33 protein-coding genes (1 of these 33 running past the window's edge) are annotated in these 57,671 nt (G+C 46.0%); 15 read left to right on the top strand and 18 right to left on the bottom strand.

Annotated elements, in window-relative coordinates:
* The 10 genes from ACTHMC_RS18515 to ACTHMC_RS18470 all read right to left on the bottom strand — a co-directional run.
* A protein-coding gene (locus tag ACTHMC_RS18515) for an RHS repeat-associated core domain-containing protein (protein ID WP_440415321.1) crosses the window boundary here: on the bottom strand, positions 1-700 show its 5' portion. The gene continues 470 nt to the left of window position 1, outside the view; 700 of the gene's 1,170 nt are visible here — the first part of the coding sequence; it begins with the start codon at positions 698-700; the stop codon falls past the left edge of the window.
* Positions 701-808: 108 nt separating this feature from the next.
* Positions 809-1,675, bottom strand: a complete 867-nt coding sequence (locus ACTHMC_RS18510) for a tyrosine-type recombinase/integrase (RefSeq protein ID WP_440415320.1) — start codon at positions 1,673-1,675, stop codon at positions 809-811.
* Positions 1,662-2,639, bottom strand: coding sequence for a tyrosine-type recombinase/integrase (locus tag ACTHMC_RS18505; RefSeq protein WP_440415318.1), 978 nt, complete (start codon positions 2,637-2,639; stop codon positions 1,662-1,664). The genes ACTHMC_RS18510 and ACTHMC_RS18505 overlap by 14 nt, the downstream gene beginning before the upstream one ends.
* Positions 2,640-2,689: 50 nt before the next feature.
* Complete coding sequence (locus ACTHMC_RS18500; RefSeq protein WP_440415317.1) at positions 2,690-4,294, bottom strand: hypothetical protein; 1,605 nt, start codon at positions 4,292-4,294, stop codon at positions 2,690-2,692.
* A gap of 283 nt (positions 4,295-4,577) precedes the next feature.
* Positions 4,578-5,558 carry a DUF3871 family protein gene (locus ACTHMC_RS18495; RefSeq protein ID WP_440415315.1) on the bottom strand — a complete coding sequence of 327 codons (981 nt, stop codon included), beginning with the start codon at positions 5,556-5,558 and terminating at the stop codon, positions 4,578-4,580.
* A gap of 6 nt (positions 5,559-5,564) precedes the next feature.
* On the bottom strand, positions 5,565-6,482 hold the full coding sequence (locus ACTHMC_RS18490; protein WP_440415313.1) for an AAA family ATPase: 918 nt from the start codon (positions 6,480-6,482) through the stop codon (positions 5,565-5,567).
* 28 nt (positions 6,483-6,510) lie between these two features.
* Positions 6,511-6,852, bottom strand: coding sequence for a hypothetical protein (locus tag ACTHMC_RS18485; protein ID WP_440415311.1), 342 nt, complete (start codon positions 6,850-6,852; stop codon positions 6,511-6,513).
* A 262-nt stretch (positions 6,853-7,114) separates the two neighbouring features.
* Positions 7,115-7,354 carry a hypothetical protein gene (locus ACTHMC_RS18480; RefSeq protein ID WP_440415310.1) on the bottom strand — a complete coding sequence of 80 codons (240 nt, stop codon included), beginning with the start codon at positions 7,352-7,354 and terminating at the stop codon, positions 7,115-7,117.
* The gene (locus ACTHMC_RS18475; RefSeq protein ID WP_440415308.1) at positions 7,341-7,529 is read right to left on the bottom strand and encodes a hypothetical protein; all 189 of its coding nucleotides are present in this window, start codon (positions 7,527-7,529) and stop codon (positions 7,341-7,343) included. Before ACTHMC_RS18475 ends, ACTHMC_RS18480 begins: the two co-directional genes overlap by 14 nt.
* 35 nt (positions 7,530-7,564) lie before the next feature.
* Positions 7,565-7,969: a hypothetical protein gene (locus ACTHMC_RS18470; protein WP_440415307.1), complete on the bottom strand. Its 405-nt coding sequence runs from the start codon at positions 7,967-7,969 to the stop codon at positions 7,565-7,567.
* Positions 7,970-8,053: 84 nt separating this feature from the next.
* Here ACTHMC_RS18470 and ACTHMC_RS18465 point away from each other — a divergent pair, with 84 nt between their 5' ends.
* A complete protein-coding gene (locus tag ACTHMC_RS18465; protein WP_440415305.1) occupies positions 8,054-8,299 on the top strand; it encodes a helix-turn-helix domain-containing protein in 246 nt (81 codons plus the stop codon).
* A gap of 58 nt (positions 8,300-8,357) precedes the next feature.
* Here ACTHMC_RS18465 and ACTHMC_RS18460 read toward each other — a convergent pair whose 3' ends face one another.
* From ACTHMC_RS18460 to ACTHMC_RS18430, 7 genes are all read right to left on the bottom strand, one after another.
* The gene (locus tag ACTHMC_RS18460; protein ID WP_440415304.1) at positions 8,358-9,605 is read right to left on the bottom strand and encodes a DUF3987 domain-containing protein; all 1,248 of its coding nucleotides are present in this window, start codon (positions 9,603-9,605) and stop codon (positions 8,358-8,360) included.
* 395 nt (positions 9,606-10,000) lie between these two features.
* Positions 10,001-10,330, bottom strand: coding sequence for a hypothetical protein (locus ACTHMC_RS18455; RefSeq protein ID WP_440415302.1), 330 nt, complete (start codon positions 10,328-10,330; stop codon positions 10,001-10,003).
* Positions 10,331-20,344, bottom strand: a complete 10,014-nt coding sequence (locus ACTHMC_RS18450) for an RHS repeat-associated core domain-containing protein (RefSeq protein WP_440415300.1) — start codon at positions 20,342-20,344, stop codon at positions 10,331-10,333.
* 41 nt (positions 20,345-20,385) lie between these two features.
* Positions 20,386-27,918, bottom strand: coding sequence for a PA14 domain-containing protein (locus tag ACTHMC_RS18445; protein ID WP_440415298.1), 7,533 nt, complete (start codon positions 27,916-27,918; stop codon positions 20,386-20,388).
* Positions 27,919-27,945: 27 nt separating this feature from the next.
* On the bottom strand, positions 27,946-29,061 hold the full coding sequence (locus tag ACTHMC_RS18440; RefSeq protein ID WP_440415297.1) for a hypothetical protein: 1,116 nt from the start codon (positions 29,059-29,061) through the stop codon (positions 27,946-27,948).
* 417 nt (positions 29,062-29,478) lie between these two features.
* Positions 29,479-30,825 carry a sensor histidine kinase gene (locus ACTHMC_RS18435; protein ID WP_440415295.1) on the bottom strand — a complete coding sequence of 449 codons (1,347 nt, stop codon included), beginning with the start codon at positions 30,823-30,825 and terminating at the stop codon, positions 29,479-29,481.
* 2 nt (positions 30,826-30,827) lie between these two features.
* Entirely contained in the window at positions 30,828-32,186 is a 1,359-nt protein-coding gene (locus ACTHMC_RS18430) for a sigma-54-dependent transcriptional regulator (RefSeq protein ID WP_440415293.1), read from the bottom strand.
* Between the two features lie 333 nt (positions 32,187-32,519).
* Between ACTHMC_RS18430 and ACTHMC_RS18425 the strand changes: the two genes are divergently transcribed.
* The 13 genes from ACTHMC_RS18425 to ACTHMC_RS18365 all read left to right on the top strand — a co-directional run bounded on the left by ACTHMC_RS18425 (position 32,520) and on the right by ACTHMC_RS18365 (position 53,590).
* Positions 32,520-33,776: an efflux RND transporter periplasmic adaptor subunit gene (locus ACTHMC_RS18425; protein ID WP_440415291.1), complete on the top strand. Its 1,257-nt coding sequence runs from the start codon at positions 32,520-32,522 to the stop codon at positions 33,774-33,776.
* Positions 33,777-33,786: 10 nt separating this feature from the next.
* Positions 33,787-34,005 carry a hypothetical protein gene (locus ACTHMC_RS18420; protein WP_440415289.1) on the top strand — a complete coding sequence of 73 codons (219 nt, stop codon included), beginning with the start codon at positions 33,787-33,789 and terminating at the stop codon, positions 34,003-34,005.
* A 23-nt stretch (positions 34,006-34,028) separates the two neighbouring features.
* Positions 34,029-34,706, top strand: a complete 678-nt coding sequence (locus tag ACTHMC_RS18415; RefSeq protein WP_440415287.1) for an ABC transporter ATP-binding protein — start codon at positions 34,029-34,031, stop codon at positions 34,704-34,706.
* Between the two features lie 69 nt (positions 34,707-34,775).
* Positions 34,776-37,142, top strand: a complete 2,367-nt coding sequence (locus ACTHMC_RS18410) for an ABC transporter permease (RefSeq protein WP_440415285.1) — start codon at positions 34,776-34,778, stop codon at positions 37,140-37,142.
* Positions 37,143-37,160: 18 nt separating this feature from the next.
* Complete coding sequence (locus tag ACTHMC_RS18405) at positions 37,161-39,611, top strand: FtsX-like permease family protein (RefSeq protein ID WP_440415283.1); 2,451 nt, start codon at positions 37,161-37,163, stop codon at positions 39,609-39,611.
* A gap of 18 nt (positions 39,612-39,629) precedes the next feature.
* Complete coding sequence (locus tag ACTHMC_RS18400) at positions 39,630-42,053, top strand: ABC transporter permease (protein ID WP_440415281.1); 2,424 nt, start codon at positions 39,630-39,632, stop codon at positions 42,051-42,053.
* Between the two features lie 44 nt (positions 42,054-42,097).
* A complete protein-coding gene (locus tag ACTHMC_RS18395) occupies positions 42,098-44,482 on the top strand; it encodes an ABC transporter permease (protein ID WP_440415279.1) in 2,385 nt (794 codons plus the stop codon).
* A gap of 13 nt (positions 44,483-44,495) precedes the next feature.
* Entirely contained in the window at positions 44,496-46,913 is a 2,418-nt protein-coding gene (locus ACTHMC_RS18390; RefSeq protein WP_440415277.1) for an ABC transporter permease, read from the top strand.
* Positions 46,914-46,943: 30 nt separating this feature from the next.
* Positions 46,944-49,310 (top strand): ABC transporter permease, encoded by a 2,367-nt coding sequence (locus tag ACTHMC_RS18385; protein WP_440415276.1) that lies wholly within the window; start codon positions 46,944-46,946, stop codon positions 49,308-49,310.
* 125 nt (positions 49,311-49,435) lie between these two features.
* Complete coding sequence (locus tag ACTHMC_RS18380; RefSeq protein WP_440415274.1) at positions 49,436-50,104, top strand: ABC transporter ATP-binding protein; 669 nt, start codon at positions 49,436-49,438, stop codon at positions 50,102-50,104.
* 39 nt (positions 50,105-50,143) lie between these two features.
* On the top strand, positions 50,144-51,487 hold the full coding sequence (locus tag ACTHMC_RS18375; RefSeq protein ID WP_440415272.1) for a TolC family protein: 1,344 nt from the start codon (positions 50,144-50,146) through the stop codon (positions 51,485-51,487).
* Between the two features lie 99 nt (positions 51,488-51,586).
* Positions 51,587-52,768: an acyltransferase family protein gene (locus ACTHMC_RS18370; protein ID WP_440415271.1), complete on the top strand. Its 1,182-nt coding sequence runs from the start codon at positions 51,587-51,589 to the stop codon at positions 52,766-52,768.
* 540 nt (positions 52,769-53,308) lie between these two features.
* Positions 53,309-53,590: a hypothetical protein gene (locus tag ACTHMC_RS18365; protein WP_440415269.1), complete on the top strand. Its 282-nt coding sequence runs from the start codon at positions 53,309-53,311 to the stop codon at positions 53,588-53,590.
* Positions 53,591-53,755: 165 nt separating this feature from the next.
* Here the strand turns inward: ACTHMC_RS18365 and ACTHMC_RS18360 are convergent, their stop codons facing one another.
* Positions 53,756-56,170 carry a TonB-dependent receptor gene (locus ACTHMC_RS18360; protein ID WP_440415267.1) on the bottom strand — a complete coding sequence of 805 codons (2,415 nt, stop codon included), beginning with the start codon at positions 56,168-56,170 and terminating at the stop codon, positions 53,756-53,758.
* A 142-nt stretch (positions 56,171-56,312) separates the two neighbouring features.
* Here ACTHMC_RS18360 and miaB point away from each other — a divergent pair.
* Positions 56,313-57,671 (top strand): tRNA (N6-isopentenyl adenosine(37)-C2)-methylthiotransferase MiaB (gene miaB, locus ACTHMC_RS18355; protein WP_440415265.1); only part of this gene is annotated, 1,359 nt, incomplete at its 3' end.

Here is a 57,671-nt window from a genome sequence, read left to right as displayed (position 1 = left end):
CAATTGGACTAATTTTAATTGCCATATACGGCCCGCCACCTTTAGATGGAAGCGAACCTGCTACGGTGATCGTAGAAAAAGTTATTGTAAACAATTTTTCAGTAAAGCTTCTCTCAGAGATCACCTTAAATTGTCCTTCTTCCGAAATTACATCAAATGCTTGGCTTAACTGAATTGCATCTAAGTCTCCTGCATCATGCCCCTGATTACTCAATAACTTCTTTATTAGCCAACCTTGGGAGTGGGGATAAGCCGTCGTAAATAAAAGATTCCAAGCTGCATCTTTTGTGTCAACAAATATTTTAAGCAAGGTGGTGCCCTTTTGAGCTTGATCAAGCGGGTCGTCGCTTTCAGCTCCATCCAAATCAACAAAGCGTACTGGATTGTTACTTGCAAATTGATAAGGAGTTAGCCATGGATATGCCTGAGTAACTGGATCAACACTCAAAAACCTCCCCAACCTATTATCATACACCCTCATCCCATAATCCTGCTGCAACCCATCTCCCCCTTTCACCTCATTATCATTCTCTTTCCCATTAAACCCATACCTGTAACTACTATCCCCTCCTATCCTCATTGGCATACCAAACGGATAATAATCCGTTCCACTCAACATCACTGGTTCAAAGAACTTAATCAAAGCTGCATTCAAAGGATCTGCTATGCCTTTCTTTCTATCAGAGATTGTCACCAGCACATTCCCTAAGTGGTTACCTAACTGCACACTTTCTGATCCTGAACTATAAAGATAAACATAGGAAAGAAGGTATACAAAAATAACCACTAGGGATATGCTAAGTTATCGTTATCCAAAGGGATGATGCTTTGCCAGTACATCTTTCAGAGAATCTACATCCTGTTGAACATACTTTTCAGTACTGCTGATGTATTTATGTCCAGACATGTATTGCACCTGTCTTTTGGAATGCTTTTTCAGCCAGTTGATGATCACTGAACCTCTGATCTGTTGGGCATTCCTGATCATGGGATTGATGCCTTCTATCTCTTGTAGCACTCTCTGTACATGGTTCCTGACACTTCCTGCAATCAGTTCATTTCCTTTTGGCTTCAATAAAAGCCTTATGGCTGATACATATTCATGAAGGCTCAATAACTGTTTACTATTAATACTGATCTGTCTGCTATTACTCTGGCTGGTGGATGGAATATATACTGAAGCATTGTTCAGATCAATATGGCTGATCTCCATTTTCTGTAGTTCTCCTGAATGTATACCCTGCCAGATCATAAGTCCTAGTATCACTACACTTCTTTTGTGTATGATCACCAGATGATCAGGAACAGCTAACTGAGCATACTGCTGATACAGGCTTTCAAGTTCCGGGGTACTCAGAGGATTTTCAATGATGGTGTTAATGGTTCCTTTCACCCTAATTGTTTTGGCAGGATTCTTCACCACTTCTCCAATGCTTTTAAGGTATTCAAAATAATACTTTATGCTGGACAGCCTCAGGTTGATAGTAGCAGGTGTAATACCTTTCTCTTTCTCAAACTGGATGTAACCTAACAGATCAGGATACTGAATGGTGGTACCAGAATCATAGTCTTCCTGTTTCAGCCATTGGGTGAAATAACCTACATTCTTGCTGTGTTCCTCTACAGTACTGTTTTTTAGTTTCTGAGACTGTAGATACTTTCTAAATTCTTCCATTGTCTGCCTGTTTTAATTCATGAGCAAGGTGTACATATAATTGTGTTGAATCCAGTGAGCTATGCCCTAAGAATCTGGATATTTCCTCGATCTCCATTCCACTCATGGCTAAATGGGTGGCTATGCTGTGTCTCAGGGTATGAGGGCCAAACTGTTTCTCTATGCCTGCTCTTTCCTTCAGGATGGCCAACCTCTGATAGAACTTGCTCATCCTGTCTCCATGCTTACCAATGAAAAGAGCCTCACTGTTGGAGGTTCCTTTCTTACTGGCATATTTATCTGTATATCTCTTGGCATAGTGTTCATACAGAAACCAATCCCTACCCTCCTGAATGTAGGCTCTGAGGTCTTCTGCTGGCTTGGATGCCAGAGGAACATACCTTTGTTTGTTGCCCTTTCCTTTTCTGACAAAGATTCTGTTCTTTTGAAGGTCAATATCTGACAGGTTGAGCATGGTGCCTTCCATCTTTCTGAGGCCACAGCCATAGAAGACAGCAATCATAGCCCTGTCCCTTTGCCCCATAGCAACAGGGTTTTCTCTGGATGGTCTGAAAGTAGCCTCATATAGTTCTCTGATCTCTTTTAATGAAAGCACTACAGGCACTTCCTGATCCGCTTCAGCTCTTTCCAAAGTCAAATCAAGCACATACTTGCCAGTACTGTTGAGGTATTTGGCAAAGCTGTTGATGGCATTGATGATGGTGTTAATGCTACTGCTACTTAATGCTCCTGCTCTGGAATGATTCTTTCTGTACTTGATATGAAAGATAAAGTCCTGTATCTGCAAATGACTGACTGTTGTAATATGCTGAACACCCCTGCTTTCAAGATAATGCAGCAGCTCATGTACATGAGCAGGCCAATTGTTTACTGTAGGATCAGCATAACCAATAGTCTGCAACCATTCCTGATAACTCTTTTCCAAATACAGGAAATGGGCAGACTGTAATGAAAGTGACTTCATAGTGTCTGAATTGATAATAAATAATGAGGGGGTATCCCTTTTCTGGTGAGCTATTGAGCTGATGCCTTCTTTTTCTTACTGGTACTGGGTTTCAGTGGCTCATTAGGTAACTGAGCTGGTGGTGAGCCAGTGAGCTGATAAGAAGACAGATTTTCTAACATGGAATCCAATACTGTACTAATAGAGTGGCTTAATTGCTGGTAGGTGATCCCCTCAATCAGGCTGTAGGTGTGGATTCTGGTATCCTCTGTGAGCTGTTTCTGTAAATAGCCTGCATTCAATAAAGCTAAATTATGCCTTTTCACTGTAGGAATAGGAATGTGCAGACTGTTACTGACTTCCCTGTTAGTAAAAACAGCTAAGGAATTCTTTTCAAGCCATGCCCTGAGCCTTTCCAGATAGTTTCTACAGGCTCCTGAAAGATCATCTGATTTCCTCAGCAGGATTTCTTTCATGAGCAAATTAGCCTGCCTAATGTCCTCTACAGAAGTTTCAATGAATACTTCTCCTGTTGCATTATCTGTTTGCTGTTTCCTCTGAAACTGGTGATAGAAGGTTACTGCTTCAATGAAAGCCAGATAATGAGCATTGGTCCTTCTGGGCTTGAATACATGCTCAGGTAACACCAGATATTCAGCATAGGGATTTCTGACAGCTACAGGCTGTAATACTCTCTGAACATTTTGCAGGAACTGTTTCACTCTCTTTTCTTCTCTTGAATTGATCTTCCCTGCACTCCTTTTCCGCTGATAGTCCATGATCCTTGCATCCTGCTCTCTGCTTTCATCCAAATACAGCAGAAAGCTCCTGTTGGCATTGTCTTCATAGACTGATTCCTGAGTGGTACAGCCTCCAATACAAACTGGTCCTTCTACTCTCAGGGTGGTGGTCTGTGGCTCTCCTGCTGCACTCTTGTACACCACAGTCTTATTGATCACCTTCTTACTCTGTAGTTCCCTGAGTGGATATAGTACATCCTGAGCCCCATCCAGATCCTCAATTAATAGCAGTTTGTGTTTCAGTTCCTGCTTGCCAAAATAATAGAAGGCATTTTCACTGAGACTGGTGATCTCAATCACTTCATCAGAAGGAATCAGTTCTCCTACCTTCTCCTGTAAATGACTTTTTCCTGTACCACTGCTGCCTAAACTGATTACATGCAAAGGATGTTCTCTTTTCCTGCTGGTGAAGATTAAATACATCAGCAACCTGTTGGCTTCTTCTCCAATCACTCCTGATTGTCCTATCAGCTCATTGGTTTGCTGAAGAAGGTCAGGTTGCTCTAGGAATCCTTGTGCAGCTTTTCTTTCATCAGTAGATAAGATAACAGGAACAGGCTTTTCAGCCTGCTGTTTGGCTAACAGTTCCAGCCTGTAAGCTTCCAAAACATTCACCAGTGCAGCAAAAAGCTCTGTCATGAATACAGTTCCCAGGCTAAACCTCTCAGCACATTTTCTGATTAGATTTTCTAGCTGGGTATCATTGTATAAATCCAAACTATGCCTGATAGTGTTGTCTTTCCATTCCAGCTTCAAAGTAACCCTCATTCTATCCAGTCCCTCTTTCTTCAGCCCTCCCAGTACAGCCACAGTTAATTGCTCATACCTCCATGTCAGGCATTCTGTATTCTGGGTGTTTAGTGTTGCTCCTTTCATCAGAATACAGTTTTAATATCAAAATGAGCATGGAGATAAAGGCTATCCAGAATACTGAATAGTAGCTGATCCTGAGCATTTACAGTTACTTCCTCCACCCACACCCACATGCCTTGCTTAAATGGCCCAGTGTTTAATTTGCATTGCACCCTGAAGGGACAATACAGCCTTTTCAATATTCCCTGTGGATTGATCAGCAGAATACTGCTGGCATCACAGTATTTAATGGTATAATGATCTTTCATAGTAAAGAATAAGAGCTGGTGATGTGCCAGCTCTTTGTTTAGTTTAAAAACCAATTACTACTCCTGTTATCCAATCCATGTTTCAACTGATCTACAAACTGGAAGGCATTTACACTCCTGTCTACAAAAGTGTCTATATAGGAGGTCTTATTGGCTCCTGTGAACAGGTTGTATAATCTCCACAGATTGATATTGCCTGCTTCATTCCTGCAAAAGCAATCATCCCTGTAATAATCTTTTACTACAGCTCCCAGTTGGGTATCACTGAGCAATAAGGGGTCAATTTCATTTCTCAGATTAGCAGGCAGGAAATTATACATCCTGCACCTGCCTATGAGTTGAGCAAACTGCTGTTCTGATAAATCATACCCTGTGAAGGATTTCAGCTCCTGAAGATGCTGACTGGCATTGTAGCCCTCTATCATAGTCTGGATGCTTGCTTTCAACTGAGCAATATTCTTAACTTTCAGATCACTCAGGTAACCATCAGTCCAGACACACATATTGGTGCAGACCTTATTCTGAAATCCAATAAACACTTTAAAATGTTCATCAGCTCCTTTTCTGCTGTACAGGTTGTCCAGATTGTAGGCTTTGATTCCTCCAATAGTCAGCGATAAGGTATTGCCTGCAATGGTGTCCTGAATGGAAGGAATTTCTATGACAAAGGCCATCCTTTCATAATACAGGGTCTTTTCATGCTCCTGTAAGGCACTGGCAGGCTTGTCCTTGGCCTCTGGGATTCTGCCCTTAATAGGGTGAGATAATCTTACAGAAGGCTTTAAAATGGTTTCCCTTTGAAATAAACCAGACACTATCCCCATAGTACTTTCGATGAAATCTGACTGGGAGATTACTGGCTCATTGTCTTTAATAAAAACAGGAATTACATGCTTGTGCCTGATCTCTTCTACTGAAGATTCTATGGTATTAGCCTGGATAAATGGCTTATCAGATGAAATAAGCACTGTTCCCTCTTCCAGTAAGGCTAATTCTTGTTCATTGAATACTGTTTCCATATGGAATTAGTTTTGAGTTAATGAAAACCCTGTTCCAGCAATAGGTTCAGGCTGTAATTCCTTCTTTCTTTTGGTAAAATGAGCATGGTAGGCTTGCTGGTGCTCAGGATGCAGAATATACAACCTGCTCAATGACTTCAAATCAGTACAGGCTTCAATCCTTTCCATGAAATCATCACTTTCAGCAATAGCAGGTATACCCTGATTACACCAGTCACTGATTTGTTTACCAGATTCAGGAGTAATGACAAATTCAGGTTTTCCCATGAACAAGCCTGTTCTGTCTTTGGAGGCTCTTGCCATATGCTGATCATTGGTGACTTCAAGGGCAATGGTCATTTCATACTCATACCCATCCCTGATTTCATCATCCAGACCAGCTTTCTCTACTTTAGTTTTGTTGCCTTCAGTAATGATATTATAGGCTTGTTTCTTTCTGCAGGTGGTGATTACATGACAGGGAGATTGTAGAATTGTATTAAGCCACTGCTGATACAAAGGAGTGGCTTTTGCCCAGTCCTGATACCTGCCTCCTAATGATCTCTGGTATTCCAGCAATCCCCCTTGTCCCTTCCAGACGTGGGTGATGGAATCTATGATGAGAACTTCCATTCCTGTTTCTTCAGCCATTCTAATGGCTTTAATGTATCTGCTGGGAGTAAAGGGAGGCAATAGGGAAATCACATTGAATGCTCCCAGATGGCTATACAGGGAACTGGAATTGTTTTCTGTATCAATGACACAGATTTTATTCCAGTCTCCTGTAATACCAAAGGCCAGTAACAAAGCTCCATAGGTCTTTCCAAAACCTGAAGGAGAAGAAAGATTAAGCCTGAGTTTTACCTGTTTTCTTACTGCCTTTTGTAAAATCATTTGATCAACTTTTTTAGTTAGAAAAAAAAGGCATGATGCTGTTAACACCATGCCTGTACTTGGTCAATAAGTTTTATTTCTAGGAAAATGTTTGATTGACTGCTGATTGCTGCTGAGTAACACTTTCCTGTGGGCAATATTCATAAGAATGCCCCAACACTAATATTTCTCCAGTTTCCTTTACTGTGTATTCATAGTGTTCGCTGGCTACTCTTTTTATTTGTCCAGGCATTTTCTGGCCAACCATAGATTGCGCAGTGAGCAGATCAAAAGTGGAAGGCATTGTACATTTCTTAGCAGTGAGATAAAACTTGCCAGTTTTCTGAGACTGGATCAATTCTGCATCACCTAATAATTCCAGCACTACAAATACTTTCCCCTCTTTAGTTGTCCTTTCAATAACTTTTGAAATAGTTACCATAATAATATTCCTTTAAAAATGATAAATAGGATTACAAATACCTGTGGAGTTACCCAGAGGCCCATTGTGAGGAGGGGTGAGTTGATATAACTAGCTTCAAAGAAATACAGCTATGCAGTACCTGCCTAAATTTTGGGAAGGAACTTTTTATCAGAATAAAAGAATGCTATTTATTTGATAATTGAAATATTCATTTCTTTTTTTATCAGAGAAAGGTTATCTATAATAACGAAGTGCAGGCTCACATATCTTTTCACATAAATTACTTTCTTCGACCCTTGATAAAATAGTACAATCCTACTATTGGCAAAATAATCATACATGCTTTCATAATTGGCAAGGTGACTGAATTATCCCTTTCATACAATTCTCCAAATTTATCCATCCCTATTTCATAATCAGAAGTAGAGAATATTTTTATATACAGGACAACAATTCCTGTTGTAAAAATCAATACTCCCAATAGCACTTGAATATTGGAGGGAGGCTTATTGTTTTCCATCTGTATTATTGGGTTTACTGCTCTTCTTAAAGTAAGAGTTATAAAGAATGATCAAAAAGATTAGACCTAGAAAAACATAAAGCAATCTCATTCCACCTTGTGAGGTTTCCTGCATGAGTTGAATTACTGCAATAATTACTACAATAGAAAAAATTATTCCTAATGCTTGTTTCATAGTTTTTGTCTTAAAAGAGGTGCTTTGAATAATATTTAAGGATTAAGCTGATAGATCAAGAAGTCATTAGGGTTGGAAGTCTGATTAGCTACCTGACCATTTACATAGATTTTCATGGAAAACTTATCTGGTGCCTGAAAGTTGTTTATTCCAAGCAACTGCACTCTTAGTTGCTTATTGGCAACGACACCCATATCCTTTGTATACTGAGCTTCAAATTTCCAAGGAGTTTTTATGTACTTGCTTTTATCTATGGGCTCACCATGAACCTGAGCATTTCCTGTTTCATCTATGAATTGTACAGCTATGCTTGTTTGGGGATTGGTACTGGTTACCTCATACTTTACTGCCCAGTAATTGACTTGATTATTTTCTAATTTTTTCTTGCAGGAAAACAAGAAAATGGAGAATAACAGTAGTCCTAATGCTCTTTTTTTCATGTATTTGATGTTTTATGTAGGTATTTGCTAAAATAAGGAGAATTATCCCTATGCCAAAATAAGGAGAATTAATCCTTTTGCTACGTGAGAAAACGTACCAAAAAGGGATATTACAGGAATGATGATTTTCTGGTCAAACTGGGCCAGAAAGTAAGAGATTTACGCACCCAAAAAGGACTTACACAGGTAGAATTAGCTTTTAAATGTAATGATGTAGACTATTCTCAGATAAATAGAATTGAGCTTGGGAAGGTCAATTTTTCTGTCTCCTTTCTTGCCCTCCTGGCTGATGCACTGGAAGTAAATGTAACTGATCTTCTTAAATTATAACAATGGCAAAGCCCTATTAAAGACTTTGCCATTTTGCCAGTTTGACACTGGTTATTAATTAGGCTATTTTTTGGTACACCCCAAAGGATGGCTTATGATAAGCCCCCTCCTTTACAAGCCTTTCAAGTTGCCTATCTACACTTCTTTCAGATAATCCAAGTGATTTTCCAATAGTAATGGCTTCTTCTCTTTTGAAAGATTCTGGAATTTGCTGAGTGAATTTATCATTACTTTTCCTGAATTGATTTACACCTGATCCAGGAATGCCTTCCAACATTACTAAAGAGTGTTGGAGGTAAGTCTTAGCTAATGTCATAGAAGTATCAAAATCCTGTTCAGAACATACCAGCTCACCTTCTGAAGTTTTTTCATTTTCAAAGTTTCTAATTCCAGTCAAGATCATTGCTAATCTAAATTGAATTATTGCCATTCTTGTAATGAGTGATTTAGCATCCTCTCCATAGTCTGCCACTAAGGTTTCCAATGCCTGTTTGTAGAATTTGTTTAATGAATCCCACTGATCCTCACTTAAGGAAAACTCTAGTTGGGTGTTTTCATAAAACTTATTTATCTGTTCTACATCCTTTGCCTTTTTTTGGAAATACCCTATTGAATTATTACAGTCTTTGCAAGGAGTATTGTCTTTCCAAGTTATTTCAGGAGAATAAGCATAGAAGATATTTCTGCTAAAAAGTCCATTTTCTACTGAAGGAATTAATCTTCTTACTTGCTCTGGTGTTCCAGAAAGTAACATAGAAACACATGGGTTTGCTATCCTTATATATTCATTATTTAATTTCCTTGCTAATTCAATGGTTTCATGATGGAATCCCTGTCTTAGTTTGTCACTAAAATTCCCCCAATCCTGATTCATTGAATTACTAAGAGTATCAGCTTCTGAAGCATAAATGATGCCTCTGCCTCCATTATCACTTAATTGCTTTACAATCATTGCTGAACTAATATCAGCAGGAATAAACAACATTTTTCTATTTCCTTTTTCATCTTTCTTGAGAAGATTTTCTTGTATATCTTCTCCCATTGTTCTAGCATAATTCATTACTCCTTTGCCACTTGCTGGTGGAGCAACAATTATTGAGAATAAATTTGGATGCAGGTAATTCATGCCATACATCCCCCTTAAGTTGGGTAAACAGCCACTAAATACTGTAATAGCTGAGGTCAAAAACACATCCCTTTCTCTTTTATCAGAGAACTTTGAACATGTTTCCTTTAATAACTCAGGCAACATATCATAAACTTGCTCAGGAATAAATGGAGTATCTCCTATTTTATTAAAATCCATTATGAAATATTTTTTAATTGTTATTAAATATTTCTACTTACATGGATTACTACATTTTATGAATGACAGTTGGCAAAATGGCAAACCGACAATTCTCATTTCAAATTCACTGTTTCTTTATGGAGATATTTCTAGCTATGAAGATTACTAAAAACTAAAAGGAGATTTCTTTTTTGTGGGGGTTACATCTGCTAGCAGGATGCAAAGGTAAATATTATTTTGAATCTAACAATTATTCTGTTTTACTAGAGAAAAGTCAGCTAGAATATTTACTCAGACTATCAGAAAATCAACTGATTAATGACATTGATAAAAGAAAAAGGATTGACCGTTAAGCCAATCCTTTTGAGTATTATTTAGTAGATGACAAGTTGTTTACTACCACCAGTTAGACACTACCCTTGATAGGGAACAGTGTATTCGTTTGTAAATTGAGTAAAAAGAGACTCAAACAACTCTAGTGAAGGTTTATCTCCTCCAGAATTAAATCGAATCACTCTTGCCCAATCAAAGTCCTGATGAGTTTCAAACTTAGCATTCACAAATACTCGAAAGCCCAATAAAAGTTGATGAATACTTTTCTGAGCAATAGGAGAGGATATTAATGCTGCTTCATAGCCTAAAATTACTAGATTAATATCTTCTACATTATTAACATTAAACATTCCATTTCGCTTTAAGATCGCAAAAAGGAAACTTATAAATTCCTTCTGTTGCTCTATCATTTACTCGATTTTTTTTGCATTTTTAAGGAGATCTGCTCCTTCGATAACTCGTCCATTAATATATCCTCCAATCTCCTTTAAGTAATCTTGTTTGGATATGCCTTGTGGATGGTAGTTATCAAAGATCATTATTTCATTACCGATTTTTGCCTCAACAAACCTATGCATCCCATTATTTGCAAGCTGAACTTTTGATGTTCCTATTAAACCATTAGGGCCAATATTAATTTCATATTCTTGAATTTGCCCTCCTGCTAATTTTATGCCCTTTGCCATTCTTTTCTTGAACTCTTCAGCAAATTCCACACATTTTCCAAATTGAAATTGATATTTATATGGCATTCCACCTCCTAAGGAAGGAGACAAAGGTACTTGGGAACTAGTTTTTCCGAACCTGAAATTTGTAGATTTAGTAAGAAGATATCCACCTACAATATCCTCATAGGTATTTACATCTGTAGCTACTTCATATAAAAAATCTAACTTTTCATCATCTGAGGTTTCATAACTCCATTCTATGAAATTAATAAACCCACGAAGAGCATTCCCTACTATTTGGCTTCTTCCTTTCTTTGTAAAAAGCTTTGATCCTGACTCTAAACCTCCTAATAGTTGGTTGTAGCCACTTTTAATGGAATTTCCTGCAAACACTGTTGCTTTTCCTGTAGGCCAAAACCAACTTGTTCCTTCATAAGAATCCTTTTTTAACTTTAAGGGTCCCAGATTAAGCCCAGCAGCTTGTTGATTTACAGGAGCAACTTGCTCTTTTTTAGGCTGTATCAACAGTGCATCACCTTTTCTTTTCAGCATTTCATTGGTACCCCCTAAATTATATTCACCTTCTAGGCCATCGATGTCAATGTTTGCAATAGGGCTATTTGAGGCAAACTGATAAGGAGTTAATTCTGGATAATCTGCAGTAATAGGGTCAACACTCAAAAACCTTCCCAACCTATTATCATACACTCTAAATCCATAATCCTGCTGCAACCCATCTCCACCCTTCACCTCATTATCATTCTCCTTCCCATTAAACCCATACCTATAAGCTTTATCCCCTGCACTCCTCATCAACGATCCAAAAGCATAATAATCCGTTCCACTCAACATCACCGGTTCATAATAATCTATCAAAGAGCCATTTGAAGATACGCCAAATTTCCTGTCTGTAATAGTCGTCAGCACATTCCCCAGGTGGTTACTCAACTCATACATCCTTTCTCCCCTCACCCCAACCGATCCTGTATCACCCGTCACACTCGCAGGGCCCGCATTTCCATTATCCACTGGCTGATCTAAACTAGTCACTCCCAGCCTGCTGCTTCCGTAAATATACCGCTCTGATTCAACTATTGCAAATCCCGGCAAAGGCTTCGCCACCTCGTCCTCTCCAGTATAAGTAGCCATCACATTCCCCTGTGCATCCCGCACATACCAGGTAATATTCTTTCTTCCACTCTTCTCTACCGATTTGCTGATCCTGTTACCAGACGCATCGTAGGTATACCGTATTTCACTGGCAGGCTGAGGTGAATTTTCTGCCTTACTGATACTGGTGATCTTACCATAAACGTTCCAACCGATATTCGTTATTTTCTCGGCCTTGTCTTTAATCAGATTGCCGATGCTGTCGTATATGTAGTTCTCAGGATCCGACTGATTATCGATATCAATAATCTTATCTGTCACGCCAGCACCATACCAGTTGGCAGGAACACTATCCCTCACATGCTTCAGTCTGTTCGTCCCCGGATAGTAGCTATACCGCAAACTGTCCATCCGCACAGTAGCTCCATTACCGTTTCCGTTGCGGAGATATTTCAGGATATTTCCATTACCATCGTAAGATACCCTCTCACGGAACTTGTCTATTTTTACGAGACTATTGTAATTATTGGCAGTCCGGTTGAATTTATTGAACACATCCATGCCTGTTATCCTGTTCAGCTGATCATACGTATAATTGAAGAGCAAAGTGGCGCTATCAGGATACGCAGCAGGGTTTTCAAACACCCGGTTGGTACTGACCATACTACTGATATTTCCATTGTACAATGGACGGAAATCGGTGTTCAGGTAGGCACTGTAACCAGGGAAAGATTTTAACGTATCTACGATCGCTTTATAATCATTTGCGAAATAGTTCAACGCAAATCCGTAAGCATCCCTTGCCACATACCTGTTGGCAGCCCCGGTCCTCGTATCTCCATCACCTCCCATATCATAGGCAGATAGGGCACCGGCGCTATTCACTCCCTTTAACCACCCTTGCAACGTATACGCATAATCAATTCCCTGCACATGCTGGGCGCCCAGTACCGTTCGCGCCAGCGGACCATGGAGATAATATTCATAACGGGCATCCCGCTCCCATACCTTTCCGTCAATACTGGTCTCAGTCAGGGTCAAACGATTCTCTCCATCATAAGAATAACGGTGGAAGAACTGGTCAGACCAACCTCTCTGATAGGCCACTCCATTAACCTTTCCGCTGATCAGATCATAATTGTAGAATATTTTCTTGAACCGGTTTCCATTCTGATTCATCAGATTATTCACCTCGGAATTTCCACAGGTACCGCATCCAAAATCCTGCAGCAATGTATCCACATTTCCATGGATATCGTATGTATAGAATGTCCCCTGATTATAATTGGCCGTATTCCAGCTATCCGTATAAGTGGTATAACTCACACGGTTTCGCAGATTTCGCTGCTTCACAATCTGCCTGTTATCCACCACTTCTGTAAATCCTGGGTAAGGAAGATCATACACAGTAGAGGTTATCTGCTCACGTCTCTGATTAAGCGCAGTCATCCAAATAGACAGCAGTTCCGGGTTACGACTTGTAGTATCATGCATAACACCGTTACTCAGCAAATTCCTTAGCTGCCCAACTTCCTTTATACGGCCAAGTGAATCATACTTGGTGTAACTGTAAAGCCGGTTTTCCTCATTGGAAGAAGCGTAACGCTGTTTTGCATTCTGAGAGACCACCAGCCTGCCCAATCTGTCGTACCAAAACCTGCTGGCGCCGCCATCAGGGCTCTTTTGTGATACCACCTGATTGAGCGCATTGTATCGGTAATCGGTCGGCAATTCATGGCCGGGAACCAGCTCCTGCTTGTTTGCACGTGCAATTTTTACATTATCAAGCCAGATGGAATCCCGTACCGGACGTACACCTGCGGGAGGGACCGTTTTTACGAGGTTACCCGCCTGATCATAATAATAGAGCGTGTAATGATATTCCTGCACCGAGCGACGAACAGTGAATTTTTCGAATTTATAGGCATTCAGGCACTTTGCCCTGTACGCGCTGTCGAAATTGCCTCTGAGACTATCTGCATAGTATCGATAGCGTGTTTGTGCATAACTATCAATAAAGAAAGTGCTGTCTGTACAATTATTGATCGGATCCACTGCCACTGCGGGATAACCGGGGGTAGCGCGGCCGCACAAGGTATAGAAGTAAGGCTCCGACATGGGCCGGTCGCCACATATGTTCAGGGAAGTTCCAGTCATGGCAAAATGAAGGGAATCGATCTGATCAAATGTGTAACTGGTTCCACGCTGCTGGTTGAAATAAGTTAAAAACGGAGTCTTACAATCTGCCGTTGCCTTTGGACAAAGGAAAGCTGGATCTACCAGGGCACGCCTTTGCTGGTCTTCAAAATCCTCACTGAAATATATCTGCCCTTTGCTGTTGTATACTTTTACATAATCCAGCGCCCCCTGCAAACTATTGAAATACAGATCCAGGCTTGATGCCGGCTGGAATCCGGTATTGGTCCTGGTCTGATCCAATTTCAATACATCATTCCAATACAACCTGATTCTTGTTGGAGTAATATTGAATTTGACCGTTACCCACTCCTGTACAAGCTGCGAGGGATTACTGTTCATATTAACAGTGCTTGCCAGGATATTCACCCGGGTTGCCGGATTTGAAGGATTGCGCGCTAATACTGAAGTCAGGTTGATGCCATTGAGAGTAGCACTTCCGGTACGTTTATCAAATTTGAACTGAACATTTCCGTCATCAAAATAGAATATTTCTTCATTGCCCCAGATATCCCTGAACACTTTCATCTTTACCTCGAGCGTATACTCCCGGTTTGCGCAGAATGCCGTAGAAGCGGATAAGCGGAAACCTTTCCATCCTGTGCCATAACTGATATTCTGCAACGTATCAGGATGCCTGAAAAGTCCGTTACCTACAATTAACTCTGCATTCCGGTTATTCGCATACTGGCTGTTTTCCCAAATAGTAGCAGGGTCATTGAAATGTTGCGTCAGGATCAGCCGGTTCGGGTTTTCATTGGCATTATACCTGCCCATTACATTCATCAATGAATCCCTGATCCCACATACATCCAGACTCCTCCCTGTTCTATGATAGTACAGAGAATCAATCTGCCGGAATGCATAACTGGTATTCCTTTGCTGGTTGAAATAATTCACGAAACTGGTCTGACAATCGGCCAATGCCGAACAAATAAAAGTGGGATCGAACCCTGCTGGCTTATTGGGATCGTTGAAGTCTTCATAATAAACAGGTTTCCCTTTGGAGTTGTGCACTTTCACCCAATCGAGGCTGCCTTTGTAAGAATTCACCATCCATTGGAAATGGTTTGTTAACGCCATCCCGTTGCGAGGGTTCCTTACTGCTCCTTTCTTTATATCATTGAAATAGAATCTTACACTGTCCGGTGCAAACGTAACCTTATAATTATTCCAATCGGTTATAGCAGCACCAACACCCGTCAGCAGGATCATTGGAGTGAAATTCACATCAGATGTACCATCAGTCAGTGTTACCAGCCTGATATAAAGGCCACCGGACTGCCTGCACACCACATACCTCCCAATACCAGGATGATCATAATAAAAGAGATCAGCAGTAGTGCCCCACACATCAGATACCGCTCTGAACCTGCCTTCAACTGAAAAATTCTGGTCGGTGCAAAGTAAAGTTCCTGCAGGCGCAGCAATCCTGTGATACGTATACTCGCTATTGGTGTTCTTTGCCTGAAACCTGGACTCCCACATGAATGCGCCATCCCTGAACGTGCGTTCCGGATCATTGGCCAGGGAGTCAGGAGCCGCCATACCAGGGGCAACAATTGACGGTACTGCTTTTGATGGATTCTCTGACTTATTGAATCGCTTCAGCGTATTCATCAATGAGTCCACTTCATAACAGGGATCCGGAAGCCTTCCGCATGTCTGTTTGTAAATTTCCTCTATTTGCTGGTAGTTGAAATTGCTATTCCCGTTCCTTTGATTGAAGAAGCTGACAAAATGCGTTTTACAATCCGTAACAGGAGCACAAAAAGGTGAAGGCGCAGGAATACTATAACCAGCCAGGGAGTTGAAATATTCAAAGTATTTCAATGAATCATTGTGATCATATAATTTGTACCAATCAATGGCCGCTTGACGGGAATAAAAAGAAGCCCCTATAATTTGAAAGTTCGGGATTGGCGTTACCGGGTTGCGTGATCCGGTATAGATCAGTTTACCATTGAAGTAAATATAAACATTGGAAATAGTGGTCTTGCATTTTACCGTACACCAGCCGTTAACTATTGTAGTATCAGGATCTGCAACAACATTTACAGGGAACGTAACACCCAGTTCCGGATTTGCAACCATGATTAACTTAAGCCCCTGAACCGTCAAGGAGAAAGTAGCACCAAAACTTCCTGCAATGCTGTAGAAAAGATCACCTTTCGGTTCAGGCTTAAGCAGTTTGAAACGAAACTCATAAGCGTAGCCTTGCGGAAAACAGAAAGGCTGAAAGTTGACTGCTGAAATGGCATCTCCATTGTAACTGCGGAGCGTACCTGCACGAACGGAATCAGGGAACATCATCATACCATCCTTCACCAGGTCAGCAGGATCAGTAAGTGTTACCCTTGAGCCATCAACGGAAGTATAACTCCGCTGGTACCTTACACCAAACGAAGTTTTCCGCACCTGGCGGTAAGCCAACAAAATCCTGTTCAATGAATCACACCCAAAAGACCTTGAACTTCCCTGACATTGCCTGGCAAATGCCAGGTAATCGGCCGCTGATTTGGCAAACCCGGTCTTATGGTTCATATAATTCTCATAGAGCCGGTTCCAGCTTTGTTGTACCGAATCTGAACGCACCGCGGGATCAGACGAAGGAAGCACATCCGGGAAACCGGCCCTGAAACACGAGTCGATCCTGTTGAATAATGAACAATCGATACAAACATCTCCGGTATTACATTGAAATACCGGTGGCAATAAGATATTTCCGGACAGATATGTACAGGAAGGAGAATTATTGCAGATACCGGTCAGGTAATCGGCAATGGAATCGGTAATGTCGGTTTTGTACACTTCACGCATGAAACGGCCGAAGGTTCCGTATTCGCTGCCCCTGTTAACGAACTGCTGCTGAAATTTCAATATCAGGTCGCATTCACAGTCCGCCGGCTTCTGAGCAAGTGGCTTGTCACTTGGAGCCACCTGCTGGTCATACGGAGCCGGGGCAGTGATCACATAGGCATTGCAGTTATTGTTCCTGATTCCCTTTTTTCTGTTATAAGCCGCTATCACTTCCTCGAAACTGCGATATGCGTAGATACTTGAAGGTTTTACCGTACTGGAACCAAACGGATGGTCGATATCCGCGCCTTGCTGACAAACAGCTACAAGTAAAGGCATCACATTCTGCCTGAGGTCAAGGGTATCATACAAAGCACAGGATGCAGACAAGGTCTTGATCCAGTAATTCACATAGGCAACACAATTGGAATCGTAATAATTTTTAGCTTTTTGCTCTGCACTGGCTTTATGATTATTGGCTGCAGTCATACCGGATACAGTTCTCGGCAAACCATTGTTGTCAAACAACTCGTCAAATACAAAATGCGAAGCGTAGCCGTTGTTACGCAGCTCTAAAGCAGAAGGAGCACTGGACCCGGTTCTCACCCATTGGAATATCTTTTGCTTTTTCCAGGAAAGGTAGGTTGCCCTGAATACCTGCCAGGCTATGTCACGGTCAGCGTCACAAATAGATAGACTATTGGCCAAGTGTAAGCCACTGGCATTTGCCTGAATGCAACTCTGCTGATTATCAGTACATAAAATACTAATAGCTGCAAGACCATATAAGGATGCATCCGGCCCAGGAGCCATATCCTGAAATCTTTCAATTATATCTTCTATCGCAAACCTGAACATGCGTCCGTTATAATTTGAAAACGGATCCCTGACCACATCCGGACCAGTTCCGGCAAAATAGCTGAACGGCGATATAGTAGCGCCAGTAGGATTCATATATCCCCTCTGCTTCGCCAGGGCATATGTGCTTATCGCTTCTGCATCACGGTCCCACTGATGACTGCTGTCCAGCAGGGAATATTTTTCTAACAGGCTATACTCCGGATGCTTCGGCAACAATGCTTCCGCCCAGGAAGACTGGAAATTCTCAATAAATTCATCAGGAGATAATTGTTGCGGTGAAACCATCTTACCCGTGGATTCCCGATACACAAGCGCTGGCATTCCTGAGGCATCTTTATAATTTGAAATCAACTGATACCTGGGAGTAGTTACAGAATCAATAAAGAAGATCGAATACTTATTATCATCCCTGTTGATATCTGCATACTGCCCCATCGGGGGAGTGAGATCAGCAAGCATGGCGCTGCGTATTGCATCCTTCTCCGTATTGTTACCACACAATGCGTTGCAGGCGTCTACCGCTTCTTTGTGCGCACGCATCGCCAAATCCTTTTGTGCAACAGTATCCGCAGCGGCAATATTGTATTTCTGCTTGTAATTGTTCCAATAAACCTGCCAGGTGCCAACACTCAGCAAACAACCATCACAGGCAGGAAGACAATTATTGCTAACCACCTGCTTATTCCGGTAGTTGTTGGCAAACAGCTCTTCCGTTTTGCAGTTATTCCGGCTCATGAATAAACTGTCGCGGTAATAATCCATGGCAGTCTTATTCACAGATAGCTTTTTAGTAATTTCATAGCTACCCTTTTTCAGCCACAGGTCAAATTTCACAATAAATTCCTGTGCAGGATTACAGGTAGTATCGATGTTCCCGAAACTGAAATTCCGGGTCAGCGAATAGAACGCCTGTTTGCCGGGTAACCTGCAGTTGTTGCAGTCACTGGTAATGATGATCTCCAGATCATATAAACAATCATAGCAGAACTGAGTGGAGCAGCCTGCCTGGATCGATTCAGGCGACAGCTTGTATTCAAAGCTATGCAGTACGCTATCCTCTTCCGTTACTTCAAGACCTTTCTTGCTTTCCATTATCAGGTCCCGGATCACTGCAGTGGAAGGATCAGCCAGGGTTTCGGTACGAGTGTCTCTTTTCATCGAAGACAATGTATCCATTCTGGCTCCTGCAGGCAGGGAGCCTGCAAGCGCCGTAGCAATGGTGCGTCCGCGCATATCGGTATAACTGATACTGGTTTGACCATTGGCATCGCGAACCACCACTTTCTGATAATGGGTAGCTAACCCCACTTCTGTACCGAATAAGGCATCCAGTTCCCGTTGATCAGGAGTTCCGTAAGAATAGTAAGTTTCATGTCCACTTCCCATTCTGAAATCTATTCCAACTCCACTCTGGCGGGTTATCCTTCCTGTATTGTCCTGAGCATATTCAACTTCCGAGAAAGGATAAAGCTCCGCATCAGGAACAAACCTGTATTTGAGATCACCTGAATTCAGGAAAGAATTCCGGGGTGAATAATATCTGGAAGCGCCGGAATCGCTTGACATTGGAATCGCCTGCGTTTCGCAATATTTTGCAGGATCGGGAAGTGTATCGAATAACCTCTTTTCATACTCCTCATTCCCCGTCGTCCGGTTGAGCCCACGGGCATACCTGATCACATTATTCAGCGTAGGCGCCGGCATTACCTGTATTACCGGCCTGCCCTGGAAATCGTAAAGGCTTTCAGCAACAATGGTTTTATCAGACACATTGTCTTTGGTAACGGTCTGCCTTGCCCGAAGACTACCATCGTAATACTGCATCACGGTTTTCCGCTTTCCATCTTCTGCAAATGAAGTGGAGCTCTGCCAGTTGAGTTGTTTTTCATGGCCATTGAATTCATAGGCGCCCAGTCCTCCCGGATACCCGGAGCTCCATTTGGCCTCTATCCTGCTCCCCTGCGCACCCAGAGCGGAAGCCCAGTGAACAGATCTCACCCTGAAAAACAATTTCCCTTTCCGGTCATAATATAGAGGAATTCGGTATGAAGTACCAGACACGGTTACCCTGCTGGCATTCCCTGCAAACAGCAATTTTGGATCAGGGGACGTCGGTATCCCATACATACTATCATTCAGTGCAACCAGATCCACATACGCCCACTCCAGGTCATATTCATCGGCGCCATCCATATGCCCCCAGGAAACCGGCAGCTCATCTTCCACACTAAATGTATTAGCCGTTACAGCTTTAACGGCATTGGTATCACAATCGAAACGATATGCCGGATGCGACTGCAGTTGATTCACCACTTTGCACAAAGCATAGGCATCCCAGGCAACGGACTTCGAAAGGCTGATCACTTTCACTTCCACCCGGAATGCATTGCTGAAGTAGAATGTCCTGCGTTGTTTATAACTACTGTCCTTGCTGTAATTCACAGTCAGATCAATATTTTGCGTACTGACCTGCAGCAGCGCATCCGTTTTTTTGATCTGCAATCTTGCAGTTACTGTAAAGCTGTCCTGGATCGGGATCAGCGCATCTTCATTCACTTCCAGTGAAACCATGTTTTCAACCCGGTAAGGCCTGATCAGGTTTGTATTGCCGGAGAAGAACTTGGCATCTTCCACCATCATCAGAGAATCCACTTTCAATTGTCCTGTACTGCCATTCAGGATTCTCACAACAGGTGGATCAACAGCTATAGTCACCGGTCCCATGAATGCCATGCAGATCAGCAGGCAAATCACGGGGAAAATGTATCTGGTATTTTTTATCGATAACATAAATCAACTTTAGGGATAGGTCTGTGATTTTATATCCGGCCTTACTGCTGGGCCATAGCACTTCTGGTTTCTTTAATGGTTTTGATACCACGCACCGTTTCTTTCTTCACCCTGATCAATGTGCCTTCATCATCATATTCATAAAATGAAGCATGATTATTTTCATCGAGCTCCGCCATCAGCCTGAGATTCACGGGATGATACACGAATGACTTCATATTGGCATTGACCGGATGGATCCGGAGGTCATCAAACCAGGTGGTGTAGCTTCCCGTAGCCTGCATACTGATGGTAACAGACACTGCATCGGCCGGGATCGTAAATACGGAATCGATGCGCTGCCAACCCTCTATGATACTTCCGGATGGCGTAAAATAGAAGCTGGTTACCACATTCGCCGCATTCTTCGCCAGCACAACCACCCTGCTGTTCTGATAATTGGTGCATTTGCAGTCCTGAGACTCTTTCACCCAAACACTTAATACCATTTGCTTTCCGGCCGTTGGAGAAAAAGCTGGCAATAAAAGATCCTTTCCTGCCCTGATCTCTTTCAACATTGTTCCCCCACAGGCGCCTGTCAATGGCAGGAAACTCAGTTTTGATGTGATGGTGTCTTTTGATTCGGATCCCAGGTAAGCAGTCATCCCTGCCTGTGCACCCGGCAGGATCTTCAGGCTTCTATTTCCGGAGTGAGCCTCAGCAGTATCCATCTGCGACTGGTAGGATCCGAAATCGAAATGCCTCACCGAAGGACAGGCTTCTCCACAATTGGTCAGGTTCATACCATAATCCTCGAAGCCGTCGAAGGCAGACTCCCTGTACTTACTGTTCTGAGTAACCGAAACAGGCAAAGTAAAATCATAGCCGTAGATACCTGAATTGAACCTGCCCAGCGGATCCCGATTCTCCAGTTCAAGTCCTTTTTTATTGAAGATGGTAGCTTCACTATTCCAAACCCATTTAACCGTATCAGTAGATGGTTTGAGTTGTCCCTGCTGGAATGTCCAGTAAGGACTGAAATTCCTGATCGCACCATTCTGCCTGATATTGGTGGAGATGGAAGGATCAGATTCCCTTCGGTCAGTGTACAGCGTGAGCGCTCTGTACGCCCTCCAGTTGCCCAGCACTCCGGTGAGATATGGGTTGAAGCTGGTATCGGCAACAATACTTTCACAGATCTTGCCGGTAACAGGATCGCATGGAGAGGACAGCGAGCTTGTGGCAGTTGCCGGAGCATTTGCCGATAACATATCATCTTCAGCTCTTAATGAGTAGGAGCCTGGACTACATGGGTACGGAGAGAAAATATTTTGCGCAGGTATGTCAGCCGGAGTCGAATTATCAGAAAACCTGTATACATAGATATTCATATATCCACCTGGAGCAGGATAAGAAGCTGCACATACCAGGCGTGCAGTTTCGCAAATTCCATTGATGCACTTACGCAAACCGGTGCTTTCATCACAATTCTCACAAGCAGGAGGTGCGCCGCATAATGTACCTCCGTAGCACGTAACACAATCTACGGCTTCCACACTATCCTTGAAGTTGCCATAGGTGGCGCTACACCTGGCAGTATCCGTATACCTGTAGATAGGCCTGCCGGTGATAGGCACGGGAGGATTACCACCACCTGAAGCGTTTGTACCTACACCGGAACTACCACCTTCACCTTGCGTATCCGCAACCGTCTGGCATCGAAGAAAGGTTTTCACCCACGGTACCGGGCACTCTTTGCAATTGATACCCAGCGAAACCCAATTGGCACTTCCGTAACTGCTACTGTTCCTATTGCTGTCTGCCATTTCAGCTCTACGCTCACCTGTATTACGGCCATTCACTGTAACGCACGCAAACCTTCCGGTAGGTATCCAGCGGGGCAGGCAATTCAATGATTCTTTTTGAGCAAACAGATCCTGTACTTTCCAGAACTGCCTGAACTCGGCAGCACTTACTCCCAGCACGCGGGAGTTATCATCTATCTGAAGCTTATAAGCACCTGTAGCAGGATCACGCCGTATCATACTATCCAGGCTCGTGGCAGTACCAACGGCTGAAAAAATGTTCCGGCTTCCTGAACGGACCACTTTCATCGAGATATCGAAGCCGGAATACGGTTTGCCTTTCCTGTCGATAAAATAAAGCGCACGCGTGCCGCCTTTGAGGTCACTGCTATCGATACACCAGATACGGTTATAATTCGGGAAACTGGCTATCTGCTCAGCACAGGTGGCACCTCCGGTCCTCTGTTTGCCTGCAATCATTATCTCATCCCCTCCCGTAAAGATTTTCAGTGCGCTGTCAGCGCCTGATACGATCCTCCCATCACGAATGGTTACATTTTCAACGTAAGCATCGATATTACGGTATGCCGGTCCTAAACCTTTGTATGCCCAATGAGACGGGTAAGTGAAATTATAGACATAATCCTCGAATTCATTTTGCGTCCGGGTCATCAGCACATCTCCTGTTTCACTATCGTAAAGCATGTCGGCAGTGGATACTCTGCTACCCTTTTCCACCGCTACCACACTATCCAGGATACCATAACGATTGATCACTTTAACAGTAGCGGCAGATCTGTACCTGTTTATCTCCCTTTGGTAAAAGTTCAGTGCTATCAGCAGGATCGCAGGTATGGTACCTGCTGAAAACATTTCTGAATTGGGTTCCAGGTTGATACTTTCGGAAATGGATTCCTGTTCGCGCAGATCCATCATCAATTCCACATCTTTTCCGATCACGGCCGCTGTATCGATAACCCCGTCAGGCCGGATAGCCATCACGGTATTCTTCAGTCTTTTTCCGCCAGCAGTATTTTCACTGCGATAGAAATATTCTGCATAAGATGTATAATTCTTGTGGTCGTTTTCCGGATAAGAAGCTTTGGATCGAAGCTTGCCATGCATGTCATTCAGCTCAACCTTGAATCCCTGAGAGAGCGTCAGATAATGATAAGCCATGATGCGCAGGAAATTGGACAAGGCAGGTCTGTACCTTTTAAAGGTGCCTGGATCGAAAACCGTTCTTTCTGTAAATACGGGAAAGTCTTTTGCAGTATAGAAAGAGGTTTCGTCAAAACCGTTAGCGGATTTCTTTTTGAGATGGTTGATGGTTCTTACACGTACCCGGCTATAACCAATGCCCGGAGAAGGGAAAAAAGATTCTCCGAGTGGCTCTTCTGTATATCCTCTGGAAGAGGGCAGTAAAACGGAAGGCTGATCAATATACTCGATTGGCATATGGAAGGGATTCTCTTCTGCCCCGATGGCGGGTTCATAAGAAGCAACACCACTGCTGTATGTAACCACTGATCCATTACTATTTTCATCTGTTGTATACGAATATTCCTGGCCATACTTAGCATCCCGCTGTCCCGTCATTTTATTCCAGTTGTCGAAAAGTGTGACGCGCTTTACGCGGTGTCCGCCTCCATATTTTTTCCGTTGAGGGCTCAGCAACCTTACGAAACTTTTTCTGATGTCCACCTGAGCCATCAATCCATTCTGACGAGCAACCGTTTCAAATTTATTCACTGCTTCAACAACGTTCATTACCAGCGATGAAACTACCGATATCGCCTCCCGCATATCAAGGTCATCGCCGGTTTCTGATCCCGGCCATGCCTTGGATGGAAGGTTTTGTTTCAGGAACTGTGTGGCTGCAATCATCATCGGACTATACTCCCCGCCCGCATTACCATCCAGGTGAAGACCTTGCAATTTCACCCAGATTATATTTCCGGCTGCCACTCCATAGCTGCCGGCTCCCTTTTCAAGCCTGGCATAACCAGGAATATATTCATGCGTCTGCCCATTATTGTAATTATCCTTAGGAACCCGCACAAAAACTTTAAAATAGATCTTTTCTATCCCTGACAGGTATTTATCATAAATATCTTTGGCCGTTCCACCGGAAGGCACTTTAATGAAAACATACCGGTAATCCTGTATTCCATAAAGAAAAGGAACGGCTGTATTGTAATTGGGGCTGCTGTTGAAACCGGCTATCTGGTACATTTGCATCGCTTGCCTGTTTTGCACATATCCATAATCGTCAGATTCATAGTCAATCTTAAGCATTCCTCCGGAAGGAAGATCGATGCTCTCGAGATTCCATGCTCCTGCATTTTGAGCAGCCAGCGCACTGTCCTGCAAAGCATAAGCGTATTCAGCATTCCGGACTGTATCTCCAGCAATTGAATTAGGATTTTGCGAAGGATGCTTGTAACTGCCCCACCTGTCAGAAGCCTGATTATTATATCTCGGATTATTGCTGTGATAGCGGAAGCGGTATGGATTACTTTGAGCACTGTCTCTTTTTACACCGTTGTACGTGAACCAGATTTTTTTGAGAGTAAGCTTTCCGGTATCGTTACCAAGAGCGCCACGGCATAATTCATAGCTGTAATCGAAATGTACCGTTTTCACCGGTTTTGCCTTTTTGCCATATTTATTAAAGTCCGCCTTACTGTACAGATGGATCTTCTCAAGCCTTTTGGCAGAACTGTCATATATCCGCTCTCCATTCTCTTTAACCGAAGGCATGTCTTTACGGCTGCTCAGCACAAAAGTGGCAATCATAGTTTTCGACTCAATGCTATGCAGATACCACAGTTCTTTCTCTCCGTATACATAGGTGCCCTTATCATCCCTGTAATCTGTGCGAAGCCCTTCGTTATACGCGGCACTGTCAGGGCCCGCAGGTGTTCTCCAGCGGAAGGGATTATAGTATCCGCATATTTTGGAGTAATTGAATTTTACCGCACTTCCCGGATCATCTTCAGTAATACCATTACCTGTCAGATCAGAATAGTCGTCAGACAAAATTCCCGTCAGCAAGAAGGAATGCGCATACGCAGGAATTTCTTCTTTTGAGAAATAGTTATCCTTTCCATTCCTGTTTTTTGTGGTGTTATCCGGGTTGTTACCTGAAGGAGTGAACTTCACCATTCCTTTCTGCATATTGCCCAAACCCTCCTTTGTGGAAAAGGTGACATCCTTTAGTTTCAGGTTGTAGACTGGTATTCCGTATATGTATCTTTTCCCATCGTTATTCAGGACCGAGATTTCGGACATATGGTGGGCTTTCCTGAAATCATTGATGCGCTTTTCTTTAACAATCAGGTTCTTTGCGGTATCTGCCGGATTTCTCACCCTCAAAGAATCGGTGGCTTTTGGGTAAAGCAGTTCACGCGGGATCTTGTGATAAACAGCGCCGGGGTATTGCCATTCCAGGTTAAGGCCACCATATTTTTTGTTATCGAACATGGCTGCTTCCACTTCATAAAACTGCCCTGCTTCCAGGTTGAGCGAACCATAAACATAGCCGGCATCGAAGTTGGTTACCTTCCAGTTATCGATCACATTTTTCCCATTCACATTCAGATAAAAGCCATCATCACTTTTTGCTCTGAAGGAATAGGAGCCTGTAACCGGTGCACGCATGCGCCCGGTCCAGCGGATTGACCAGCGTTCATCGTGCACCACTCCTGCCTGCTGATCTTTCGGGTAACCATTGGTAAGTTCCTGCCATAATTCATCCCTGCCATACCAGACCAGGGCAGGTGATCCGGTTAACAGTTTGTTGCCGAACAACTCCATCGTGAGTCCGGTGCCGAAGTCTTCCGGGTCATTATCCGGCGCTCCACAAATGGATGGGTCGAAAACATTGTAAGTATAATTATCAATGTATTTATTTAATCCAACTGCATCGGCTTCCCGTGCATTGAGATACGAGATCACCTGAACTCGTTTATCCCTGTTGCGTTTCAGCGTACTGTCTTTTTTTACAGGAATAGTACCAGGCAGCGCCTCTCCCTGTCTATACCTGATCAGGTTGGAAGCCGCCACTATATTGGGGTCCCTGCTGTTTCGCTGTTCCAGTTCCAGCGTTACCAGGTCATCGTCTCCTACTGCTGCATAATAGGCTTTGTCATTGATCGCTTTTTCACCCGGATTTCTGAAGTATGCTGCCTGAAACAATCCATCATTGTTCCTGAACCTTACAGAATCTGCCATCCGGTTATCCGCAAGCCAGGGACCGGTTCTGGTACTGGATGAGCTGGGGCCAACTTCAAATCCAAGGTGCGCAATATCCGGACCGGCGCCAACGTCGAGGCTGAACCTTTCAGATGAACTGCCGCTTCGCATCCGGTTATCATATACAAATCCGATCTCACTCCTGTAAGCTCTGAACATCCCTCCCGTGCCTTCACCCGAAATAGAAAATGCATCATAGCTGTAAGAAGGTACAGCTATGTGAGGATACGCAGGCTTTTCGCGGAAAGGCAATTCTTTCTCCCTGTTATAATCAAGTAATGAACTGCCATTAGGAGCAGCATGCTGGTAATTAAGATATCCGTAAGATGGAAGATAAGTGGTAGTATCAGCAGGTGCAACATATTGCCTGGACACGTATCCCGAAACTGCTATATTGCGATGAAGAATTTTCTCCTCCCAGCCTATCTTGGCGCTGAATGTGAATTGCCTGCTGGTAAAGGGTACGTTGATAGAAGGCATCACTGAAGGAGTGTAAAAAGATAAAAGGGTGCTCCCCCAGTCACCTCCGCTGAATCCCCTGTTATACCGCGTATTCCTGTTCTTGTTTTCAACATGCCTGGATTGACTGATTCCCGTTGAGAGCTGCAGGCTTCCCAAACCACTCCTGGAATTATAAGGCAGACTGATACTGGTGAAAGAGAAAGAGTTTTCCTTTTCTTTCAACTGCTGCACAAAGCCGGCAGATGGCGTAACGGATAAACCACTCATAGAACTGGAGGATAAAGATAAACCGCCACTCAAAGGGCCGAGTGCATTTTTTCCTGCATTGAGACCAATGCTGTGAGACACTTCAAGTCCCCACCCTTTGTAATTGTTATGAGTTACTCCCAGACCAAAATTAAGGCCACTTTTCTTTACATCCTCTGCGTCCTTTTTGCTCATTAACTTTTTGTCAATGGGAACTCCTGCCACCTCTTTGTCATATGCTACATTAACTCCGATTGTTTTATTCTCTTTAACGAATACAGTTTTTTTGACCGTATCACCTTTGAAATCATCCGGCAAGCCACGGAGATTTCTTGTAATGGTGCCAGGATTGATATTCCATCCAAGACCTACCCAGCTTGCTTCCTGATCCATTGTTATCCCTGCATTGTAGCCAAGAGCCAGAGGATAACCGCCTACATCCAGCAACGGTATCGTATAGCTGAAATCTCCGGAGAAAAGATCAACCATATTGGAATTACCAACACTGCTGAAAGCAGACATTTCAGGTTGAGTAGGCCCACCGGATAAAGTGTGATCAGTCAAATCTGTCAAATCACTCTTTACCGCAGGTTGTTTTGCAGCAGCGGAAACAGGAATTTTGTTTGATACCGGAGCAATCACTTCACGATGTATCTTTTTCAGAGGCCGGTTGGTAGCTATGCCACGCCCTTCAAATGCATATAAGGGTCTGTACCTGCCGGATTCAGCAGTAGCCAAAAACGGCGTCAAAATCAACTGAAGATAGATGGAGATATACAAAAGCCAGGCAATAGTCTTCTGATACCGGGATAGGGTCTGTACCATGGAAATCTATTTAAAAAAGAAGCTGTATTAGGGTTTGCGGTATTCGAATTTCAAATACCATTTCTCCTGCTTGATATTGATCAACTCAAGCAGGTATATATGTTTATCAATAACATTCACCGGCCCCAGATCGAAGTTGATCAGGTTCTGGCCGTACCTGACTTTCAAAGCAGGCTCATCAATGGTCACCGTTCTTCTGATGGCATTCGTGATATCGGTCAGCCTGATATTCACTGAAGAATCACTGTACTCATGATCATAACTGAACATCAGCTTCTCTGATGCGATGATATAAGAAGCATCATCTTCCCTGCGAAGCCGGGTGTGATATCCTTTTGACAGAAACCTGGTAGTATCCTGTCCATATTGTTTAACCCTGAAAGTCCAGATCTCACTATTGGCAACAGGAAGAATACCGTTCTTCGCCACCACCTGCCAGGCATATGTTTTGGAAGAATCCAGCTCCGGCATGGTAAGTGGGTATTGAAAAGAAGACAGGGGAATAGCGCCTTGCAAGGTGATCGGAATATTCTGCTGAATGGCATCCGATGGACTTTGCGTAGGAAAGACCTCCACCAGTTTCAGGTCAAAGCGCATATTATAGAATAACTGGAAGGGCGCTGGCGGCAGCCAGGTAAAGAAGGGTCTTGTACTTTCAGCAAAATCATCATTAGCCGGCATCACCAGCATTGGTGGGCTTAATGGTTCTATCTCGAATGTTTCGCAGGTTTCAGCCAGCACTTCTTCAGGCGCCCCCTTCTTACTACCGATAAGACTATAGCAGATATTGAAGATGCCCACCGGCAAAAAGCCATCCGGATTCGGATCAACAGGAATAAGAGAAGAACCTGAGCTGTAAACTACCGGCAGCACGTCTTTCACCTGAACCTGTATCCCACCTTCCGGCAATGTAAACAAACGTGTGGTGCCTGTCAATACCTGCTGATCACTGGCAATATCACGGATAATCACCTCCAGCCGCACATTCAGCGGCTCCCGGGTACCATTCATCAAGGCTAGATTCCATAATTGTGGCTTGATAGTCAGGCCCAGCGGAGGGACCTGTAACTGTATCACCACCTGGGAATAACCAGCGCACAATACAAACAGCATTGCTGTTAACAGGCAATAGAATTTAGTCATGAGCCAAATAAAAATTGGTCAGGTAATAAGTGAATGTGGGCTGTGAAACAGTAAAAAGAAGTACACAGGTTAACCTGCCAGTACCTGGCTCCGGCTAATCTTTATTGTACCAATGACGCATATTACAACAGAAGGAAACGAAAGGAATGAACATAACTTGAAGCGAAGAGAAGATAGCTCCTGCGCTGAAAGGTTCGGGGGTTTCAATATCAGGAATGATTACCTGAACTTTGTTGGTTTAATGGTCACTATTCAGATGCAAGAATAGTATAATTTCCCAATCAAAGAATCCATTGGGAAATAATTTTTTCAATATTAATGGTTTCTATGCATTTTCATGATTTACATCAAAGAGAGGATTTTATGCATGAAAACACTATATTAATACATAGATAGTCAGCAGGAGTTTCTGAATACTTAAAACTGCAATACAAACGCCGTCCCCTCTCCCTCTACACTCTGCACTGTTATATGCCCCCTGTGCAGCATCATGATCTGCTTACACAGGCTCAACCCAATCCCACTCCCACTCTTCTTCGTACTGAAGAAAGGAATAAAGATCTTCTCCAATACCTCCTCGCTCATACCAGTTCCATTATCAGACACCCGGATAACCGTCTTACGGTTAGAAGCTAAGTAAGCAGATAAAATGATATGCGGCTCACGCTGATCCTTAACCGCTTCCATGGCATTTACCACCAGGTTGATCAACACCTGCTCCACCAGATTGGTATCCGCATCCAGCATCAGGTCCGGATCCTTTAATATTATTTCAAGCTCAATCTTTTTGGCATTCAGCGTCGGTTGCATCAACTGGTGCATATTCTCGAACAGATCACGCACATATACTTTCCGCAAATTAGGTGCGGTGATCTTGTTCAGATTACGATAAGTCTCCGCAAATTTCAACAATCCCTCACTCCTTCTCTTGATCGTTTCGATCCCCACTTCCAGGTCATCCAGATCTCCGGAATTATTATCAAGCGATTTGCTCATCTCCTGCAACCTCCCTTTCAAAGTGGCTGCCAGCGAAGATATCGGAGCAATGGAGTTCATGATCTCATGCGTCATTACACTCAGCAGTTTCTGCCAGGCTTTGGATTCCGTTTCATCCAACGCCTCATTCACATTCTGAAAAGCAATGAGCTTGTATTTATCACCATCCGTTTGAAAAGCGGTTGCAGAGAGCAATATCTTAAAAGGAGATTTTTCCAGGTGCGCAGTGCCGATCTTGCTGTCGCCGGGTTTCAAAGCAACCACCTGGTGATACAGCTCTTCATCCCTGCGCTGCAGGCTGTGAATGGTTTTGAGATAAGGTAACTGCAGCATATTCTTCAATGCTTCATTCATCCACATCACTGTGCCATCTTCTTCTTTATACATCATTATCCCCGTGTCTATGAGCTCCAGGATCTTCTGCAGATACTGATACTGGGTTTCACGTTCCCTGCTGATATCTTTTATGGTGGTATTGATCTGGTTGAATCCTTGCCGCAATGGCTGCAGATCAACGGGGGCATGCTTCACATCAAAGTACCTGCTGAAATCGCGGTAATGCACAGACTCCACAAACTGTCCCAGTTCATCATGCGCTTTACGGTTGATCCTGTAAAAGTCCACCAGTTGGGCGATTACAATCGGTATCATCACCACCAGGTATACATAATATCCTTTGATGATGATCAGGCAGCTCACACTGATGGTCACAAACAGCGCCAGCACGCGTATGAAGATCCTCCACTCTGTTCTTTTGAAAAAGCTCATACTCAAATATCGTATTTACTGAGGCGGCGGTACAACGCGGTGCGCGTCAATCCCAGCTCTTTCGCTGCCTTGGTGATATTGCCATTGTGTTTTTCTATCACACGCAAAATAGTGTTCTTTTCCACCGAGCTCAGTTTCAGGTCATCGGGTTGATCCTCCTGTGTGGCAGGCGCCGATTCAATGGGTGAAAAGATCAGATCGGAGGCCTGCAATACATTTCCATCTGCCATGATCACAGCCCGCTCGATGGTATACTGCAATTCACGGATATTACCCGGGTAATGGTATCCCAGCAATTTCTCCATGGCCTTTGTATCGAACTCCAGCACAGGCTTCAGGTATTTATTGCTGTATACCTTACTGAAATGTTTTGCCAGCAGAATGATATCGTTGCCGCGTTTCCGTAGTGGCGGCACCATGATCTCCACGGTATTGATCCGGTATACCAGGTCTTTCCGGAAACGGCTTTCATTGGCCAGTTCCGGCAAAGGCACGTTGGTTGCGCAGATCAGCCGGATATTGATGTCCACCGGCATATTGGTACCCAGTTTCACCACCTGCCTGTTCTGCAGCACGCTCAGCAGTTTTGCCTGCTGGTGCAGCCCTATATTCCCGATCTCATCCAGGAAGATGGTGCCTCCGTTGGCTGCTTCAAACCGGCCGATCCTGTCCTCACGAGCATCCGTAAACGCACCTTTCTTATGGCCGAACAGTTCACTTTCAAACAGGCTTTCCGTCAAGGCGCCCACATCCACCTTCACATATACTTTGTCGGACCGCAATGATTGCTGGTGGATGGCTTTGGCAATCAGATCCTTACCGGTGCCATTCTCTCCCAGGATCAGGATATTGGCATCCGTGGGAGCGATCTTTTCGATCTTATGAAAAATATCCTGCATCACTTCAGATTCTCCCAGCAGTTCCGTGCCGATGACGGAGTCTGCCCGGAAACTGGGTGCGGAGGCTGCTTTCCCTTTGCGTTTGAGCGCTTCCCTGATGGTAATGATGAGTTTTTCGTTATGCCAGGGCTTCACCACAAAATCGGCGGCGCCTTCCTTGAGGGAACGCACGGCCAGATCGATATCCCCGTAGGCCGTGATCATGATCACAGCAGCTTCCGATTTTAATTCTTTGATCTTTCCCAGCCAGTAAATGCCTTCATTACCGGTATTGATGCTGCTGTTGAAATTCATATCCAGCAGGATCACGTCGAAGGGCTGTTTGGAAAGCAGGTTCCGGATATTCTCCGGGTTCTTTTCCGTCACCACTTCTTTGGCTTCGGTCTTCAGCAGCAGTCTTACAGCGGTCAGTACATCCTGGTCATCGTCTATAACTAGTATCGAGGCATTCTTCAGCGACATGGTAATAAAATAAATATTCTGTTTTATGCAACAAAACCCAACTACAATTATACCATAATTACAAAGCCATGGCAAACAATTTTTTATACCGTAAACCCGCCTTCAGGGCACTGTATCAAAAGCGGACACAAAGTGTAACGCAACAGTACAGCAGCCCGGTTACCACGGCCTTAACTTACTGGTTTTCATAGATCTTCTAAACTGGCACAGCGTTGTGATATTGGATGTGCAGTTGTTTTTCTCTCATAAGAGTTGTGTTTAAAATTCAGGGTCGCCCGGCCTGAACCTCCGGGCGGCCATTTTTAAAAAGAAACATCTTAAAACTATCATACTGTGGATCGAGTTATTGCCAAAAAGAAGTGGACCACCAAAAAGTTGCTGACAATCTCTGGAGTTGTTGCCATCCTTATCCTCATTACCGCCAGTTATTATTTTACCTCCGGTAAAAGCCGGCTGAATGTGAATGTGGACAGGATCACTATCAGTGAGGTCCGCAAAGGCACTTTCCAGGAATTCATTCCCGTGAATGGCGTGGTGCTCCCCATCACCACCATTTACCTGGATGCACTCGAAGGTGGCCGTGTGGAAGAGAAATTTGTGGAAGACGGCGCCGTGATGAAGAAAGGCCAACCCATCCTCCGCCTCTCCAATACCGACCTGGCCCTCAGCCTGGTGAACCAGGAAACCAGCGTGTACAACCTGCTCACCCAAATGCAGATCGCCAACAATGCTGCCCAGCAGAACACCGTTACCAAGCTCAACCAGCTCACCGATGTGGAGAACACCCTCAAAGAAGCTGAACGCGAGTACAACCTCAACAAGAAACTCTACGCAGAGAAAGTGATCGGTGCACAGGAATTCAAGAAATCCGAAAACAATTATATCTACCAGGTACAGAAAAAGAAACTGACTGACCAGATCATGCAGCAGGACAGTATCACCACCCGCCAGAGTGTTGAGCAGGCGCGAGAACTCTACCAGCGCTCCAAATCCACGCTGGACCTCAACCGCAAAAAAGTGGGCGACCTGATCGTTCGTGCACCCGTTGACGGACAGCTCACCTCCCTGGAGGCAGAGATCGGTCAGAACAAGAACAAGGGAGAAAGACTGGGACAGATAGACGTACTCAGCGGCTTCAAAGTACGCGCAGACATCGATGAACATTATATCTCCCGCATCTACACCGGCCTGGAAGGTGAGTTCACTTTTGCCAACAAAGCATACAAGCTCCGCATCATTAAAGTGTTCACACAGGTAACCAATGGCCGTTTTCAGGTGGATATGGAATTTGTAGGTGAGAAACCCCAGGGTATCCGCCGCGGACAGACCCTGCAGATCCGCCTCGCACTCAGCGATGAGACAGAAGCCCTCCTGCTCGCCAAAGGCGGTTTCTACCAGCAGACAGGTGGAAATTCCATCTTCAAACTGAGCGACGACGGAAAAACTGCTTTCAAAGTGGATATCCAGCTCGGCCGTCAGAACCCTGATTACTATGAAGTGCTGAAAGGGCTGAAACCCGGCGACAAAGTGATCACGTCGAGTTATGAGAACTACGACAAAATGCAGGAACTGATATTGAAAAAAGAGTAAATCACCTCGTATGAAAATTCAAAACAGGATCATTTACACCACCCTTCTTGTACTTGGCTGCGTGCTCTTTGCATGGCCCAACACAACCGGGATCGTATGTGACGGACAACAGGTGAGAGCCCCCTTCATCATCAGGGCCGTAGAAGAAACAATGCCGGAGGAAGATGAAGGAACGGATTTCCTGCCTTTGCGGAACCTGCTCCCCTCCTGTAACCTCTACATTCACTAAATCGTTTATTCAATCAAAACAATATGATCAAGATCACCAATCTCGAAAAAGTATACCGCACGGAAGAAGTGGAAACCGTTGCACTCAACAAACTGACCCTGGAAGTGAAGGAAGGCGAGTTTGTTGCTGTGATGGGCCCTTCAGGCTGCGGAAAATCCACCCTGCTGAATATCCTCGGCCTGCTGGATGATCCCGATGCCGGTAGCTTTATCTTCAACGGTATTGAAGTGGCCAACTTCAATGAAAGAAAAAGGGCCGACCTCCGCAAACACAATATCGGCTTCGTTTTCCAGAGCTTCAACCTCATCGATGAGCTCACCGTGTACGAGAATGTGGAACTGCCCCTGATCTATACTGGCGTTAAATCCGCGGAACGCAAAAAACGTGTGGACGAAGTGCTGGATAAAATGCAGATCATGCACCGCCGCAAACACTATCCGCAACAATTGTCCGGTGGTCAGCAACAGCGTGTGGCCGTTGCCCGCGCCGTGGTGAACAACCCCAAACTGATCCTGGCGGATGAGCCTACCGGTAACCTGGACAGCTCCAATGGTAATGAAGTGATGACGCTGCTCACAGACCTCAATGAACAGGGTACCACCATTGTGATGGTAACGCACTCCGAGCACGACTCACGCTTCAGCCATCGCATTATCAGGATGCTCGACGGACAAGCCGTCACTGAAAATATTATGGTCTGATCCCTTCCATGATCTGATCATCAAGTATAGCCATGATTTTTTAACCCCACCTGAAACAAACGGATCACCATGTTGAGAAACTACTTTAAAATCGCCTGGCGCAATCTCTGGAAGAATAAACGCTTCTCAGCGATCAATATACTTGGACTGAGCATAGGAATGGCCAGCGCCATCCTCATCCTGCTCTGGGTGCAGGATGAGTTCAGCTACGACCGCTTCTATTCAGACCAGGACCGTTTGTACAAAGCCATGAACCGCTCCGAGTTCGATGGCAAACTGCAGGTATGGGGCTCTACCCCAAAAATTCTGGGCCCCACCTTAAAAGCGGAATATCCTGATGTGGAATATATGAGCCGCTCCACGGACGCCAACGTTGTAATGAAAGCAGGCGACAAGCGGATCAATGCCAGAGGGCTCTTTACCGATCCTGATTTCCTGAAAATATTCGACTTCAAAATAAAACAGGGAAACCCGGATAAACTGCTCGACGGTACCTACTCGGTAGTACTGACAGAATCAACTGCTGAAAAACTTTTCGGTAAAGAAAACCCCATGGGAAAAGTGATCTCCATGAACCCCTACACCGAAGCCAGCAATTTCACAGTGACCGGTATAGTGAGCGATCCCCCGAACAATTCACATTTCAAATTCGAGATGCTGATACCCTGGCTGTACATGAAAAAACTGGGATGGGACGATGAATGGTGGGGAAACAACTCTGTAGGTACATTCCTCAAACTCAAGCCAGGCGTGGATGTGAATGCACTGAACCAGAAGATAAGGAAAGTGACCATCGATCATTCCAAAGGACAAGAAGACATTGAAGTATTCCTCCATGCAGTAAGCAAACAACGCCTGTACGGTCAGTTTGAGAATGGAGTGAATGTGGGTGGAAGGATCGGTCTGGTAAAATTATTCCTGGTGATTGCCGGCCTGATCCTGCTGATCGCCTGTATCAACTTCATGAACCTCAGCACAGCCAGAAGTGAAAAGAGAGCGCGTGAAGTAGGTATCCGGAAAGTAGTGGGTGCCCAACGCGGTTCACTCATCGGGCAATTCCTGGGAGAAAGCATTATCCTGGCAATATTATCGGGCCTCGTAGCCCTGATCATTGTGCAGCTCAGTCTGCCATCATTCAATAAACTTGTAAGCAAAGTACTTTCCATACCATTCAACAGCATTTATTTCTGGCTGGCGGCATCGGGATTTGTGCTGTTCACCGGACTGCTGGCAGGCAGTTACCCTGCTTTTTATCTCAGTTCATTCCGCCCGATCAAAGTGCTGAAAGGCAGTCTGCACAAGGCCCAGGCGCTGATCACTCCCAGGAAAGTGCTGGTGGTGACACAGTTCTCCATCGCTATTATTCTCATCGTGTGCACCATCATCATCCGTCAGCAGATCAAACATGCGCAAGACAGGGATGCAGGATACAACAGGTCTGATCTGGGGTACGTTTTCCTTAGCCAGGAGATAGATAAGAACCTCCAAGTGATCAAACAGGAACTCCTGAATGCAAGCGCCATCACCGCCTTAAGCAAAACCAGCGCACCACTCACTGAAAGCTGGAGCAATACCTGGGGCATCGAATGGGAAGGAAAGGATCAATCTAAAAAAATAGTGCTGGACCGCTTCTGTACTGATGGCGACCTCGTAAAAACCGCCGGCTTTACCATTGTGAAAGGTCGGGATATCAACCTGAAAGATTTTCCCGGAGACTCACTCTCTGCCCTCATCAATGAATCCGCTGCAAAAGTGATGGGCTTCAAAGACCCCATTGGCAAAACTTATCACGATATGGAAAGCGACTGGACCATCGTTGGTGTGGTGAAAGACGTTATCCTGGGATCTCCCTATTCCCCCATCAGTCCCTTGGTGATCGCAGGACCCAAAGGCTGGTTCAATGTGGTGCATCTTCGCCTGAATCCCAACCGCCCTGTAGCTGATAACCTGAAAGCCATGGAAGAGGTCTTCAAAAAATACAATCCTGAATTTCCCTTCGCTTTCAAATTCGCAGACACCGAATACGAAAAGAAATTCAACGATGAAAAGCGGATCGGCACCCTCGCCAGTCTCTTTGCCGGCCTCACTATTTTCATTTCATGCCTGGGCTTGTTTGCGCTGGCTACTTATATGGCAGAGAACCGCGTGAAAGAAATCGGTGTACGGAAAGTGCTGGGCGCTTCCGTTTTCAATATCACTTCCTTACTATCGAGGGATTTCCTGGCGCTGGTGGTAGTGAGCATCGTTATTGCCACACCCATTGCCTGGTGGGCCATGCACACCTGGTTGCAGGATTACAGTTACCGCATCAGCATACAGTGGTGGGTATTCCTGCTGGCTGGCGGCGGCGCTATCCTGATCGCACTGGCAACAGTGAGTTATAATTCAATCAGGGCGGCCATGGCCAATCCAACCCGCAGCCTGAGAAGCGAATAAAACATCAAAACTTATCCCATGTTCAAAACATATTTATACACCGCCTTCAGAAGCCTTTGGAAGAACAAAGCCTTTACAGTATTGAATATACTGGGCCTGAGCATCGGGATCTGCGCCGCACTGGTGATCTACCTGATGGTGAGCTGGGATTTCAGTTTTGAACGTGCCGTGCCTGATCACAAAAGGATCTACCGGGTGGTGTCCAACTTCATTTCTGCAGACGACAGATTCTATAACTGCGGCGTGAATGTTCCACTCGTAAACGCCATTCCCACCAATATCACCGGCCTCGAAGAAGCAGCACCATTGCGCTCTCTTTCCGATATGCTGAAAGTGAGCGTGAATCCCGGGAGCGAACAAAAAGCCATTTTCAAGAACCAGGAAGGTTTTATATACACCTACCCTTCTTACTTTAAGATACTGCCCTATCAATGGCTCAGCGGCACACCGGATGCTTCCCTCAGCAATCCCAATCAGGTAGTGCTTACCACGGAAAGCGCCGACAAATATTTTCCAGGCATACCATACGAGCAATTAGCCGGAAAACAGTTGTACCTGGAAGATACCCTGATCACCACGGTCAGCGGCATCGTTAAAACAAGAACAGACAGAACCGACTTCAGGTTCATCGGGTTTCTGTCTTACAGCACACTGACCAGGCCCGGTATGCAGCCACACGACTGGAATGAGTGGGACAACACCACCAATGACAACCAGATCCTGGTAAAGCTTCCTGCAGGTACATCACCAGCCGGTATCGAAAGGCAGGTGACCGGTCTGTTCAGAAAAAACTTCCCGCGCGATTTAAAAAATTCCGATGATCAGTTCTATACATTACAGCCACTCACGGAAATCCATTTTGATGGGCGTTACGGCAATTTCGATCATCGCCTTGCCAACAAAAACACTTTATACGGACTGCTCACCATTGCAGGATTTTTATTACTGCTTGGCTGTATCAACTTCATCAATCTTACCACTGCACAAAGCAGTACCCGCGCCAAAGAGATCGGTATCAGAAAGACCATGGGCAGCAGTAAAAAGCAACTCATCGTTCAGTTCATGGGTGAAACATTCCTGCTCACCCTTCTTGCCACTGTTTTATCCTGCCTGCTTACTCCCCTGGCGCTGCGGCTCTTTGCAGACTTTATTCCGCCAGGCATTCAATTTCCCGCAACAGGCGATCCAGGTATCTGGATCTTCCTGGCTGCAATGGTATTGGTGGTCAGTTTCCTGTCTGGCATCTATCCAGCACTGGTCCTTTCAGGATTCAGGCCGGTTCAGGTGCTTAAAAACTATTCATCTACCGGTAATGCACATACGAGAAGAGTGATCCTCCGCAAATCACTGACCGTTTCCCAGTTTGTAGTGGCACAGGTTTTCATTGTTGCCACCCTGCTGGTAAGCAAACAGGTGAGTTATACCCTTAACAAGGATATCGGTATACGCAAAGACGCCATCGTATTCATCAGAACACCCTGGGGAGAAAACAACCCGCAGAAAAGAGAATTGCTGGCAGCCAAACTCAGGGCCATACCCGAGATAGCGATGGTGAGCATTGGCGGCCACCCGCCGGCCAGCAGAAGCATCTGGACCAGCACCATCAAATACGTTAATGGTCAGAAAGAAATTGAAGCCAGCATCGATATAAAAGTTGGCGACAGTAATTATGTGAACGTATACCAGCTGCCAATTGTGGCAGGAAGAAATACCCGGCAGAGCGATACACTTTCTGAACTGCTCATCAACCAGACCTACGCAAAACTGCTGGGATTCAGCAATCCTGCCGATGCTGTTGGAATTACACTGAGCTGGGATGACAAGAATATTCCTGTTGCCGGTGTGGTGCACGACTTCAATCAGAAGACCCTGCATGAAGCTATCCGCCCCCTGGCGATCAGCAATCAGGGCAGCAGGCTTACCACCATGCATGTGCTGCTGCATCCGCAGAACGCAGACGGCAGTACCTGGAAGAACGCGCTGGCAAAGGCTGAACAGGCATTCAAATCCGTGTACCCCGACCTCGATTATAAAGCCAATTTCTTTGATGAATCACTCGCCAATGCATACGAGTCTGAACAGAAAACCAGCAGGCTGATGGCCTGGACCGCCGGCCTGGCCATCCTCATCAGTTGCCTCGGTTTACTGGGACTTGTAACATTCACCACCGTTCAGCGCACCAAGGAGATCGGGGTGAGAAAAGTGTTGGGGGCTTCTGTAACCCAGATAGTGACCATGCTGTCTAAGGATATCATCGCACTGGTGGCGATAGCCCTTCTCATTGCCATACCCCTGGCATGGATCGGGCTTCATCAATGGCTGCAGCAGTTTGCCTACAGAACCAATATCAGCTGGTGGCTCTTCCTGGTTACAGGCGGTCTCACCATCCTGGTAGCACTGGTAACACTCAGCCTTCAAACCATACGTGCCGCGCTGGCCGATCCCGTGAAAAGCCTGCGTTCTGAATAAAACCGAAAAGTAGAAATCATGATAAAGAATTATCTGAAGATCGCCATCCGGAATGTATTACGCCACAAAGGATATTCCGCCATCAATGTGGCCGGACTGGCCATTGGCATTGCCGCCTGTCTGCTCCTCTTCATCGTTATCAGGTATGAGAACTCCTACGAGAAATTCAATAAGAACTATTCCAGCATTTATCGTGTGGTTACGGAAGATAACGATGCCGATGGGCTGGACTACAATCCAGGGGCTCCTTTTCCGGCAATAGAATTGCTGCGCACCCAACTGCCCGATATAAAAGTAGCTGGCTTCAATGCGCATTTCGGCAGCCAGTTCACCGTGATCGGGCAGCATGAAAAAGGAACCAATATCGAGAAGAAATTCCTGGAAGAAAGTGGCACTTATTTCATAGAACCGGAGTACTTCAGCATGTTTGATGTGAATTGGCTGGAAGGTTCTGCCGCCGTTCTCAAAGAACCCAATATCACCGTGCTCAACAAAAGCACGGCTGAAAAATATTTCGGCAAATGGCAGGATGCAATGGGACAATTACTTCGCCTGGATAACAGCTATGTGCTGAAAATAGGCGGCGTATTTGAAGATCAGCCTCTGAATACAGACCTGCCCATGACCATCCTTACATCCTATGCCACCCTTCCAGCCATCAAAGATTATGGCTGGACCCGTGATTGGGGTACACTCAGCAGTAACAGCCAGATAATGGTCATGCTGCCGGACAATATCAGTCAGGCTCAGTTACAACAGCAACTCAATACCATCAGCAAGGAACATTACAGCGGTGATAAAACAGACAATAGTCGCAGGGCCGTTCTTCAACCCCTCTCCGATCTCCATCATAACGAGCGGTATGGCGGTCACTTCGGCGACCATGTGATCAGCAAAGGATCTTTACTTACACTTACGCTCATTGGTTTGCTCATCATTGTAATGGCCTGCATCAATTTTGTGAATCTCAGTACGGCACAGGCTATTGGCCGCTCGCGCGAAGTAGGTGTCAGAAAAGTATTGGGCGGTAACCGCTGGCAACTGTTCTGGCAGATGATGGGTGAAACATTTGTGATAGTAATGATCTCTGTGATCCTGGCGCTGTTGCTGACCAGGCTGGCGCTCCCTTTTATTAAAACATTCGTATCCATCCAGGAAATACCTACGCTCTTTACTGCAGTCAATATGCTCTTCCTGGGAGGCGTGATACTTACCATCACTTTCCTGGCCGGAGCCTACCCCGCACTGGTGCTCAGCGGCTTCCGCCCGGCACTGGCATTGAAGAACAAGATCACTTCCGCCTCCGTGGGCGGCATCTCAGTAAGAAGAGGACTGGTTACTTTGCAGTTCACTATTTCACAGGTGCTGATCATTGGGACTATCATCGCTATCACACAAATGAATTTTGTACGAAATGCCGATCTCGGTTTCAAAAAAGAAGCCGTAATGGTGGTCACCGGCAGGGCAGACAGTTCCATTATCGCCCGTCAGAAAGCATTCAAAGCTGCCTTGCAGCAACTGCCCGGAGTAGTAAGCGTGAGCAGCAATTCCGATGTGCCGAGCTCCGATAACAATTCAGCTTCCAATTTCACCTATGATCATAAGGGTGACGACGAGCCCTTTGATATCTTCCACAAATTCGGTGATGAAGATTATTTCAAAACATATGGACTCGAACTGGTTGCCGGCCGCGCTCCCAGGGCCAGCGATACCATTGCAGAATTTGTAGTGAATCAGACTTTCGTGAAAAAAGTGGGCGCTAAAAATCCGGAAGAAGTGATCGGCAAAGAAATGCGGCTGGGAAGAAGCCGCTGGAAAACCATCGTGGGAGTAGTGAAGGATTTTAAAACGAATTCACTCCGTGAAGACATCAAGCCTCTCGAAATTTCATCAAACAGCAAGCGCTATGACCAGGTTGCCATAAAAATGAATACCGCCGGCCTTTCGTCAACGGCAAAATCCATTCAACAGACCTGGGATAAATTCTATCCCGAATACGCTTACAGCAGCTTTTTCGTGGATGAAAGCATCGCCAATTTTTACAGGATGGAAGAACAACTGAGCAGGCTCTACAAATTCTTTGCAGGGCTGGCCATCTTCATTTCCTGCCTGGGATTATACGGACTGGTAAGCTTCATGGCCGTTCAGAAAACAAAAGAAGTGGGCATCCGGAAAGTACTGGGCGCAAGCACCGGTAATATCGTTTATCTCTTCTCTAAAGAGTTCACCATCCTGATCACGGTGGCATTCCTGATTGCCACACCACTGGCCTGGTGGATGATGAGCAACTGGTTGCAGGAGTTCGTATTCCGGATCGATATCGGTGCAGGAGTATTCCTGCTGGCCATCATTATATCACTGGGCATTGCCTGGATCACCGTAGGATACAAAGCAGTGCGTGCTGCACTGGCCAACCCGGTAAAAAGCCTGAGAAGCGAATAGTTCATTCAGGTATAGTATAGCCATCTCTTAAAACAACTTGTTCTATGTTCAGAAATTATCTCAAATCAGCGTTCCGAAATCTCTGGAGGCACCGCGCTTTTTCGTTCATCAATATCATGGGGCTTACCATTGGTATGACGGCCTGCTTCCTGATCTTCCTCTACGTGAAGTTTGAAATGAGTTATGAAAACTTCCATCCAAAGGCAGATCGCATCTATAAAGTAGCAGCGGATATTAAAACACCTACGGAAGTATTGCATGCCGGTGGCCCTGCGTGGGCCGTGGCGCAAAACCTGAAAGATGAATTTCCTGAAGTGGAAGAGTTTGTGCGGATCAATAACAGCAATATGATCATCCGCAATGGCGATATAAAATTCAAGGAAGATAAGATCATGTTCGTGGATTCAGCCGCCTTCCGCGTCTTTGGCTGGAAACTGCTTGAAGGGGATCCCGATAAAGCACTGACAGATCCTTTTTCAATTGTTTTGACAGAAACGGCGGCAAAAAAATATTTCGGCAACGAGAACCCAATGGGCAAGACCCTGCTGCTCAGCGACGGCGGCAGACCAGGTAAGGTTACCGGCCTGATGAAAGACCTGCCTGAGAATACGCAGATGGCAGGCACCGTCCTTTTCAGCATGAGCTCCATCACCAAAGAATGGGCCCCGGGTATCGATAAGCAATGGGGCAACTATGGCGCAGACGCTTACCTCTTGCTCAAACCCGGAACAGATGCGGCCGCGCTCGAAAAAAAGCTGCCCGGTTTTCTTACAAGAAGAGTTGGAAAGGAAATGGACGATATGAAAATGTGGGTGACCCTCTTCCTCAAACCACTCAGATCAGTTTATCTCTATTCAGACAGCAATGATGGCAAAAGCGGCAATATCAATAATGTCTATATCTTCTCGATAGTGGCCATCTTCATTCTGAGCATTGCCTGTATCAATTTCGTGAACCTTACTACGGCAAGGTCCACGGAACGGGCCAAGGAAGTGGGGATCCGCAAAGTGGCCGGCGCAGGCAAATTCCAGCTGGTAAGTCAGTTCCTCGGCGAATCCATCATTATCAGTATCATCGCCTTCGGTCTGTCTTTACTGCTGACTGCCCTCTTCCTTTCCATGTTCAATAACCTGGCAGGAAAGATCATCAGTCCGGGTGTATTCACCAACTGGAAATACATCAGTTATCTTTTCCTGGCAGCGTTGGGCATCGGCCTGCTGGCAGGGATCTATCCCGCACTGGTACTGGCAAGGTTCAGGCCCATCGTGGTATTGAAAGGAAGGTTCGCTACCGGCACCAAAGGCATACTGCTCAGAAAAGGACTGGTGGTTGCACAATTTTCCATTTCCATAGCACTGATAATAGCCACTATGGTGGTATACTATCAGACAAATTATATGCGCAGCCGCGATCTTGGCTTCAAGAAAGACCAGATGCTGGTGATCGCCACCGAAGGCACCAGTGCACAGAAAACATTCAAAGAAAAGATCAGGAGCATTCCCGGTGTGAGATCGGTATCACTGGGCTCCAGCGTTCCCGGTGCGGGGTGGAATGGCGCTTACTCCGAAATTGAAAATACCAACGGAGAAATGCAGATCGCCAATCTCAACCTTATCTTCGTGGACTTCGATTATATGGACCAGTTAGATATTCCGATGGTGGCCGGCAGAAGATTCTCGCGAGACTTCATGACGGATACCACAAAGTCCATCGTGATGAATGAATCGGCTGTGAGGATGTTCGGCTATTCCGATCCCAAAAAAGCCATCGGCAAGCGTTTCAGGCAATGGGGCCGCGAAGGCCAGATCATCGGCATCATGAAGGATTTCAATTACACCAGCCTGCAAACGGAGATCAAACCGCTCACCATGCGCATGTCTGAGAACGGTGGTTATGATCACCTGACAGTAAATGTGGCTGCCGGACAGATCCCTGCCACCATCGCTGCCATTGAAAAACAATGGAAGGAAATGATCCCCAATCTGCCCTTCTCCTACACTTTCATTGATGAGATCTTCGACCGTCAATACAGGGATGAACAACGATTCGGCAAACTCTTCCTCAATTTCGCAGGACTTGCCATCTTCATCTCCTGTCTTGGTTTGCTGGGCCTCACTGCATACAGCACCATGCAGCGTACCAAGGAGATCGGCATCAGGAAAGTGATGGGCGCCAGCGTTCCCAATATCCTGCACCTGCTCTCCAGGGAATTCATTTGGCTGGCAGCTATCTCATTCCTGGTGGCAGCGCCTGTTGCCTGGTACTTCATGCAGAAATGGCTGCAGAACTTTGCCTTCCGGATCAATATCGGCTGGTATGTATTTGTCATTGCGGGAGTGGCAGCCCTGCTCATCGGACTGATCACCATCAGCTTCCAGGCCGTGAAAGCAGCCATTGCCAACCCGGTCAAATCATTGAGAACTGAATAAAATCAATAGAGCCATGTTCCGCAATTACCTGAAGATCGCAGTGAGAAGCCTGTGGAAGAACAAAAGTTTCTCCGCGCTCAATATCGCAGGGCTCGCCATGGGCCTGGCCGCCTTCCTGCTCATACTGTTGTATGTGAAGGATGAACTGAGCTACGACAGGTTCAATGAAAAGGCAGACCGTACCTACCGGATCGATACAGATATCCGTTTCGGGGGCTCCGACTTCTTCATTGCCTCTGCACCTGACCCGCTGATGAAGACCCTGCAACAGGAATTCCCGCAGATCGAATCGGCCGTTCGTTTCAGGAATAATGGAAATCTCACTTTAAAAAAGGGAGATCAAAATATTGTTGAAGACCGCGTGATCTATACAGACGCCAGCCTCTTTGATGTATTCACCCTTCCTGTACTGGATGGCAATCCGCGCGAAATGCTGAAGGAACCCAAAACCGTTGTGATCACCGAAACAATGGCTGAAAAATATTTTGATAAAACAGCAGTAGCCGGACAATTCATCGAGACTGCCAACGGCAATATGAAAATAGCCGGTGTGATCAAAGACGTTCCAAAGAATTCGCATTTCAATTTCGATTTCTTCATCTCCCTGGAGACCTTGGAAGAGAGCCGCAGCAATCACTGGCTCGGCAATAACTTCAATACGTATATCGCGCTCAGGCCCGGAACCGATCCCAAAACTGTAAGCGATGGTCTCCGTGGCATCGTAACCCGTTACGTGGCGCCGCAACTGAAAGGACTGCTCAACAGCACGCTGGAAGAAATAGAAAGCAGGGGCGAATACCTGCGTTATTCACTCATACCACTTACCCGCATCCACCTGCATTCCTCACGCATGTCTGAGCTCGGCGCCAACAGTAATATACAATACGTGTACATCTTTTCCGCTGTGGCCATCTTCATCCTGCTCATTGCCTGCGTGAACTTCATGAACCTCAGCACAGCCCGGTCAGGTAACCGTGCCCGTGAGGTGGGTATCAGGAAAGTAATGGGCTCGCAACGCAGGAACCTGATCCTGCAGTTCCTGGCAGAATCTACCGTATTGAGCACAGTGTCATTACTGCTCGCTATTTTTCTTGCTACAGCCTTCCTGCCCTGGTTCAACCAGCTCAGTGGAAAAACACTGGTGATACAGGATAATATAAATGCCGCCGTAATTGCCGTATTGATTGGCTTTGCCTTACTGGTGGGTATACTGGCTGGTAGTTATCCGGCTTTCTTTCTCAGTGGATTTTCGCCCATTAAGGTGCTGAAAGGCAGACTGGCAAACGGTTTGAAAACAAGCTGGATGCGCAATTCATTAGTAGTATTCCAGTTCGGTATCTCCATATTCCTCATTGTAGGAACCGTGGTGATCTACAATCAACTTAATTATATCCGGAATAAAGAAACGGGTTTCAATCGAGACCAGGTGCTGGTATTGAACGACACCTATGTGATGGGCAAAAATGCAAAAACATTCAAAGAAGAGATCATCCGTGCAGGTGCAGGAAAACATATGACCATTACAGGCTATCTTCCTACCGGCAGCTACCGCAACACCGATGTGGTGTTCAAGGAAGCTACTGCCAACCCTTCCAGTACTGCCACAATGCAGATCTGGCAGGTAGATGAAGATTATGTGCCCACCCTGGGCATGCAGATGGTGAAGGGCCGGAATTTCTCCAGGGATTTTGCAGATTCCTCCGCAGTAATGATCAACGAAGCAGCGGCTAAACTATTGGGTTATACAGATCCTGTAGGTCAGACCCTCTACATGCCGGAAGGTCCATACGGAACAAAGATCACTCCTTACAATATTGTAGGTGTGGTAAAAGATTTCAACTTCAACAGCATGCGCGAGACCGTAGGTCCGCTTCTGCTGATGAACCGGATGGAACGCGGAGCCATGGCTATCAGCCTGCCTGCCGGTAATATCGAAAAGTCTGTTGAAACCATCAAGGGCCTCTGGATGAAATTCGCGCCCCATCAACCTATCCGTTATGCATTCATGGATGAGGATTTCAACCGCATTTATGAAACTGAACAACGAACCGGCAAAATTTCCCTGGCATTTTCCACGCTTGCCGTGATCATTGCCTGCCTGGGATTATTCGGGCTGGCGGCCTATGCTGCAGAACAGCGCACCAAGGAGATCGGCATCCGCAAAGTGCTGGGCGCTTCCGTTACCGGTATCGTTCAGATGTTGTCGAAAGACTTCCTGAAACTGGTGGCCATTGCGGCTGTTATTGCCTTCCCCTTTGCCTGGTGGGCCATGAACAACTGGCTGGAGAACTTTGCTTATCGCAGCGCCATCACCTGGTGGATCTTTGCCGCAACAGCCGGCATTACCCTGCTGATAGCCATTCTCACCGTCAGTTACCAGGCCATCAGGGCCGCCCTGATGAATCCTGTAAAATCACTCAAATCAGAATAACAAGCCTACTTATTATAAAACCTACGCCTTATGTTCAAGAATTATTTCCTGGTAGCCATCCGTAGCCTGAAAAGGAATAAGATATTCAGTGCTATCAATATACTCGGACTGGCCCTGGGCCTCACCTGCAGCCTGCTGATCATGCTCTGGGTGCAGGATGAAAAAAGTGTTGACCAGTTCCACGAACATAAAGACAGGTTGTACAGCGTGTATGAGCGTCAGTATTTCGACAATAAAGTGCAATCCACCTATTCCACTCCGGGTATCCTTGCCCGTGAGATCAGACATACGATCCCTGAAGTGGAACATTCCACCGCCCTGGGCTGGGACCAGGAAACAACTTTCCAGTTGGGCGACAAGATCCTGCGCATGCCCGGCAATGCAGCGGACAGTGATTTCTTCAAGATGTATACTTTTCCACTCCTTGAAGGCACTGTACAGTCTGCGCTGGCTTCGCCGGTGAGCCTGGCCATCTCCCGCAAAATGGCCAATGCCTTCTTCGGCAGTCCGCAGGCAGCCATCGGTAAAACCATCCGCGCCAATGACCAGAAAGATTTTACGGTTACAGCCGTATTCGAAGATATGCCGGAGAACAGTACCGCCAAATGGGACTTCCTCTACAACTGGGAGTATATGCTTGAGACCAATGGCTGGGCCAGACAATGGGATAATAACGGGCCGCGTACCACCATCCTCCTGCGCAAAGATGCCGATCCCGCAAAGGTCAGCGCCAAACTCAAAGAGTTCATGTACAAATTCGTGGATCCCAAAAGTGGCTGGCGCGTAGAACTGGATATATACAAAACAACCGACCGCTACCTCAACTCCCGTATGAAAGACGGAGTGATCTCCGGCGGAAGGATCGAATATGTACGCCTGTTCAGCCTGGTGGCCGTTTTCATCCTGTTCATCGCCTGTATCAATTTCATGAACCTCACCACTGCCAGATCGATCAAGCGTTCCCGTGAGATCGGCGTCCGGAAAGTGGTGGGCGCTTTACGCGGCGGCCTCATCAGGCAGTTCATCGGTGAAGCCGTGATCATCACCGCTCTTGCCATGCTGATGGCGCTGGTACTGCTCTTCCTGGTGCTGCCATTCTTCAACCAGATGACCCAGAAACATATTGAATTTCCATTTGCCGCCTGGACATTCTGGATAGGTATCGTGGGTCTCACACTGATCACCGGACTGATCGCAGGCAGCTACCCCGCCCTCTTCCTCTCTGGCTTCAAACCCATTGTGGTACTGAAAGGTGTAGCGAAAGCCAGCAGCGGCGCCAACTGGTTCAGGAAAGGTCTGGTGGTGTTCCAGTTTGCATTGTCCAGCCTGCTGATCATCGGCACCATCATCGTATCACAGCAGGTAAGTTATATACAGAATAAAAACCTGGGCCTTAACCGCGAGAACATAGTGAAAGTGTCCCTGCTCGGAGAACCCGATAAATACTTCAAGGTATTCAATGATGAAGTGAAGAAACTGCCTGGCGTTACAGCCATCACCCGTGCAGAGCAGGACCCGATGGAGATCGGAAACAGCACCATCGGTATCGACTGGGAAGGCAAGGACCCCAATACCAAACCACTGTTTTCGCAGCTCGGTGTGGGGTACGATTTTATCAGCACCATGCAGATGGAACTGGTAGCCGGCAGGGATTTTTCCCGCAGTTTCGGCACCGATACCGCATCATTCATCCTCAACGAGACTGGCGTTGCAAAAACCGGTTACAAAGACCCGATCGGCAAGCCATTCACTTTCTGGGGAAGGAAAGGCACCATCATCGGCATCGTGAAAGATTTCCATTTCAATTCCATGCATGAACCCATCAATAACCTGATAATGCACCTTCAGGAGAATCCAGACCATGGTTATGCCATTGTACGGGTGCAGGGAAGCAAAACCAGGGAAGTGCTCAGCCAGATGGAAACCATCAATAAAAAAGTAAATCCCCGCTTCCCCTTCGTGTATGATTTTGCAGATGAGGAATTTAAAAAGATCTATGCCCGGGAAACCATGGCAAAGCAATTATCCAACTGCTTTGCAGCACTGGCCATCATCATCTCCTGCCTCGGGTTGCTGGGACTGGCCATGTTTGCCGCCGAACAGCGCGTGCGCGAGATCGGTATCCGCAAAGTACTGGGCGCAGGCCTGGGAAGCCTCTTCGGTTTGCTGAGCAGGGAATTCCTGCTGCTGGTATTTGTAGCATTCGTTATTGCCTGTCCGCTTGCCTGGTGGGCCATGAACAACTGGCTGCAGGACTTCGAATACCGGATCGGCATCAACTGGCTGCCATTTGCGCTGGCCGGTGTGGCCGCACTGGCTATCGCCCTGTTCACCATCAGTTTTCAGACTGTCCGGGCGGCCCTGGCCAACCCGGTCAAAAGCCTGCGGAGCGAATAAAACAACTGTATCAGTACCGGACGGTTTTTGTATCGTAAACGGACTGCATAATTGTGCAGGGATTATGTAAAACTGTGAAAATCATATATCTTAGGTTCTGGCACAATTATCACAAAACCTTCATCATGTTAGCACTGAAACATATTTCCAAATGGGTGAACGTAGGCGGTAAACCGAATTTCCTGCTGAAGGATATCAACCTCACCATCAACCAGGGTGAATTCGTTTCCATCATGGGCCCATCAGGTTCCGGAAAATCAACACTCCTGCATATCATCGGCATGCTGGATGATTTCAATGAAGGCGAATATCTTTTCCTGGATCAGCCCGTTCATTCGCTCAAAGAAAAGCAACGCGCTGCCCTGTACAAGCAGCATATCGGTTTTGTGTTCCAGGCCTACCATCTTATCGATGAACTGACCGTGTACGAGAATATTGAAACACCACTCATTTATCAGAACATCAAGAGTGGCGAACGCAAGGCCATGGTGGCCGATATCCTGGACCGCTTTCAGATCGTGGGAAAGAAAGACCTCTTCCCTACCCAGCTGAGTGGTGGACAGCAACAGCTGGTTGGCATTGCGCGGGCGCTGATCGCCAAACCGCAGTTGCTGCTGGCCGATGAGCCCACCGGTAACCTCAATTCAAAGCAGGGAGAAGAGATCATGGACCTGTTCAAACAACTCAACCAGGAAGGCGTTACCATCATCCAGGTGACCCACTCCGAAAAAAATGCGGGTTATGGTAGCCGCGTTATCCACCTGCTGGATGGCAGGATTGAACAGGAACAATAACCGTATAAAAACGAGACCAATCAATTTAAAGTGATAATCATGAGAGCTGGAAAATTCCTGGCAGGGTGCTGCCTTGCCCTGATGGCAGCCTGTAACCTCCAGGCACAAACGCCGCAGGCCCCGCTGACGCTCAAACAATGCGTGGAAACGGCACTGAAGAATAATATGGACGTGAAGCTGGCCGACCTCAATAACCAGCGTGACAATATTGCCCTGCGTGGCGCCAAAGGAGAAATGCTGCCTAACCTTATCGGCAATGTGCAACACTATCTCCGCCAGGGCCGAAGTATCGATTATGCCACCAACGGATATACCAACAACAGTAATACACTGGCCGATGTGAGCCTCAATACGGATGTGACCATCTTCAACGGCCTCCGCCTCTTCAATAACCTGAAGGCCAAACAATACATGTACGAAGCCGGCAGGATGGAATGGCAGCAGGCCCGCGACCTGCTCACCCTCAATGTGATCCTCGCCTACCTGGATGTACTGAATTTTACAGATGTACTGAACCAGACGGAACAACTCACAGAGGTAACCGGAAAGCAGGTGGAACGGTTGAAGATCATGAATGACGAAGGCGCTATCAAGCCCTCCGATTTCTACGATCTGAAAGGCCAGTACTCCGCCAACAAACTGCAGCTTATCGAAACCCGCAACCAGCTGAATAATGCAAGGCTCCGCCTGGCGCAGCTGATGAATATCACGTACGATGAGAGCCTCACCGTGGAACGCATCGGACTGGAACAGTTCGACCTCAGCTACTCCACCACTTCCGACTCCGTGTACCGTCAGGCCCTGGATCAGCTGGCAGCGGTCAAAGCTGTTGACCTGGTGAAGAAGAGTGCGGAAAAAGATGTAAAAGCCGCCCGCGGCGGGCTCTGGCCTACTGTTGGCGCAGGAGCGGGCTACAATACCAACTACTCCAGGAATTTTTTCGATACGGATAATAAGCGCATTGCCTACTTTGACCAGCTGAAGAACAACCGCAGCACCAATATCGGGATCGGTGTGTACATTCCATTCATGGATGCATTCCGGAACCGTAACCGGTTAAGCCTGGCGAAGATCTCGCTGAAAGAAGCGGAGTATGTGGCAGAGAATACACGCATCACTTTGCGTCAGAATATCGAAAGGGATTACCTGAATATGTCGGCCACCCTCAACCGCTACCAGGCGCTGCAAGACCAGGTAAGCAGTTATGCAGAGAATTTCAGGGCGGCGGAAGTACGTTTCAACAATGGCGCTTCCAATTCTGTAGACTACCTTATTGCCAAGAACAAATTAGACAACTCAAATATCGATCTGATCCGTGCACGGTATGAGTTCCTCCTCAGAACCAATATCCTTGACTATTACCAGGGTAAGCTCAACTGGTAGTCAGCGAGTGGGGACGCGAGCGAGTGGGGGCACTCCGACAAAATCTTTCCCCCTGTAACTTTCAGCCATCCTGTACGTTTGTAGGAATAAACTCCCCCGATGCAAGCAACCGGCAGAAACCTATGGGTAGATTATTTACGATCAGCCATTACCGTGCTGGTGGTGGCGCATCATGCTTCCCTCGCCTACACTACATTCGCCAGTTTCGATCCGGTGGCTTATATCCGCAGTACCAATCCTGTGGTGGATCACCAACGATGGATCGGAATGGACGTTTTCTCGAATTTCAATGATATCTTCTTCATGTTCCTGATGTTCTTTATCGGGGGATTGTTCATTGCAAAGAGCCTGGAAAAAAAAGGAAGCTGGCTGTTTATCAAAGACAGGATCTATCGCCTGCTGATCCCGTTTATCGTGTTAGGCACGTTGTTCATGCTGCTCGCCTATTACCCATCTTACTACCTGGCTCATCAGAGCTGGAATATCGAAGACTATGTAAAAGATTTTTTCACCACGGAAGCATGGCCTGTTGGTCCGCCCTGGTTCCTCTGGGTATTGTTTGTATTCAATGCCATCACTGCAATAATGTGGCCGGTACTGCGCGGGCCGTTTGCGGCAATTTCCGGAAGGGTTTCCAGCTTGCAGAACAAACCTGTGATCTGTTTCTTCCTGTTGTTTGGGATCACCTGGATATTATATGTTCCGGTTGCCTGGTCAACCGGCGCTGGTACCTGGACCGGCTGGGGGCCATTTGATTTTCAGCTCAGCAGGTTTCTGGCTTATGCCGGATATTTTCTTTTGGGAGTAATAATTGGCGCCGGAGATTTCAACAGCGGGATCTTCTCTGTTTCTTCAAAACTGGTCCGGCATTACAGGTACTGGATAGTTCTGGCTTTGCTGTTGTTCGCATCACTTACTTTTAACAGCTACTTTAATATACTTGCGGGATTGGTTAAACAAAACTTATTACCTGCGAATGCGGCCTGGGGCCTCTACTATTCAATATATGCAGCCAGTTGTACAGCAAGCTGCCTGGCATTCATTACTGTATTCAGAAAAACAATAAACTCTCCGGACCGGCTATGGGATTCACTTTCAACCAATGCGTACCTCATCTATCTGGTGCATTATATTTTCATTGTATGGATGCAGTTCCTGCTGATGCCATTGAACATCCACGCATTTTTCAAATTCATTATTGTATTTGTTGTTGCATTGGGATCAGGCTGGATAATATCCATCCGGTTACGTACAATCAACCTCATCCATCGTTATTGCTGACATAAAAAAAGAATGCACCCACAACTAGATGCATTCTTTTTTTTCACGTAACCACTAAGGTTCAGAACAAGTACCGGGAAACCGGATAGTTCGTAAGGTGTCAGCCTACAGGCCGCCACAGCCTTCCATTGACATGAAAGACTGCTGTACTGATCAAAAGCCCTAACCATGCGCACGCATGTCCTACCCACATATAACGAGGACAGCGACGCCAATAATTTTACGGGTTTAAAAGAAGGGACTTCCCGGAAAAAAGAAGTCCCTATTTTCCATTAATACTAAATAAGCACCAAAGTGCTGAAAACCTGCGAAAACAGTATGTTTGAAATGACTTGAAAGGTCTGAATGTCTTGTGGCAGTTACCGGATGATCTGGTTAGTCAGACCGGAGAAATGAATCAGTAATGACACTACTAAAATAAGTACATTTTCTTTCTAAAAAAAGTAGATTTCGTACTACATACTTACTAAAGATTCTTTTTAAAAGTACTAATGATACTTATATAAGTATGGATCAGCCTGCGTTCCGTTTATTTGCGCCATGAATAAGGAAAAGCAGCAAAAACAGATCCGGTCGATGATCGACAAAGGCGAGATCACGCTTTTCAAAGAAATATTCGATTACTATGACATCACTCCGGTAATCAATCACCTCAAAACAAACCACGCTACCCTCACAGGTTATATCACCAATGCCGGGCTGATCCGCATGAACAAAATCATCAGCATTGCCGATTACTTTGACGTTGATGAGAAAAAGATGATCAACATCGTGTACAACCAGATAGTGGCCGACAGGAAAAACAAAAAATCCCGTAAATAACCAGGGAGAAACACAAAACCGGCGGTGGTACCTGCCAGCAATGCATAAAATGAAAGGAGATGGTAAAGATAAGCAGCCTCGCTTTCTTATTGCCTTAAAGAATCAAAAACTTACCGGAAACTTGACCGGAATCAAGATTCACGGATTTTCATACACGCATCACCGTTATAACCTCTTCTTCACCGGCGTTTTTTTGACCGGCGCTTTCTTTTTACCCAGCTGTGTGAAATTATAACCGATAGTAAGCCTGTAATTTCGGGTATTCGTGCTGCTGAAACTCTCCTGGTCGAAGTACCGGGAACTGGTGAAACTGCGGAACTCCTGCTTTACGATCGGATCGATCAGGTTCACTGTCACTACCAGTTTTTTGCTGAAGAACTTCCGTTGTATCCCGATATTCATCCGCAAATTGGCGCGCACATTGCCCTGTGGATTCGCAAAGCGGTTGTAGTTCAGGCCCGTGGTCACATTCCACACATCAGTAGGCACCCAGTTTCCATTGAAACCGGAAGTGAGCGTACCGCCATTCCGGAAAGTAGTGACCCTGGTTCCATCAAAACCCGTGTATTTGTTGTAGGTATAACTGGCGCTCATGTTCAGCCGTAATGCCTTTGAGAATGTATACCCGTTCCAGGTGCTGATCTCAAACTCCTGCCTGTCGTTGATATTATACCAGGTAGTGGTGTTCTTCACCGGGTTATCCGGGTTAGGGAGTCGCAGCTGGCTGAAGATATCCTGCACCAGGTTGAAGCCGAAACTGAGGTTCAGGTAGTACTTGTCCGTGGTTCTGCCGAACACGAGGTCGAAATTATGAGAAGGCGATGGCAGCAATGCCGGGTTACCGAAGCGCAGGTTATTGGTATCTGTTATATCCACCGTAGGGTTCATCTGCGCAATGCCCGGCCTGCGGATGGTTTTCCGGTAAGAAAGATTGATGGCAAGCAGATCCTCCCATTTCTTGCTCAGGGTCAGAAAGGGCAGCCAGGTGGAATAGTTATTGTCCACTTTGGATTTGTCTTTCAGCATAAAACGCAGATCAGTATTCTCCAGCGCCACACCGCCCGTCACAGAAAAACTCTCCGTAAGCAACTGCTTCAATGCCACGCGGATATTGCTCACCCGCTGGCGGTAATCGAAATCATTGCTGAGGACGGTATTGGGCAGCAGTTCTTTTACGGGTTCCCTCCGCAGTCCGAATACATTCACCTCGATATCGTTGAGCTCGCTCACGTAAGAACCACCGGTACTGATGGAAGTTTTTTTGTTGTCGAGCAGTTTATCGTAATTCACCCTGAAATTGTAGCCCTTGTTGCGGGTATCGTTGTATTGCAGCTGGGTGCTGTCTTTTCCGCGAGGTGTATAATCCGGGTTCAGCGGTACTTCATAAAAATCACGGTCGTTATTGTTCCAGGCAGTATTGGCGCCTGCAATGAAACGCAGGGTCTCGCCCGCCTTCTTGCCTTTATGCGTATAGGTAAAATTGATCACGGGGCTTATATTGAAACCCTCCGTGGCTATGCTTTGCCTGCGGATGCGGTACACTTCATGGAAGCGGTTGATATTCGCATATTCATTATCGTTCTTGTTGCGGGTGATGGCCTGGTTATAGGTGGCCACCAGGTTGATGAGATTCCATTTATTGAACTCATAATCCACGCTTAGCCTGGCATTGGGGCGGATGCCCTTGTTGAAGCTCTGGCCGTTGGTGCGATAATAATTGATGGTATCGTTGATGAAGTTGCGGCGCATGGAATTACTGCGGCCATCGAACTCGTTATACGCAAAACCTGTATTGAAGTTTACGGCCAGTCCTTTTTTCCGGTAATTGATATTACCGCTCACGCCGTATTCCCCCCGGGAGCCTGCCGTAACGGTGAGCCTGGCGCCCACTCCCACTTTTCCTTTTTTTGTAACGATATTGATCACGCCGCCGGATTCATTGGCATACTGGGGCGGCGGGTTGGTCATCACTTCGATCTTCTCGATCATGGACCCCGGCAGTGATTCCAGCAGGTCTGCCAGCTGTTGTGCATTCAGCTCAACGGGTTTGTCATCGATCAGGATCCTGGGCTCCTTGCCCCGTACCACCAGCTTGCCATCCGGATCATTGGCCACCAGCGGTACGCTCTTGAGCAGGTCGGCGGCATTGGAACCCGCGCTGAGGGCAGACTCTCCCGCATTGAAAGTGATATTGCCATCCCGGCTCTGGATAAGAGGCTTCTCCGCATATACTACCACTTCTTCCAATGCCGTGTCCACGTTAGGTTTCAGCGTGAGATCGGTCATATTGAAATCATACCGCTCCGCCCGGATATGGATACTGTCAAGGGTCAGCGGCCGGAAGCTTACGAAACTGATGGTGAGTTTATAATACCCGAAGGGCAGCTGCTCAAATTCGAAATTCCCGTTTTTATCCGTGCGGGTATTGCGGACGGCCAGGGAATCATTGAAGGAACGAAGGGTAACGGTTGCATCGGCAACGGCTTTCTGCTGGGGGTCTATCACATTGCCTGTGATCAGTCCCGGGGCGGATTTGGCTGGTCTTTCCTGGGCGTTCAACTCCAGGATACCCGATAGCATACAGCAGCATACAATTAGTAGTGGTCGAATCAGGGGCATACTGGCGTAAAGATAACGCAAACCCGTAAACAGACAATCAACTGTCATACTGTCATTTGATAGGGCTTTTCCCCTATCTTTGCTGCTTAATTTCAGATTGCAGATGTTGGATTTCATTACCCAGAAGAAACATGATGAGAGCCGCCAGGGCGAGGCAATTGCCCCTGAAGCGGCTGGTGCACAACAATTCAGCAAAAGATTTTATATCGAGAGTTATGGTTGCCAGATGAATTTTGCAGACAGTGAAGTGGTGGCTTCCATCCTCCAGGAAGGCGGCTTCGGCGCTACGCGCAATTTTGAAGAGGCCGATCTTATCTTCATCAATACCTGCTCTATCCGCGAAAAAGCAGAACAGACCGTTCGCAAACGCCTTACTGAGCTCCGAAAGGTAAAAAGGACCAATCCGGGCGCCCTGCTGGGTGTACTGGGATGCATGGCTGAAAGGCTCAAGGCAAAATTCCTCGAAGAAGAGAAACTGGTGGATATGGTGGTTGGCCCCGATGCCTATCGTACCCTGCCCAGCCTGATTGCAGAAGCGGAAGGCGGTCAGCGCGGCGTGAACGTGCTTCTCAGCCGTGAAGAGACCTATGCAGATATCGCACCCGTAAGGCTCAACAGCGACGGAGTTTCCGCATTTGTGAGCATCATGCGCGGCTGCAATAATATGTGCTCCTTCTGCGTGGTGCCCTTCACCAGGGGGAGGGAAAGAAGCAGGGATGCCCAAAGCATCATCCAGGAATGTGAAGCCCTCTCCAATGATGGCTATAAAGAAGTGACCCTGCTGGGTCAGAATGTGGACAGCTATTACTGGGTGGACGAACAGAACGATACCATCGTCACATTCGCCAACCTGCTGGAAAAAGTAGCGCTGATCAATCCCCTGCTCCGCGTTCGTTTCTCCACCTCCCATCCAAAAGATATCACGGACGAGGTGCTGTATACGATGGCGAAATATGAGAATATCTGCAAGTATATCCACCTGCCTGTTCAGAGCGGTTCCACACGCGTGCTGCAGCTGATGAACCGCACCTATACCCGTGAATGGTATATTGCCAAAGTAGACAGGATACTGAGTATCATGCCGGATTGCAGTCTCAGTTCAGATATCATTGCGGGCTTCTGCTCCGAAACGGAAGAGGAACACCAGGAGACCATGAGCCTCATGGAATACAGTAAGTATGATATGAGCTATATGTTCTTTTACAGCGAAAGACCTGGCACCCTGGCCTCCCGCCGCTACCAGGATGATATTCCCGAAGACGTGAAGAAGAGAAGGCTGGCGGAGATCGTGAAGTTGCAGAACAGGCTCAGCCATGAAAGCAATCTGCGCGACCTGGGGAAGACCTTCAAAGTACTGATCGACGGGGATAGCAAGAGAAGCTCCAACGACTGGAAAGGCAGATCAAGTCAGAACAAGACCATTGTTTTTCCCAAAGGCAACCACAATCTGAACAAAGGTGAT

The organism is Pseudobacter sp. (assembly GCF_051955275.1).
Classification (GTDB): Bacteria; Bacteroidota; Bacteroidia; order Chitinophagales; family Chitinophagaceae; genus Pseudobacter.
Note: the sequence above shows the minus strand (reverse complement) of the source record. Positions and strands in the feature narration are given on the sequence as shown.

What these genes read in the sequence shown, in the direction of transcription:
- ACTHMC_RS18445 (WP_440415298.1), bottom strand. Translation starts at nt 27,918, where the DNA reads ATGGTACAGACCCTATCCCGGTATCAGAAGACTATTGCCTGGCTTTTG.
- ACTHMC_RS18430 (WP_440415293.1), bottom strand. Translation starts at nt 32,186, where the DNA reads ATGTCGCTGAAGAATGCCTCGATACTAGTTATAGACGATGACCAGGAT.
- ACTHMC_RS18380 (WP_440415274.1), top strand. Translation starts at nt 49,436, where the DNA reads ATGTTAGCACTGAAACATATTTCCAAATGGGTGAACGTAGGCGGTAAA.
- ACTHMC_RS18475 (WP_440415308.1), bottom strand. Translation starts at nt 7,529, where the DNA reads ATGAAACAAGCATTAGGAATAATTTTTTCTATTGTAGTAATTATTGCA.
- ACTHMC_RS18375 (WP_440415272.1), top strand. Translation starts at nt 50,144, where the DNA reads ATGAGAGCTGGAAAATTCCTGGCAGGGTGCTGCCTTGCCCTGATGGCA.
- ACTHMC_RS18420 (WP_440415289.1), top strand. Translation starts at nt 33,787, where the DNA reads ATGAAAATTCAAAACAGGATCATTTACACCACCCTTCTTGTACTTGGC.
- ACTHMC_RS18370 (WP_440415271.1), top strand. Translation starts at nt 51,587, where the DNA reads ATGCAAGCAACCGGCAGAAACCTATGGGTAGATTATTTACGATCAGCC.
- ACTHMC_RS18495 (WP_440415315.1), bottom strand. Translation starts at nt 5,558, where the DNA reads ATGGAAACAGTATTCAATGAACAAGAATTAGCCTTACTGGAAGAGGGA.
- ACTHMC_RS18360 (WP_440415267.1), bottom strand. Translation starts at nt 56,170, where the DNA reads ATGCTATCGGGTATCCTGGAGTTGAACGCCCAGGAAAGACCAGCCAAA.
- ACTHMC_RS18460 (WP_440415304.1), bottom strand. Translation starts at nt 9,605, where the DNA reads ATGGATTTTAATAAAATAGGAGATACTCCATTTATTCCTGAGCAAGTT.
- ACTHMC_RS18485 (WP_440415311.1), bottom strand. Translation starts at nt 6,852, where the DNA reads ATGGTAACTATTTCAAAAGTTATTGAAAGGACAACTAAAGAGGGGAAA.
- ACTHMC_RS18450 (WP_440415300.1), bottom strand. Translation starts at nt 20,344, where the DNA reads ATGTTATCGATAAAAAATACCAGATACATTTTCCCCGTGATTTGCCTG.
- ACTHMC_RS18385 (WP_440415276.1), top strand. Translation starts at nt 46,944, where the DNA reads ATGTTCAAGAATTATTTCCTGGTAGCCATCCGTAGCCTGAAAAGGAAT.
- ACTHMC_RS18405 (WP_440415283.1), top strand. Translation starts at nt 37,161, where the DNA reads ATGTTCAAAACATATTTATACACCGCCTTCAGAAGCCTTTGGAAGAAC.
- ACTHMC_RS18395 (WP_440415279.1), top strand. Translation starts at nt 42,098, where the DNA reads ATGTTCAGAAATTATCTCAAATCAGCGTTCCGAAATCTCTGGAGGCAC.
- ACTHMC_RS18410 (WP_440415285.1), top strand. Translation starts at nt 34,776, where the DNA reads ATGTTGAGAAACTACTTTAAAATCGCCTGGCGCAATCTCTGGAAGAAT.
- ACTHMC_RS18415 (WP_440415287.1), top strand. Translation starts at nt 34,029, where the DNA reads ATGATCAAGATCACCAATCTCGAAAAAGTATACCGCACGGAAGAAGTG.
- ACTHMC_RS18500 (WP_440415317.1), bottom strand. Translation starts at nt 4,294, where the DNA reads ATGAAAGGAGCAACACTAAACACCCAGAATACAGAATGCCTGACATGG.
- ACTHMC_RS18390 (WP_440415277.1), top strand. Translation starts at nt 44,496, where the DNA reads ATGTTCCGCAATTACCTGAAGATCGCAGTGAGAAGCCTGTGGAAGAAC.
- ACTHMC_RS18440 (WP_440415297.1), bottom strand. Translation starts at nt 29,061, where the DNA reads ATGACTAAATTCTATTGCCTGTTAACAGCAATGCTGTTTGTATTGTGC.
- ACTHMC_RS18510 (WP_440415320.1), bottom strand. Translation starts at nt 1,675, where the DNA reads ATGGAAGAATTTAGAAAGTATCTACAGTCTCAGAAACTAAAAAACAGT.
- ACTHMC_RS18505 (WP_440415318.1), bottom strand. Translation starts at nt 2,639, where the DNA reads ATGAAGTCACTTTCATTACAGTCTGCCCATTTCCTGTATTTGGAAAAG.
- ACTHMC_RS18490 (WP_440415313.1), bottom strand. Translation starts at nt 6,482, where the DNA reads ATGGTGTTAACAGCATCATGCCTTTTTTTTCTAACTAAAAAAGTTGAT.
- ACTHMC_RS18455 (WP_440415302.1), bottom strand. Translation starts at nt 10,330, where the DNA reads ATGATAGAGCAACAGAAGGAATTTATAAGTTTCCTTTTTGCGATCTTA.
- ACTHMC_RS18480 (WP_440415310.1), bottom strand. Translation starts at nt 7,354, where the DNA reads ATGGAAAACAATAAGCCTCCCTCCAATATTCAAGTGCTATTGGGAGTA.
- ACTHMC_RS18470 (WP_440415307.1), bottom strand. Translation starts at nt 7,969, where the DNA reads ATGAAAAAAAGAGCATTAGGACTACTGTTATTCTCCATTTTCTTGTTT.
- ACTHMC_RS18435 (WP_440415295.1), bottom strand. Translation starts at nt 30,825, where the DNA reads ATGAGCTTTTTCAAAAGAACAGAGTGGAGGATCTTCATACGCGTGCTG.
- ACTHMC_RS18365 (WP_440415269.1), top strand. Translation starts at nt 53,309, where the DNA reads ATGAATAAGGAAAAGCAGCAAAAACAGATCCGGTCGATGATCGACAAA.
- ACTHMC_RS18400 (WP_440415281.1), top strand. Translation starts at nt 39,630, where the DNA reads ATGATAAAGAATTATCTGAAGATCGCCATCCGGAATGTATTACGCCAC.